Origin of the sequence: Hafnia psychrotolerans, assembly GCF_014639435.1 — a bacterium.
Classification (GTDB): Bacteria; Pseudomonadota; Gammaproteobacteria; order Enterobacterales; family Enterobacteriaceae; genus Ewingella; species Ewingella psychrotolerans.
In genome coordinates, this window is record NZ_BMFZ01000002.1 from 57672 (window position 1) to 115342 (window position 57671).

Annotated in this window: 47 protein-coding genes, 1 pseudogene and 1 other annotated feature (2 of these 49 cut by a window edge); of the genes and pseudogenes, 17 read left to right on the forward strand and 31 right to left on the reverse strand. The window is 47.1% G+C overall.

The annotated features are described in order from the left end of the window. The 6 genes from motB to IEV89_RS03450 form a co-directional block, all read right to left on the reverse strand. Positions 1–740, reverse strand: partial view of a flagellar motor protein MotB gene (motB, locus tag IEV89_RS03425; protein WP_188470472.1) — the 5' portion only. 439 nt of this gene lie to the left of the window's left edge; only the first 740 of its 1179 coding nucleotides appear in the window; the start codon lies at positions 738–740; its stop codon lies off the left edge, out of view. After that, on the reverse strand, positions 737–1624 hold the full coding sequence (gene motA / locus IEV89_RS03430) for a flagellar motor stator protein MotA (RefSeq protein WP_188470474.1): 888 nt from the start codon (positions 1622–1624) through the stop codon (positions 737–739). Before motA ends, motB begins: the two co-directional genes overlap by 4 nt. Before the next feature lie 205 nt (positions 1625–1829). Beyond that, entirely contained in the window at positions 1830–2456 is a 627-nt protein-coding gene (gene flhC, locus IEV89_RS03435; protein ID WP_188470476.1) for a flagellar transcriptional regulator FlhC, read from the reverse strand. A gap of 2 nt (positions 2457–2458) precedes the next feature. Continuing rightward, the gene (gene flhD / locus IEV89_RS03440; RefSeq protein ID WP_188470478.1) at positions 2459–2806 is read right to left on the reverse strand and encodes a flagellar transcriptional regulator FlhD; all 348 of its coding nucleotides are present in this window, start codon (positions 2804–2806) and stop codon (positions 2459–2461) included. Positions 2807–2813: 7 nt separating this feature from the next. Continuing rightward, positions 2814–3089: a hypothetical protein gene (locus IEV89_RS03445; protein ID WP_188470480.1), complete on the reverse strand. Its 276-nt coding sequence runs from the start codon at positions 3087–3089 to the stop codon at positions 2814–2816. A gap of 1038 nt (positions 3090–4127) precedes the next feature. Next, positions 4128–4958 carry an SDR family oxidoreductase gene (locus IEV89_RS03450; RefSeq protein ID WP_188470482.1) on the reverse strand — a complete coding sequence of 277 codons (831 nt, stop codon included), beginning with the start codon at positions 4956–4958 and terminating at the stop codon, positions 4128–4130. A 445-nt stretch (positions 4959–5403) separates the two neighbouring features. Beyond that, positions 5404–5527: a sequence feature (His leader region), on the forward strand. 87 nt (positions 5528–5614) lie between these two features. Here IEV89_RS03450 and hisG point away from each other — a divergent pair. From hisG to hisIE, 8 genes and pseudogenes are all read left to right on the forward strand, one after another. After that, positions 5615–6514, forward strand: coding sequence for an ATP phosphoribosyltransferase (gene hisG / locus IEV89_RS03455; RefSeq protein ID WP_188470484.1), 900 nt, complete (start codon positions 5615–5617; stop codon positions 6512–6514). Positions 6515–6518: 4 nt separating this feature from the next. Next, positions 6519–7629 (forward strand): annotated as a pseudogene (gene hisD, locus IEV89_RS03460) (histidinol dehydrogenase). Positions 7630–7643: 14 nt separating this feature from the next. Next, on the forward strand, positions 7644–8762 hold the full coding sequence (hisC, locus tag IEV89_RS03465) for a histidinol-phosphate transaminase (RefSeq protein ID WP_188471301.1): 1119 nt from the start codon (positions 7644–7646) through the stop codon (positions 8760–8762). Further along, a complete protein-coding gene (hisB, locus tag IEV89_RS03470; protein WP_188470485.1) occupies positions 8759–9841 on the forward strand; it encodes a bifunctional histidinol-phosphatase/imidazoleglycerol-phosphate dehydratase HisB in 1083 nt (360 codons plus the stop codon). Before hisC ends, hisB begins: the two co-directional genes overlap by 4 nt. After that, positions 9841–10431, forward strand: a complete 591-nt coding sequence (hisH, locus tag IEV89_RS03475; RefSeq protein ID WP_188470488.1) for an imidazole glycerol phosphate synthase subunit HisH — start codon at positions 9841–9843, stop codon at positions 10429–10431. The genes hisB and hisH overlap by 1 nt, the downstream gene beginning before the upstream one ends. 5 nt (positions 10432–10436) lie before the next feature. Then, positions 10437–11174 (forward strand): 1-(5-phosphoribosyl)-5-[(5-phosphoribosylamino)methylideneamino]imidazole-4-carboxamide isomerase, encoded by a 738-nt coding sequence (gene hisA / locus IEV89_RS03480; protein WP_188470489.1) that lies wholly within the window; start codon positions 10437–10439, stop codon positions 11172–11174. Continuing rightward, entirely contained in the window at positions 11156–11929 is a 774-nt protein-coding gene (hisF, locus tag IEV89_RS03485) for an imidazole glycerol phosphate synthase subunit HisF (protein WP_188470491.1), read from the forward strand. The genes hisA and hisF overlap by 19 nt, the downstream gene beginning before the upstream one ends. Before the next feature lie 8 nt (positions 11930–11937). After that, complete coding sequence (gene hisIE, locus IEV89_RS03490; protein ID WP_188471303.1) at positions 11938–12570, forward strand: bifunctional phosphoribosyl-AMP cyclohydrolase/phosphoribosyl-ATP diphosphatase HisIE; 633 nt, start codon at positions 11938–11940, stop codon at positions 12568–12570. A 94-nt stretch (positions 12571–12664) separates the two neighbouring features. On the opposite strand, the gene gnd is transcribed toward hisIE, so the two are convergent. Continuing rightward, positions 12665–14074 carry an NADP-dependent phosphogluconate dehydrogenase gene (gnd, locus tag IEV89_RS03495; protein ID WP_188470493.1) on the reverse strand — a complete coding sequence of 470 codons (1410 nt, stop codon included), beginning with the start codon at positions 14072–14074 and terminating at the stop codon, positions 12665–12667. Between the two features lie 408 nt (positions 14075–14482). Here gnd and rfbB point away from each other — a divergent pair, with 408 nt between their 5' ends. Further along, the gene (gene rfbB, locus IEV89_RS03500) at positions 14483–15547 is read left to right on the forward strand and encodes a dTDP-glucose 4,6-dehydratase (protein ID WP_188470495.1); all 1065 of its coding nucleotides are present in this window, start codon (positions 14483–14485) and stop codon (positions 15545–15547) included. Positions 15548–15564: 17 nt separating this feature from the next. Continuing rightward, on the forward strand, positions 15565–16437 hold the full coding sequence (gene rfbA / locus IEV89_RS03505; RefSeq protein ID WP_188470497.1) for a glucose-1-phosphate thymidylyltransferase RfbA: 873 nt from the start codon (positions 15565–15567) through the stop codon (positions 16435–16437). Between the two features lie 62 nt (positions 16438–16499). Here the strand turns inward: rfbA and IEV89_RS03510 are convergent, their stop codons facing one another. The 11 genes from IEV89_RS03510 to galU form a co-directional block, all read right to left on the reverse strand. Next, a complete protein-coding gene (locus IEV89_RS03510) occupies positions 16500–17615 on the reverse strand; it encodes a glycosyltransferase family 4 protein (RefSeq protein ID WP_188470499.1) in 1116 nt (371 codons plus the stop codon). Positions 17616–17621: 6 nt separating this feature from the next. Next, on the reverse strand, positions 17622–18755 hold the full coding sequence (locus IEV89_RS03515; RefSeq protein WP_188471305.1) for a glycosyltransferase family 4 protein: 1134 nt from the start codon (positions 18753–18755) through the stop codon (positions 17622–17624). A gap of 2 nt (positions 18756–18757) precedes the next feature. After that, entirely contained in the window at positions 18758–19654 is an 897-nt protein-coding gene (locus IEV89_RS03520; RefSeq protein ID WP_188470501.1) for a GDP-mannose 4,6-dehydratase, read from the reverse strand. Continuing rightward, positions 19654–20694: a GDP-mannose 4,6-dehydratase gene (gmd, locus tag IEV89_RS03525; protein WP_188471307.1), complete on the reverse strand. Its 1041-nt coding sequence runs from the start codon at positions 20692–20694 to the stop codon at positions 19654–19656. Before gmd ends, IEV89_RS03520 begins: the two co-directional genes overlap by 1 nt. Before the next feature lie 230 nt (positions 20695–20924). Beyond that, on the reverse strand, positions 20925–24074 hold the full coding sequence (locus IEV89_RS03530; RefSeq protein WP_188470503.1) for a glycosyltransferase: 3150 nt from the start codon (positions 24072–24074) through the stop codon (positions 20925–20927). Continuing rightward, complete coding sequence (locus tag IEV89_RS03535) at positions 24074–26236, reverse strand: methyltransferase domain-containing protein (protein WP_188470506.1); 2163 nt, start codon at positions 26234–26236, stop codon at positions 24074–24076. The genes IEV89_RS03530 and IEV89_RS03535 overlap by 1 nt, the downstream gene beginning before the upstream one ends. An 18-nt stretch (positions 26237–26254) precedes the next feature. After that, positions 26255–27550, reverse strand: coding sequence for an ABC transporter ATP-binding protein (locus tag IEV89_RS03540; RefSeq protein ID WP_188470508.1), 1296 nt, complete (start codon positions 27548–27550; stop codon positions 26255–26257). Next, a complete protein-coding gene (locus tag IEV89_RS03545) occupies positions 27550–28335 on the reverse strand; it encodes an ABC transporter permease (protein WP_188471309.1) in 786 nt (261 codons plus the stop codon). Before IEV89_RS03545 ends, IEV89_RS03540 begins: the two co-directional genes overlap by 1 nt. A gap of 11 nt (positions 28336–28346) precedes the next feature. After that, entirely contained in the window at positions 28347–29720 is a 1374-nt protein-coding gene (gene cpsG, locus IEV89_RS03550) for a phosphomannomutase CpsG (RefSeq protein WP_188470510.1), read from the reverse strand. 17 nt (positions 29721–29737) lie between these two features. Next, on the reverse strand, positions 29738–31150 hold the full coding sequence (locus IEV89_RS03555) for a mannose-1-phosphate guanylyltransferase/mannose-6-phosphate isomerase (RefSeq protein WP_188470512.1): 1413 nt from the start codon (positions 31148–31150) through the stop codon (positions 29738–29740). 462 nt (positions 31151–31612) lie between these two features. Then, positions 31613–32500 (reverse strand): UTP--glucose-1-phosphate uridylyltransferase GalU, encoded by an 888-nt coding sequence (galU, locus tag IEV89_RS03560; protein ID WP_188470514.1) that lies wholly within the window; start codon positions 32498–32500, stop codon positions 31613–31615. Positions 32501–32963: 463 nt separating this feature from the next. Between galU and IEV89_RS03565 the strand changes: the two genes are divergently transcribed. Then, the gene (locus tag IEV89_RS03565) at positions 32964–34547 is read left to right on the forward strand and encodes a TerC family protein (protein ID WP_188470516.1); all 1584 of its coding nucleotides are present in this window, start codon (positions 32964–32966) and stop codon (positions 34545–34547) included. Between the two features lie 96 nt (positions 34548–34643). On the opposite strand, the gene asmA is transcribed toward IEV89_RS03565, so the two are convergent. The 4 genes from asmA to apbC all read right to left on the reverse strand — a co-directional run bounded on the left by asmA (position 34644) and on the right by apbC (position 39070). After that, positions 34644–36482, reverse strand: coding sequence for an outer membrane assembly protein AsmA (gene asmA, locus IEV89_RS03570; protein ID WP_188470518.1), 1839 nt, complete (start codon positions 36480–36482; stop codon positions 34644–34646). A gap of 48 nt (positions 36483–36530) precedes the next feature. Continuing rightward, entirely contained in the window at positions 36531–37112 is a 582-nt protein-coding gene (dcd, locus tag IEV89_RS03575) for a dCTP deaminase (protein WP_188470520.1), read from the reverse strand. A gap of 54 nt (positions 37113–37166) precedes the next feature. Further along, on the reverse strand, positions 37167–37808 hold the full coding sequence (gene udk / locus IEV89_RS03580; protein ID WP_188470522.1) for a uridine kinase: 642 nt from the start codon (positions 37806–37808) through the stop codon (positions 37167–37169). A gap of 149 nt (positions 37809–37957) precedes the next feature. After that, the gene (gene apbC / locus IEV89_RS03585; RefSeq protein ID WP_188470524.1) at positions 37958–39070 is read right to left on the reverse strand and encodes an iron-sulfur cluster carrier protein ApbC; all 1113 of its coding nucleotides are present in this window, start codon (positions 39068–39070) and stop codon (positions 37958–37960) included. Between the two features lie 254 nt (positions 39071–39324). Between apbC and metG the strand changes: the two genes are divergently transcribed. After that, the gene (gene metG, locus IEV89_RS03590) at positions 39325–41358 is read left to right on the forward strand and encodes a methionine--tRNA ligase (RefSeq protein WP_188470532.1); all 2034 of its coding nucleotides are present in this window, start codon (positions 39325–39327) and stop codon (positions 41356–41358) included. A 148-nt stretch (positions 41359–41506) separates the two neighbouring features. On the opposite strand, the gene IEV89_RS03595 is transcribed toward metG, so the two are convergent. After that, complete coding sequence (locus IEV89_RS03595; RefSeq protein ID WP_188470534.1) at positions 41507–41779, reverse strand: DUF1127 domain-containing protein; 273 nt, start codon at positions 41777–41779, stop codon at positions 41507–41509. 167 nt (positions 41780–41946) lie between these two features. On the opposite strand from IEV89_RS03595, the gene IEV89_RS03600 reads away from it, so the two are divergent. Then, complete coding sequence (locus IEV89_RS03600; RefSeq protein ID WP_188470536.1) at positions 41947–43365, forward strand: aminotransferase-like domain-containing protein; 1419 nt, start codon at positions 41947–41949, stop codon at positions 43363–43365. Positions 43366–43389: 24 nt separating this feature from the next. Continuing rightward, entirely contained in the window at positions 43390–43548 is a 159-nt protein-coding gene (locus tag IEV89_RS03605) for a hypothetical protein (RefSeq protein WP_188471400.1), read from the forward strand. A gap of 144 nt (positions 43549–43692) precedes the next feature. Here the strand turns inward: IEV89_RS03605 and IEV89_RS03610 are convergent, their stop codons facing one another. The 8 genes from IEV89_RS03610 to IEV89_RS03645 form a co-directional block, all read right to left on the reverse strand. Next, a complete protein-coding gene (locus IEV89_RS03610) occupies positions 43693–44508 on the reverse strand; it encodes a hypothetical protein (protein WP_188470538.1) in 816 nt (271 codons plus the stop codon). Next, entirely contained in the window at positions 44508–44705 is a 198-nt protein-coding gene (locus IEV89_RS03615) for a hypothetical protein (protein ID WP_188470540.1), read from the reverse strand. Before IEV89_RS03615 ends, IEV89_RS03610 begins: the two co-directional genes overlap by 1 nt. 186 nt (positions 44706–44891) lie before the next feature. Then, positions 44892–46373, reverse strand: coding sequence for an L-asparagine permease (gene ansP, locus IEV89_RS03620; protein ID WP_188470542.1), 1482 nt, complete (start codon positions 46371–46373; stop codon positions 44892–44894). A gap of 227 nt (positions 46374–46600) precedes the next feature. Then, a complete protein-coding gene (gene bglG / locus IEV89_RS03625) occupies positions 46601–47449 on the reverse strand; it encodes a transcriptional antiterminator BglG (RefSeq protein ID WP_188470544.1) in 849 nt (282 codons plus the stop codon). 167 nt (positions 47450–47616) lie between these two features. Further along, entirely contained in the window at positions 47617–49044 is a 1428-nt protein-coding gene (locus IEV89_RS03630) for a carbohydrate porin (protein ID WP_188470546.1), read from the reverse strand. 162 nt (positions 49045–49206) lie between these two features. Continuing rightward, positions 49207–50604, reverse strand: a complete 1398-nt coding sequence (locus IEV89_RS03635) for a glycoside hydrolase family 1 protein (protein ID WP_188470548.1) — start codon at positions 50602–50604, stop codon at positions 49207–49209. A gap of 25 nt (positions 50605–50629) precedes the next feature. After that, positions 50630–52507 carry a PTS beta-glucoside transporter subunit IIABC gene (gene bglF, locus IEV89_RS03640; RefSeq protein WP_188470550.1) on the reverse strand — a complete coding sequence of 626 codons (1878 nt, stop codon included), beginning with the start codon at positions 52505–52507 and terminating at the stop codon, positions 50630–50632. 311 nt (positions 52508–52818) lie between these two features. Continuing rightward, positions 52819–54303 (reverse strand): MFS transporter, encoded by a 1485-nt coding sequence (locus IEV89_RS03645; RefSeq protein WP_188470552.1) that lies wholly within the window; start codon positions 54301–54303, stop codon positions 52819–52821. Between the two features lie 127 nt (positions 54304–54430). On the opposite strand from IEV89_RS03645, the gene ftrA reads away from it, so the two are divergent. The 3 genes from ftrA to IEV89_RS03660 form a co-directional block, all read left to right on the forward strand. Next, the gene (gene ftrA / locus IEV89_RS03650) at positions 54431–55456 is read left to right on the forward strand and encodes a transcriptional regulator FtrA (protein WP_229746381.1); all 1026 of its coding nucleotides are present in this window, start codon (positions 54431–54433) and stop codon (positions 55454–55456) included. Between the two features lie 261 nt (positions 55457–55717). After that, on the forward strand, positions 55718–56905 hold the full coding sequence (locus IEV89_RS03655) for a NupC/NupG family nucleoside CNT transporter (RefSeq protein ID WP_188470554.1): 1188 nt from the start codon (positions 55718–55720) through the stop codon (positions 56903–56905). A gap of 103 nt (positions 56906–57008) precedes the next feature. Beyond that, a protein-coding gene (locus tag IEV89_RS03660) for a DUF1345 domain-containing protein (protein WP_188470556.1) crosses the window boundary here: on the forward strand, positions 57009–57671 show its 5' portion. It continues 3 nt past the right edge of the window; only the first 663 of its 666 coding nucleotides appear in the window; the start codon lies at positions 57009–57011; its stop codon lies beyond the right edge, outside the window.

Genomic DNA, 57671 nt, shown 5'->3' on the forward strand with positions numbered 1-57671 from the left:
TTTAATTGCATGGTTGATCCCATACCCATTACCCGCAGAACTTTCCCTTCGCTTAATCCACCGGAAATCATCTCACGGCGTGAAGCATTAGCGCGGTCAGCCGAGAGTTCCCAGTTGCTGTAGCCGCGTTCACCCATGGCATAGGGCATGTCATCGGTATGACCAGCCAGACTTATCTTATTTGGAACGTCTTCCAGAACCGGCGCAATTGCGCGCAGGATATAGCGCATGTAGGGCTCTACCGCCGCACTGCCGAGTTTGAACATCGGCCGGTTCTGACTATCGATAATCTGGATACGTAACCCCTCTTCTGTCAGGTTAATCATTAAATGGGGGCGCAAAACCTTAAGCCGCGGGTCCGAGATCAGCATCTGCTCGAGTTTGTCCTGCAGGCGTTGTAAGTCACCGATTTCACGCAACGCGCCCTGCGACTGGATCATTTTATGTACTTCGCCATCCTGCTGTGTCGGATCTTCACCACCGCCAGGAATGGGGCTCGTCGCGTCACTGCTGCGCGGCCCGTTAGTGATAGCTACCGCCAGCGGAGTCCGGAAGTACTCCGCAATTTGTACCAGCTCTTTCGGGGTAGAGATCGAAATCAGCCACATCACCAGGAAAAATGCCATCATGGCGGTCATAAAGTCTGCATAGGCAATCTTCCACGATCCTCCATGGTGCCCGCCGCCGTGCTTGCCCTTTTTCTTGCGCACTATCACGATGGGATGGCTTTGATGCTTCATACTTCCTCTTCTTCCGCTTGCTTGTTAGGCGATTTGGCCTGGCGAACATGTTCTTCCAGCTCGATGAAGGACGGACGTTCTGAGGTATAGAGCGTCTTACGACCAAACTCCACCGCGATTTGTGGCGCGTACCCATTCAGGCTGGAGAGCAGAGTCACTTTAATACACTGCATCATTTTGGTATTTTCGGCACATTTCTGTCGCAACACTGACGCCAGAGGAGAAACAAAACCGTACGCCAGTAAAATACCGAGGAAGGTCCCGACCATCGCATGAGCAATCAATGCACCTAACTCAGCAGCAGGGCGATCCGCCGCCGCCAACGTATGAACGATCCCCATCACGGCTGCCACGATGCCGAAAGCGGGTAATGAATCCCCAACCAGTGCGAGGCTGTTGGCCGGCACTTCACTTTCCTGCTCGTAGGTTTCGATCTCTTCGTCCATCAAGGCTTCAATTTCAAACGCATTCATGTTGCCACTGATGATCAAGCGCAGATAATCCGTTAGAAACTCGACTAAATGTTTATCGGCAAGAATGCGCGGATAATTAGCGAAAATATCGCTTTCCTGCGGATTATCGATGTCATTTTCCAGCGACAACATGCCTTGCTGGCGAGATTTGGCCAGCAGCCGATAAATCAGCGCCATCAAATCCATATACATGGCTTTGTTGTAACGTGATCCGCGGAACAATTTTGGCAGTGCGTGCATCGTCGACTTAATGGCCTTGCTGTTGTTGCCCACCAGAAATGCACCAATACCGGCACCGCCAATGATCACCAGTTCTGCCGGTTGGTATAGCGCGCCCATTTCGCCGCCGACCATCATGAAGCCGCCAAAGACTGAGCCAAGGACCACGATGTAACCTATTATCACTAGCACGATGATTCCTTAATTCGATATGGCTTTTTGGGTATAAGGCATGGTGAGGTAAACGCGAAGTGTGATGTCCAGGCGCCGTGAAGACGTCAGTGACAAACAAAGATGTTAGGAGATGAAGCAAAGAATGACGGTGCTGCCACTCTTTGCTTTCTTTTCACTTTTCACTGGGTGGTTACACATGAAAAGTTTTAACGCCCACATCATCTCAAACCGCGCGCTTGACCTTTTCGTCCAGCACTTGAGATGTAATATCGGCAACTTGCGGGGAAAGTTTACGTCTTTTTACTGCACGTGATGGCGGCTGGCAAAGGCTGCAGACAAAACCATGACGAGGTTGATGTGCATGCGTAATAAATGAACCGTCGCAGCTGTTGCAGGATGAGAGTTGTAACATCCCACTGTCGACAAAACGCACCAACGTCCAGGCACGTGTTAGTGCCAGAATCGGTGCTTCACCGGGCTGCTCAGGACACTGTTCCAGATAGAGACGGTACGCCATGATCACGGCTTCAACACCATTACAGTGTCCGCTCTTCAGAAGAAATGAGTAGGCATTGAAGAACATCGATGAGTGAATGTTCTGTTCCCAGGTCATAAACCAGTCCGTGGAGAACGGTAACATCCCTTTCGGCGGTGGGCTGCCACGCAACTCTTTATAGAGTTTAATTAGCCGTCCACGGCTGAGTTGCGTTTCACTTTCCAGCATCTGTAGGCGTGCGCCCAGCGTGATCAGTTCCATTGCCAACTGAATATCTCGAGCTTCCTGAACGATACTTTTTATCACGGGTTTAGCGGTGACGTCTTTCGGCGCTGAGACTTTTATCAGAGACATCGTTATGCCCTTTTCTTAGGTGTACTGCTGTTATCACCAGATGAAAGCCCCTTTAGCAAACGACTTGATAAAAGGATACCCGTATGGATTTGCTGCAAATCTTCTACGCGTGATTCCTGCGTCAGGCATTGAATGGTTTTGCTGTCGTTAAACCGGAATTGGCACAACAGCTGATTCGTTTCAGCTAGCTTCACCATTTGCGGCAAGGTTAGCTGGCCTAATGCATCAGCCATGAGATCATCAATTCCCAGCCGGAACATAGCAGAGGCCTTTTCATCGTTAATTAAACGCTGCGCTAAGAGCAAATAAGACAGGTTGATGTCATATATGTGTTTAAGTAATTCAGACATGCTTCTTTTACCCCAGACCACCAGCGATGAGTGCAAAGCTGGATGATAGATATAATCCACGCTGCGGCAGTGATTCCGGCACAACAAGGATCTTTACTATCGAAACAATTGGATCATTGGACGATGCATTTCTTTTTTCAAGAAATGTTCTGCGACAACCAACAGGTTCATCGCACGGATTTTGAATCACCGCCAATACAAAGTAGTTCCTGATGTAAATCAAGTAAAGCGTGATAATTTGAAAGCTAACTAAATTTAATAATTTATCAGTTGAGTCGTTCATGCAGAGTCCATTGCTATATTTGCGTGTCATTCAGTGAAACGCTTTTACACATTTATTAGGATTATTCCTACTTGCGCGGCAAATGTAACCCCGAACCATTACTACATACAATCTCGGCATTCATGCATTTTAACTAAAACGTGATCTAGATCACATAAATAAAACATGCACACACCAAATCTTTAGACTTAAGTCAAATTTAAAGCGCGGATTATAACCAGAAGTAAAAAGACATCTGAAAACACCCTTCTTAGCCCCAATTTCTCATCATTATTAGATCAATTAGTACAAATTCCATTTAAAGCCAAACTGTAAGACTTAATTGCCATTATTAGCGTAAATTAACGAATTTTATACACACATAATAGTAATTATTAAGAATAATAATCTAAATTTACAAAAATTGCACTTTAGGAGTATTTCAGGGGAATGTAAGGTTATTTAGGATAAATGCGCGGGATAAATTTAGATTTAAAGTGAAGGTTTCGTAAGGAAAAACGGGGTTTACTCAGCATAGCGTTAATCTATGTAACAGAATTGTTGGTATACAAAAATGCAGGTTTAGGGGAAGAATACAGAAGAAATGCTTATGTAATGATAGGCTTTAACGGTGCACTATTTAACTACATCTGTTCTATCGGCACAGACGTGAAAAACTTTAGGGATTTCACCTTAAAAAGTTATTCATGTTAACCAATGATAATTTTAATTAGTTATATTCTGTAAATTACAAGGTTAGCAACACGATGAGTGGATTTATTGCATGAGTGCGCTATTTTACATCTAAAACAAGTCCATAAAGAGAACCTTGCCTTACAATAGTCTCAACATGTAATGAATCGATGACATTAAAAACCTAAAAATAGAACAGAAGTTGAACACTTTATGGGGGGTTGCGGAAAGATGAGGGAGGAAGTTTTTTTGCCGGTGGGTCGAAGTGTAGCCTGCTCATTATATTTCTATAATAATGGGTGAAATTAATGGGCAAAACCCATCATTATTAAGGCTGTTCGCCATGATGGGTTCTGCAATGAGGGATCAACTAACCGGCATCAGTTCGGGATCAGGATGCTGATACTCAAATCCGAGCTCTTTACAAATACGGTTACCGTCAATGAGTTTGCCTCCTATATCACCTTCATGAGATTCAGCAAAATGGGGCTCAGCTAAACCAAGCTGGCGGGCCAACGCTGGATAGAAATGTTGCTTCTCAGGATGTAAAGGCGCACAGAGATTATAGGTATGCCCACCTTTAGGCAGACTCAGCAGCAATATCATGGCAGCAATAACGTCATCCTGATGCACCAGATTGACACCATAGTGACCGCCCTGCACATTGATCTTACCCGCTAGAAAACGGCCTGGATGACGATCAGAGCCTACCAGCCCCGCCAGACGCAGCACATCCACAGAGGTATTCGGCAGCCGGTGGAACCAGTTTTCCAACTCTGCGAGCACCTTTCCGCTGGGCGTCACTGGGCATAGTCGAGAGTCTTCACGCATTGTCCCACTGCCCTCACCATAAACGGAGGTTGAACTGGTAAAGATGATGCGCCCGATATTATGCGCCAGCGCGCTGTCCACCAACTGCTGTACCGCCTGGAAATAGAGTTCGCTCCCTTCGACTGTCCGGCGAGCCGGTAAGGTGATAATCAGAGCATCAACATTCAACAGGACCTCGAAGTCTTCAGCATCACACTGCATTTGCGGCAGAAAGACTAACGGGTAGCAGTCAATGCCGCACATACGTGCAGCCTCAACCCCGTCAGGCGTGGTTTTGCTGCCAACGACCTGATAGCCTTTGGAGGACAGAGCCATTGCCAGCGGCATCCCTAACCAACCCAATCCAACTATTGCGACTTTTTTCATACTCAACTCCATCCTTTGCTTGTCATGCGTTTCTGCATGACCAATGCCGAATTGTTTCAGTTTAGCAAATTATGCTCTCGGGAGCCTTCAGTGAACATCGAGTTCATGTCAGGTTTTTTCCGCAGTTGTAACAAGCGAAACGGGCTTGTCCCCTATCTGTACACGCCACCGACCAAGTTGTACGTGAAAAGCGAGACACCAGGGGCCAGGACGATGGGTTCCGGACAATGCGCCGTGACAGGCAGGTTAACGCACAGATTGACATAATCTGCGCGCGCAGGGTCATTCATAGACATGATGAGACCCTGATGCAGATAAGAAAAACTCATCATCGATAAAAAAGGTTGCACTACTGCTACGGGATAGTTTAGTTTTAGCAACGCAAGTTCAATATCTGGCATATTCATTTAAAGAGAAACACAATGACTAACATTCTGATCAACCACCATCATCACCATCACCCTGACTAGTCTTGCAGGCGATTGGTGCTGGAAGACTGTTAAGATCTTCCAGTGGCGCAGAATGTAAAGAGAGAGCCCTCGGAAGATATCTTCCGAGGGTTTTTTTTTACCTGCATTTGCAGTCCAAATTATTTATATAATTACGCAAATATTTAACCATTACAGCTAACAAACATAAGAAAGGTCGAGATCATCATGTTAGATAAGTCACGTTTACGTATAGCCATGCAGAAGTCAGGTCGCCTTAGTGATGAGTCACGCGAACTGCTGGCGCGCTGTGGGATCAAAATCAATTTGCAGGAGCAACGCCTGATTGCCTTCGCAGAAAACATGCCTATCGATATTTTGCGTGTGCGTGATGACGATATCCCTGGTCTGGTGATGGACGGCGTCGTCGATTTAGGCATCATTGGCGAGAACGTACTGGAAGAAGAGTTACTCAATCGCCGCGCTCAGGGCGAAGACCCGCGTTACTTCATGTTACGTCGCCTGGATTTCGGTGGCTGCCGCCTGTCGCTGGCAACGCCATTGGACTGCGAATATACCGGTCCGCAAAGCCTGCAAAAAGCCCGCATCGCGACTTCCTACCCACATATCCTGAAGCAGTATCTCGACAAACAGGGTGTTGAGTTCAAATCCTGTTTGCTGAACGGTTCCGTTGAAGTCGCCCCGCGTGCCGGTTTGTCCGACGCCATTTGCGATCTGGTTTCCACTGGTGCAACCCTTGAGGCCAATGGCCTGCGTGAAGTAGAAGTGATTTACCGCTCTAAGGCCTGCCTTATTCAGCGTGACGGCGAAATGCCACAGGAAAAACAGCTGCTGATTGACCGTCTGATGACCCGTATTCAAGGCGTGATTCAGGCCCGTGAATCAAAATACATCATGTTGCACGCGCCGAGTGAGCGACTGGATGAGATCATTGCCCTGCTGCCAGGCGCTGAGCGCCCGACTATTCTGCCTCTCGCTGGCGATCAACAACGCGTTGCGATGCATATGGTCAGCAGTGAAACCCTGTTCTGGGAAACCATGGAAAAACTGAAAGCACTGGGTGCCAGTTCGATTCTGGTCCTGCCAATCGAAAAAATGATGGAGTAAGGTCATGCAGCCAAACGCGTTTACCACCCCGATTGATTGGCAACAGTGTGATGAGCAGCAACGTCGCGAGCTGCTGACACGCCCGGCGATTTCGGCCTCAGACCGCATCACCGAGTCGGTCACTGAAATCTTGCGCCGCGTGCGCAATGAAGGCGACAGTGCCTTACGTGAGTTCTGTGCAACCTTTGATAAGACTGACGTAGGCGATATTCGCGTGACGGCGCAGCAAATTGAAGCGGCATCCGCGCGTTTGGGCGATGACGTAAAACAGGCAATGGCGCACGCCGTTCGCAACATTACGACCTTTCACGAAGCACAGAAACTGGCGGTGGTGGATATTGAAACTCAGCCGGGTGTGCGCTGCCAACAACTGACACGCCCTATTCAGTCGGTTGGTTTGTATATTCCGGGTGGCTCGGCACCGCTGGTTTCTACCGTATTGATGCTGGCAACGCCGGCACACATCGCAGGTTGTCAGCGCGTCACGCTATGCTCACCTCCGCCGATTGCCGATGAGATTCTGTATGCTGCCAAACTGTGTGGTGTAACCGAGGTTTATCAGTTAGGTGGTGCGCAGGCCATTGCCGCGCTGGCTTTTGGTACACAAAGCGTACCCAAAGTGGCAAAAATCTTCGGACCAGGTAATGCCTATGTCACCGAAGCTAAACGCCAGGTCAGCCAAAGCCTTAATGGCGCAGCCATCGACATGCCTGCTGGCCCGTCTGAAGTGCTGGTGATCGCCGACAGTGGTGCAACGCCGGATTTTGTGGCCTCTGACCTGTTGTCGCAGGCCAAGCATGGACATGGCCTACACCGTGGGTGAAGCCGTCGAACGCCAACTGGCACTGTTATCCCGTCAAGAGATTGCTCGCCAGGCACTGGCAAGCAGCCGCCTGATCGTCGCGAAAGATTTGGCGCAGTGTATTGAAATCAGCAACGCTTATGGTCCTGAGCATTTGATCCTGCAAACCCGTGAACCCGAAGCACAGTTAACACCACAAGGGTTGCTTGATCTGGCGACGACAATTGAAACGCTGGCGCAAGCTGAGCAACTGACCGCACACAAGAATGCCGTAACACTGCGCGTTAACGTACTGAAGGAGCAAGGCTTATGAGCAACCAGAAAAATATGAGCATTCAGTCACTGGCGCGTAAGAACGTGCGTGAGCTGACACCCTATCAGTCCGCTCGTCGCCTCGGCGGCAATGGGGATGTCTGGCTGAACGCCAACGAATATCCGATTGCACCGCAGTTTGAGCTGACGGCACAGACCTTCAACCGTTATCCGGAATGTCAGCCGGTGCTGGTGATTGAACGTTACGCTGCCTACGCCGGGCTAGAGAAAGATCAGGTACTTGTCAGCCGTGGCGCAGATGAAGGGATCGAGCTGTTGATCCGCGCTTTCTGCGAGCCAGGAAAAGACGCCATCCTTTATTGCCCACCGACTTACGGTATGTACAGCGTCAGCGCGGAAACCATCGGCGTCGAAGCGCGCACGGTTCAGGCTAAAGAAGACTGGTCACTGGATTTACCGGCGATTAAAGCTGCACTCGATGGCGTCAAACTGGTCTATGTCTGTAGCCCAAACAATCCGACCGGTAATCTGATTAACCCGGAAGACTTGCGTACGGTACTGGAGATGACCCGAGGCCGCGCGATTGTCGCCATCGATGAAGCTTATATTGAGTTCTGCCCTCAGGCCTCGGTGACCGGCTGGCTAAAAGAGTATCCACATCTCGTTGTTTTGCGCACGATGTCAAAAGCCTTCGCACTGGCCGGTTTACGTTGCGGCTTCACCTTAGCCAACAGCGAACTGATTGCCCTATTAATGCAAGTGATCGCACCCTATCCGCTTTCCACGCCGGTGGCCGATATCGCCGCGCAAGCATTAAGTGACCAAGGGCTGGCTGTCATGCGCGCCCGTGTGGCAGAGATGGGTGAAACCCGCTCATGGCTGACACAGCAGCTTAAGCGCTGCGACTGCGTGGAACAGGTATTCGCCAGTGAAACCAATTACCTCCTGGTGCGTTTTACCGCGTCAAGTCAGGTATTTAAGACGCTCTGGGATCAAGGCATTATCTTACGTGACCAGAACAAGCAACCAGGGCTTTCCGGCTGTCTGCGCATTAGCCTGGGTACCCGTCAAGAGTGCCAACGGATGCTCGATGCGCTGCAACCGCTGCCGGGAATAAATGAACGCACCGCCATCATGAATAATGAAACAGCCCCAAGCAAGGAGCCGATGTGAGCCAGAGCCCGTTAGTACAAAAGATCTTATTCATCGACCGCGACGGTACGCTGATTAGTGAGCCGCCTGAAGATTTTCAGGTAGACCGCCTGGACAAACTGGCTTTCGAGCCGGGTGTGATCCCTGCACTGCTGGCGTTACAAGTTGCCGGTTTCAAACTGGTGATGATCACCAATCAGGATGGCCTGGGCACCGCCAGTTTCCCGCAGGAGACTTTCGATCCACCGCATAATCTGATGATGCAGATCCTGACCTCTCAAGGTGTGGTATTTGACGAAATCCTGATTTGCCCTCACCTGCCGGCTGACCTCTGTGGTTGTCGTAAGCCAAAAACGGAACTGGTGAAAGGCTATCTGGAAAGCGGCCTGATGGATGTCGTCAACAGCTATGTGATTGGCGACCGCGACACCGATATTCAACTGGCGGCTAATATGGGCCTCGCCGGCTTACGTTACCAACGCGATACGCTGAATTGGGCGGCCATTACCGCGCAGCTCACTCAGCGCGATCGTCATGCGCACATTAACCGCGTGACGCGCGAAACCTACATCGACGTGGACGTCTGGCTGGACCGCGAAGGTGAAAGTAAAATCCGTACCGGTGTGGGCTTCTTTGACCATATGCTCGATCAGATCGCCACTCACGGCGGATTCCGCATGAATATCGAGGTCAAAGGCGATCTCTATATTGACGACCATCACACCGTGGAAGATACCGGGCTGGCGCTGGGCGAAGCCCTGAATAAAGCATTGGGTGACAAACGCGGGATTGGTCGCTTCGGCTTCGTCCTGCCGATGGACGAATGTCTGGCGCGTTGTGCGCTGGATATTTCCGGCCGCCCGCACCTCGAGTATAAAGCCGAGTTTAACTATCAGCGTGTGGGCGATTTAAGCACTGAGATGGTCGAGCACTTCTTCCGGTCTCTCTCTTACGCGATGGGCTGTACGCTGCACTTACGTACCAAAGGCAAGAACGATCATCACCGTGTTGAGAGCCTGTTCAAGGCCTTTGGCCGCACCTTGCGCCAGGCGATCCGCGTGGACGGCAACACATTGCCGAGTTCGAAAGGAGTGCTGTGATGAATGTTGTCATCCTGGATACCGGTTGTGCCAACCTTTCTTCCGTGAAATATGCGGTTCAGCGTTTAGGTTTTGAACCGACGGTGAGCCGTGTCCCGGAAATTGTTTTGCAAGCCGACAAGCTTTTTTTACCGGGCGTGGGAACCGCGCGCGCGGCGATGGAACAACTCGAACAACGTGAACTGATTGCGCTGATCAAAGCCTGTACTCAACCAGTGCTGGGTATTTGCCTGGGAATGCAGTTGTTAGGTTCAGGCAGTGACGAGAACGGCGGGATCAAAACGCTCGGGATTATCGATCAACCCGTGCAGCGTATGCAGGATCGCGGATTACCGTTGCCGCACATGGGCTGGAATCAGGTGATCGCAAATGCAGGTAACCATCTGTTCCGTGGTATTGACGAGAACGCTTACTTTTATTTCGTCCACGGGTTTGCCATGCCGGTCTGCGAAAACACCATCGCCCAAACGCTTTATGGAGAGCCGTTCAGCGCCGCCATACAAAAAGACAACTTCTTCGGCGTGCAGTTTCATCCGGAGCGTTCCGGTGCTGCTGGTGCACAGCTGTTGAAAAATTTTCTGGAGATGTAAGCACCATGATTATTCCCGCTTTGGATTTGATCGACGGCAGTGTGGTGCGTTTGCATCAGGGCGATTACGGCCAGCAGCGCGACTATGGCAGCGATCCGCTGCCTCGCTTGCAAGATTATCAACGCCAGGGAGCAGAAGTTCTGCATCTGGTCGATTTAACCGGTGCTAAAGACCCCGCCGCGCGCCAGATCCCTTTACTGCAAAAACTACTGGCGGGTGTAACCGTACCCGTGCAAGTCGGTGGCGGCATTCGCCATGAACAGGATGTAGAAGCCCTGTTATCGGCCGGTGCAACCCGTGTTGTGGTGGGTTCAACAGCGGTAAAAAACCCTGATCGGGTGCAGGGCTGGTTCAGCCGTTTTGGCGCCGATGCGCTGGTGCTAGCATTGGATGTACGCATTGATGCTCAAGGCGCTAAAAATGTGGCCGTCAGCGGATGGCAGGAAAATTCTAATGCCACGTTGGAACAAGTGGTGGAACAGTATCTGCCATTTGGCCTGAAACATGTGCTTTGCACTGATATCTCCCGCGATGGCACGTTAGCCGGTTCCAACGTCGAACTTTATCGAGAAGTCACCGCGCGCTATCCGCAAGTGGCGTTTCAGGCCTCCGGCGGTATCGGTTCTCTCGACGATATCGCGCAGTTGCGTAACAGCGGCGTGAAAGGCGTGATTGTCGGGCGAGCTTTACTCGACGGTAAATTCAATGTGACGGAGGCAATTTCATGCTGGCAAAACGGATAATTCCCTGTCTGGACGTCAAAAACGGCCAGGTGGTAAAAGGCGTACAGTTTCGTCATCACGAGATCATCGGAGACATTGTGCCACTGGCAAAACGCTATGCCGAAGAAGGCGCAGATGAACTGGTGTTTTACGATATTACGGCCTCTTCCGACGGTCGTGTGGTGGATAAAAGCTGGGTGTCGCGCGTGGCGGAAGTCATCGACATTCCGTTTTGCGTGGCGGGCGGTATTAAAAGTGCAGAAGACGCCGCACAGATACTGCAGTTCGGCGCGGATAAAATTTCCATCAACTCCCCTGCGCTGGCAGACCCATCATTGATCAGCCGACTGGCGGAGCGTTTCGGTGTACAGTGCATCGTGGTGGGTATCGATACCTGGCATGATGCAGAATCAGGCAATTATCAGGTTCACCAGTTTACCGGCGATGAAGCGCGCACCAAGGTGACGACCTGGCAGACCCTTGACTGGGTAAAGGAAGCTCAGGAACGCGGCGCAGGTGAAATTGTGCTGAATATGATGAATCAGGACGGCGTGCGTAATGGCTATGACCTGCAGCAGCTGAAACTGATGCGCGACGTGTGCCGTGTACCGCTGATTGCTTCGGGCGGCGCGGGAACGCCTCAGCACTTCCTTGACGCTTTCCAACAGGCTAATGTCGATGGCGCGCTGGCAGCATCGGTGTTCCATAAACAAATAATTAATATTGGCGAGCTGAAAAGCTTTTTGGCCGAAAATGGCGTGGAGATCCGCTTGTGAGTAACGAAATGTCGAATAATGGTCGTTTAAGCGAACAACAGATTAGCCTGCTCGACTGGGAAAAAGTCGATAACCTGATGCCGGTGGTTGTACAGCATGCGGTGTCTGGTGAAGTGTTGATGATGGGGTATATGAACCAGGAAGCCCTGAGTGTGACGCAAGACTCCGGCAAAGTGACATTTTATTCGCGGACGAAACAACGCCTTTGGACCAAAGGTGAAAGCTCAGGTCATTTCCTCAATCTGGTCAGTATCTATCCGGATTGCGATAACGACACCCTGCTGGCGCTGGTGAATCCGATCGGCCCGACCTGCCATCAAGGCACCAACAGCTGCTTCCATCCTGCCGCCACCGACTGGGGATTCCTGTTCCAACTCGAAGAACTGTTGGCATCACGCAAAAACGCTGATCCTGAAAGCTCTTATACCGCCAAACTCTACGCCAGTGGCACCAAGCGTATTGCACAGAAAGTGGGTGAAGAAGGCGTGGAAACCGCGCTGGCCGCTACAGTCAATGACCGTTTCGAGCTGACCAATGAGGCCTCCGATTTGATGTATCACCTGCTGGTTTTACTGCAGGATCAAGATTTGAACCTGAGTGCAGTGATCGAGAATTTGCGCCAACGGCATAATAAGAAATAACGCCCTGCGATAAATACAGGACGTAAAAAAGCCGCCTTTGCTTTTGCATCGGCGGCTTTTTAAATGGTGTTATTCAACAAACTTTAGGAAGGAATTAATCCAGCCATTCGGTATGGAATACACCCTCTTTGTCGGTACGTTTATAAGTATGAGCACCGAAGTAGTCGCGCTGTGCCTGAATCAGGTTGGCGGGCAGAACCGCTGAACGGTAGCTGTCATAGTAGTTGATCGCAGCAGAGAAGGTTGGTGTCGGAATACCGTTTTGCACAGCATAGGAGACCACATCACGCAGCGCCTGCTGATATTCATCAGCGATGTTTTTGAAATACGGTGCCAACAGCAGGTTAGCGATGGACGCATTTTCAGCATACGCATCGGTAATTTTCTGCAGGAACTGAGCGCGGATGATACAGCCCGCACGGAAAATCTTAGCGATTTCGCCGTAATGCAGATCCCAGTTGTTCTCTTCTGATGCCGCTTTCAGCTGTGAGAAGCCCTGAGCGTAAGAGACAATCTTACCCAGATACAACGCACGGCGGATTTTTTCGATGAATTCCGCTTTGTCGCCAGCGAAAGGTTTAACGGTCGGGCCAGTCAACACTTTAGAGGCTGCAACACGCTGGTCTTTCAGAGAAGACAAGTAACGAGCGAAGACAGATTCGGTGATCAAGGTCAGCGGTTCGCCGAGGTCCAGCGAGCTCTGACTGGTCCATTTACCCGTACCTTTGTTGGCCGCTTCATCCAGAATCACATCAACCAGGTATTTACCCGCTTCATCTTTTTTGGTGAAGATATCTTTGGTGATGTCGATCAGGTAGCTATTCAGCTCGCCTTTGTTCCAATCTACAAAAGTGCTTGCCAGCTCTTCGTTACTCAGGCCCAGGGACTGTTTCAGCAGTGAATACGCTTCTGCGATAAGCTGCATGTCGCCATATTCGATACCGTTATGAACCATCTTAACGTAGTGACCGGCACCATCAGCACCGATGTAAGCCACGCAAGCTTCGCCGTCTTCGGCACGCGCTGCGATTTGCTCGAGGATAGGAGCAACCAGTGCGTAAGCTTCTTTCTGACCGCCAGGCATAATGGATGGGCCTTTCAGTGCACCCTCTTCACCGCCGGAAACGCCGGTACCGATGAAGTTAAAACCTTGTTCAGACAATTCGCGGTTACGGCGAATGGTGTCTTTATAATAGGTGTTGCCGCCATCAATGAGGATGTCGCCTTTATCCAGGTGTGGCGTCAGAGATGCGATGGTTTTGTCTGTTGCTTCGCCTGCTTTCACCATCAGCAGGATACGACGAGGTTTTTCCAGCGAGTCAACAAACTCTTCGACGCTGTAGTGCGGGACCAGATTTTTACCCGGGTTTTCAGCGATGACTTCATCAGTCTTGTCGCCAGAACGGTTAAAAATAGAAACGGAATAACCACGGCTTTCAATGTTAAGCGCGAGGTTACGGCCCATGACCGCCATACCGACAACGCCGATCTGTTGTTTGGACATTAGCAACTCCTGTCTGAATTAGTTGATTGCCCAGATTATCGCCTACCCTTTTGTTTTATGAGGGTTAACCTGTGCTGGGCTATACAAATGAACACAAGCATTGTACATGAGTTTGCCAGAGGGTGAACCTATTGCAGTCATAACAATCTTGGGAATAATGATACTAACCGTTACCTCAACGCAATCTGAGTCAGCGGTTTAACTTTACCGGTAACATTGATGAAATGCAGGTCAAAAAAAGCTTCATCAACTATATTCTGTTTTCGCCTGTAGATTGAACAATCGAATACGATTTATCAGCTAATTGCTATCCTGAAGTACAACATTGTCTCCAAAAACTATATCCTCACACCATAATGAACAGAGTTTGCTTACCCTCACAATCAAACGTACAGGTGAATTGAATAAATGAAGATTATGGTGACAGGGGGTGCTGGCTTCATTGGTTCGGCCATGGTCCGCTATCTGATTGAACATACATCGGACAGTGTTCTGGTAGTCGATAGTCTTACCTATGCGGGTAGGCTAGATTCACTTACCTCAGTTTCTGATAGTGACCGTTATCAGTTTGCTTTAGCGTCTATCTGCGACCGTAAGACGTTGGACTCGCTATTTAACAGCTTTCAGCCAGATGCAGTGATGCATTTGGCTGCTGAAACCCATGTTGATCGTTCAATTGACGGTCCGGCCACCTTTATTGAAACAAATATTGTTGGCACCTATGTATTACTTGAGGCGACCAGGCATTATTGGTCGACCTTGCCAGTAGAAAAAAAAATGGCCTTCCGTTTCCATCATATCTCTACTGATGAAGTGTTTGGGGATCTGACTGACAGTATGTCTCTATTTACTGAACAAACACCCTATGCGCCCAGCAGTCCTTACTCCGCCTCAAAAGCATCAAGCGATCATCTGGTCCGAGCATGGCAGAGAACCTATGGGTTACCCACACTCATCACCAACTGTTCAAATAACTATGGCCCCTATCATTTCCCTGAAAAGTTGATCCCGCTGATAATACTCAATGCCCTTGCGGGTAAGCATTTGCCCGTATATGGCGATGGCGCGCAAATCAGAGACTGGTTGTATGTTGAAGACCATGCCCGAGCACTCTACCGGGTTATCACCCAGGGCACCGTTGGTGAAACCTATAATATTGGTGGTCACAACGAGCGAAAAAATATCGAGGTCGTAGAGGCGATATGTAGCTTATTAGATGAGCTACAGCCTGAGAAACCCGAAGGTATTGAGTATTATCGCGATTTGATCACTTACGTTACCGATCGCCCAGGCCATGATAAACGTTACGCAATTGACGCTGGTAAAATTGAGCGTGAGCTGGGTTGGAAACCACTCGAGACTTTTGAATCCGGGATCCGCAAAACGGTGCAATGGTATTTGAATAATCAATTATGGTGTGAGCAAATTCACAGTGGTACTTACCAGGGCGAACGACTGGGCGTAATCCGTTAATTTAAGGAAGTGTATTAATGAAAGGTATCGTTCTCGCTGGCGGTTCAGGAACCAGGTTATACCCGATCACATTGGGCGTTTCAAAACAGTTACTCCCGGTTTATGACAAACCAATGATCTACTATCCTCTGTCCACATTAATGCTGGCAGGTATTCGAGACATATTAATTATTACCACAGCAGAGGACCTACCATCATTTCAACGTCTGCTTGGCGATGGGTCTCAGTTCGGTATCCGGCTCTCCTATGAGATTCAACCTTCACCCGATGGATTAGCTCAAGCATTTATTATTGGTGAGAATTTTATAGAGGGTGACAGCTGCGCGCTGGTGCTTGGTGATAATGTCTATTTTGGCCAGGGTTTTGGTCCCAAGCTGGAGCTGGCGGCAAGTCGCAATGAAGGTGCCACGATTTTCGGCTATCAGGTAACTGACCCTGAAAGGTTCGGTGTTATCGAATTTGATCAGGACTATAACGCCCTATCCATTGAGGAAAAACCCGCAAAACCAAAGTCGAAATGGGCAGTTACCGGCTTGTATTTCTTCGATAAACACGTTGTAGAGCGAGCTAAGCAAGTCAAGCCCTCTGCCCGTGGAGAATTAGAAATTACCACACTGATTGAGATGTACTTAGACGACCATAATTTAAAAGTAGAATTATTAGGCCGTGGTTTTGCCTGGCTGGATACAGGAACACACGACAGCCTGATTGAAGCATCTCAATTCATTCATACTATTGAGAAGCGTCAGGGATTCAAGGTGGCGTGCCTGGAAGAGATAGGGTTTAAGAAGGGATGGTTGAGTCGAGAAAAATTAAGACAGCAATCAGAAAAATTAATTAAATCGCCGTATGGGATATATTTGGCAGGACTAGTGAGTGAAGAGAAGTAATGGGTTATTTTACGCCGATATTTGAGTCGGCGTTTTGGCATCTCAGTAAGGTAGCGCTATGCTTATTTTATAATCAGGCTCTGGTAGAGTTTGCTATATTTTTCGATCATCTGATGTGAGGTGAAAACCGTCTCATAACGGTATCTTGCATTAACACCATATTGCTTAGCTAATGCCGGAGATTCCCATAAGGTATCCATCGCCTCTCTTAGTGCTGCAACATCACAAGGTGGAACGGCAATGCCTGTTTCTTTATCAATATTAATAAAAGTTGTGCCTGTACCTATTTCACAAGAAATAAGGGGTTTCTCAAACATAGCACCTTCCAATAGAGAAATGCCGAATGCTTCCGAACGAAGATGAGAAGGGAAAACAATAGCATAGCACAATTCCAGCAACGCTATTTTATCTTCATCTTCAAGTGCACCGACAAAGTAGACATTAGTAAGTCCTAACTCTTTAGTCTGTTTTTTTAATTCACTTTCTGCCGGGCCAGAACCTATGATTACAATTGGATAGTCAGAATGTTGCGCCGCCTCAAGTAAAACATGAAGTCCTTTATAGTAACGAAAGGCACCAATGAATAAAAAGAATTTTGATGGTAACTTTGCTCGCCACTGATTTAATTTTGATTCCGTAGATTTAGGATAAGAGTGTTCATCAAGACCATAAGGGATAACACTGACTTTATCCTTAAATTTTTGCAAAATATGGCTGGTTTCAACATAATTAGGTGAGGCAGCAACGATCCGGTCGACTTTGGAAAGAAATAGCTCCATCAGAGGGGTGTATAATTTAAGCAGTAGTTTTTGTTTGACGATATCAGAGTGATAGCTCACTACTGTCGGTTTTTTAATACCACTGATAAAATGAACCAGATCCATAAAAGGAAAAGGGAAGTGATAATGGATAATATCTGCTTGTGCCGCTAATTCTTTAAATCGCTTAATGACAGCCCAGGAAAAAGGTGTTGAAGCCAAAGAAAAGCTTATACTTTCACAATGAACGGTGTGTTTGGAAACACTGCGTTTGTCCACCTTCCCTCTTGGACTGAGAGAAAGAACATCAGATTTAAATCCGCACTGCTCTCCCCCTTCACTAAGTTGGAAAATTACCTGCTCAATACCACCAAAGGTATCTGGATAATATGTCTTGTAAAAATGCAGTACCTTTAACATATAATATCAAACCTGCCTATAGGCATTAAGTGTTTCTTCAGCACATGCTTCCCAGGAAAATAGTTTCGCCCTTAACAAGCCATTAGTGATTGCTTGTTCCCGCCATGAAATATCTTCAATACTTTTGATTATTGATCGAGTAAAACCTTCAACATCTAATGGCTCATTCATTAGAGCGCATTCCCCGACAACCTCAGGTAAAGAAGAACTATTTGAGCAGACAACAGGTGTACCGGAAGCCATTGCTTCAAGAACGGGCAGACCAAACCCTTCATACAGCGAAGGAAAAATGAATGCTTTTGCTCCAGAGAACAGATAGGGTAGCATCTCTGAAGGGGTATAGCCTAAATATCGCAACCAACCTTCGCGGTTCGCTTTTTCGAAACGCTGATGTAATACATCACTATCCCAACCTTTAAATCCTGTGATGACCAGAGGATATTCAAGCCTCAGTTGTATAGGAATGCGTTCATAAGCATCTAAAAGTGTGGTGATGTTTTTACGCGGTTCTATCGAACCGGTAAATAGCGTATATTTATCAGCAACCAATCCTAATGATGATATTTTTCGATTAACAATAGAAGCACTACGCGGATAAAAATCGCCACTGCTTGCCAGCCGCGCTGTAAATACCCTTGAAAGAGGATAGTTAAAATAAGCAGCCAACTCTTGACGCGTGTATTCAGAATCAGTAATTAAAACTGAAGCTCTTTTAATCGTTAATAGCAACTCTTTTTCCATGTATCTTACGCGTTCTTTAGGATGGCATTGTGGCCAGGTAAACACGGAAAGATCGTGAAAGGTTGCTACGCAATTTTCAACTGATGGGGGCAAATAAAAATTTGGGCTATGGTAAATATGATCTTTATAAGGCTTTAATGCTCTTGATTTTAACCATGGTGCACTAATACGATAAATTTCAGATGCTACCCTACTTTTTTGGACCATTTCTTTTAAACCAGAATGGACAGAGGTGGTTTCTGTAATCGAAGGTAACTGTGTGGCAATATGTCGACCGTTAAGGAATAGTAACTCCTCTATTTCAGCACTCTTTTTCAGACATTTCGCCAACTCATAATTATATCGACCAATCCCGGTTAAAGGATGCCTAATAGAATCAGTGCCAAAGATAACTTTTATCATTAATTTTGGAGCATCCAGCGCAGGGTATCTTTCATCAAAATAGGTTCCCATGGGCCAATGATACCTTTAAGTAAAGTAGCATCTCCCGACAATGTTTTAACATCGTTAGCTCGTACAAAAGCGGGATTGACTTTAATCTCCAGACTATGAGAACTGAGTTCTTGGCATATATCTACAATCTGTTGCAAAGAGTAGGTCACTTCAGAACATACATTAATTGTCTTACCGATTGCCTTTGGGCTCTGCACTAAGCGGGAGTATGCATTAACTAATGACCTTACATCGGTAAAATCACGCCAAACCTCAAGATTACCAAGTTCAATTGAGGCCGCTTTTTCTTTAAAATGTTTAACAATTTTCGGCAATAAAAAATTTTCCGCCTGACCAACACCCGTGTAGTTGAATGGCCTGGCTATAATAATAGGCAGTTTTTCATGCCATAAGTTTGCCATATATTCCATTGCCAATTTACTGACCGCATAATCATTCGCGGGATTGGGTCTTATTTGTTCATCTAACTGGCCTGCAATAGTATTTCCGTAAACATTAGCACTACTGGCAAGCAACACCACCTCAGGAAGATGAGTACTTTGCGCCAGGGCCTGAAGTAGGTTACGGGTGCCGGTTAAATTAACCTGGTAAAAAGCATTGGGATCACCATGACCAACAAAAGCGATCGCAGCTAAATGAATCACTACATCAGGTTTTATCTGCTCAATAGCATTTACGACAGAATCAAAATCGGTTAAATCTGCCTGATAATAATTTTCATCCGGATTGGGAAAAGAACCCATACCGAATATCTGGTATCCGGCAGCGGATAACTCCGCTGCCATATAATGACCAGTAAAACCATTGATACCTGTAATCAATGCTCTTTTGTCATATTTAATCATTAGAAAGAGAAACCTTGCTCATTACGACGAAGATCTTCAGTAACCATCATCTGGCACAGTTCTTCCAAAGTAGTTTTTGGCTCCCAGCCTAATACATCTTTAGCTTTCTGTGGATTACCGATCAGCAATTCAACCTCAGCAGGGCGATAGAACTTGGTGTTCACACGTACCAACACTTTTCCAGTATCAGTATCAACGCCAACTTCCTGCTCATCCTTGCCTTCAAAACGTAATGTATAACCTGCAGCTTTAAAAGCCATTGAAACAAAATCACGCACAGTTTCGGTACGATTCGTCGCTAATACGAAAGTATCTGCCACGTCGGCCTGCAGCATGCGCCACATCCCTTCTACATATTCCTTCGCAAAGCCCCAGTCACGCTTCGCGTCCATATTGCCCAATTCCAGAACGTCTAGTTTGCCAAGCTTGATTTTAGCGACCGAGTCAGTAATTTTACGTGTAACAAATTCCTGGCCACGCAGCGGAGATTCGTGGTTGAACAAAATACCGCTGCAAGCAAACATATTGTAGCTTTCGCGATAGTTAATGGTCATCCAGTGTGCGTAAAGTTTAGCGACGCCGTAAGGGCTACGCGGGTAGAATGGCGTCTCTTCAATCTGAGGAATAGCTTGTACTTTACCAAACATTTCGGAAGTCGATGCCTGGTAGAAGCGCACTTTCGGGTTAACGATTCGAATGGCTTCAAGCAGGTTAACCGCACCAAGACCGGTTATCTCAGCGGTAGTGATTGGCTGTTCAAATGACACGCCAACGAAACTTTGAGCGGCAAGGTTATAGACTTCTGTTGCGCCTGTGTTTTGTAGCAAACGAATGCTGGCCGACAGATCAGTTAGATCGTATTCGGTTAAATGCAAATTCGGGTTGCTTTTAATTCCCAGTTCTTCTATACGCCAGAAGTTAACAGAACTGGTTCGACGATAAGTACCATAAACTGTGTACCCTTTTTCCAATAATAGCTCAGCTAGGTATGCGCCATCTTGACCAGTAATACCAGTAATAATTGCTACTTTCTTAATCATCATGAAATCCATCTATGTTTACATTGTATTGAATTTATTAAAATTCCGCCTAAAATACACTATAACTTGCCTAAAAGTCGAGATAATTTTCCGTACATGTGAGACTGTATAATCTGATTTTAGGCATGTTAATTTCTAATAAAAAATTTTATAACTAATAAAAATCAAGCATGACACTCGCCAATCAACAATTCTTAAGATAAAAGATAAAACTTGATAGCGGAACGACTCTAAACATTTTCGACTTCACCTACGGATTGGCATATCAAAGTTATTATATCATCTTCTGGATTTTCTGATTTTTTATTAGAAGAATCCTCATTTAAACTTGGGGTGAATATTTTTATTTGATTTAAAAATTTAGATTTCATCTTAAGCAATTCAAACTCTTCAGCTACTAACCAAGATGTGATAAGAATACCATCTAATTTTTCTATGAATTGGAGATATTCATCTGAAGAAAGATCATTTAAATGCACACATGAATAAGTTTTCACTCCCATTCTTTTTAAAGTCAGGAGATTTTTATCATTTTTCAGGCCATCACATTTTGAAGGATACAATGATACGAAAACATCATTCACCCACGTTTCCATAACTGTATCATCAGTCCAACCATCTGATATACCGATCAGGTTACTCGTGAATTTTTTAGCATTAAAGAAACAATCTTCGGATTTTGAATAAAAAACAAAATTTAGATTCCAATGATTAAATGTTTTTTCAAGATAAGTATTCATTATTTTCTGAACATAACTGTACTCAATTGTATCAGTGGTTTCGAGTAATCCACTGATATCAACGTATACTTGCTTCAAGCGGGGTGATGGCTCATAGTTTTGGGAAATTGCTACTGCAAGCTGCTCATAGCTATCACTAATATCGTAACGATCATCACAAGCAATATCTTTAAGCAAACCTTGATAATTTAGAGAAGCACTAGCGTAAACGTTTTCAATCGTTTGGAAACATTTTAAAGCACAATCTCTAGGATTATTTTCTCGGTAAACTTTATCTTTTCCTTTTTTCTGCATTTCAGTTCTGCGATCATAATCTTTATAAAGAGTGTTCAGCGCTAATAAGAAATCTTCATCTGTGAATTCATCATCCATTTTCCAAACAATATTATTATCAAGATCGTCCATAGATCCATTAGCGTTTACTATTGTTGCAAGTCCATAGTTTAAGCAATCCAATACCGATGCGGATGTTTCCCCACGAGATGATGTACGCAGTTGAACCCCTACGTCAGCTGCCGCAAGCCATGTTTTATAATCTTCAGCAGATACCCATCCTGTGATTTTTATTGTGCTTTTATTTTTTTTATTTTTTATTAATTTAATAATTGTTTGGCCATACTCTCCGCTATCGTTCTGGCCTACAAATATCAGATGACACTCAGCACTTTCGGATAGAGCAGATGAGCCCCAGGCTTCTAATAATCTGTGATTGAGTTTGGTTGGATTCAAAAATCCAAAGCTGCATACCACAAATGAACTATTATTTAGCCCAAGTTTCGCTCGTGCTTCCTCTTTGGTGATTTCAGATGGTGCACTACGCAGCAATGGAATTACAAACCAATCAATTGCAGCTTTTTCTCCATATAATTTCAACGCAAGACTCTTCGAATATTCAGAATGGCTGATTACTCCAAGAGAATTTTGTAATACAGAAAGATTACATGGGTACTCCATTTCTAGCGCCAGAGCGCTTTCCTCAAGAAATCTTCTCTTAACCGCACCCCAACCCGGGTATTTCAACAGTTCGTCAGCAAGAAAGTTAGGTTTTTGCTTAATGCCGACATCTAGGTGCGAAACAATTCCTGATAGGAAAAAGTCATGCAACACAACAATACCCGGTATATCTTCCAAAAGATCAAACATATGACCATGGAAATCAGAGTTACCAAAATTATAAAGAACACGCTCATATACTGATGAGTTGTCACGCAACCACTGTGGGTCTCTAATAGTAAAGTTACTAATAACATACGGATCAGAAACGTTATTTTTCTGTTCTACTATTACATCAATATCATAATATTTACTAAGTTCGTGTAGTAACTCTACACTATAATCACTAATACCACTTTTTTCAGGTGGTAGCGGTGATAAAAAGGCCATGCGCGGGCGTTTGTTACTTTTCAAAAAATTAGTTTTGAGATGGCGAATATGCAAATTCTCAAGAGATTCCCACGTTTTCTTAGCTGTTATCTCCCATGAGAACTTATGACTTTGAGAATAAGCATTATTTTTAAGTAGTTTATTATATTCAGGATCTGTCAAAGCTTTGTTTATTTTTAAAGTTATATCATGATCGTTAAATGGGTCAAATAAAGGTTCCGGAATACCAATCACCTCTGGGATACTCGATAATTCTCCTCCGATGACTGGCTTTCCACATTTCATTGCTTCAAGTATTGGCAATCCAAACCCTTCATGCCATGATGGGAAAACAAATAACTCACAGTAATTATAAAGTATTAATAAATCTTCATCTGAAACAAAACCTGTAATAACAACGTTACTGTTAGTCAAGCCATGTTCTTCATATAAACGTGTCAGTCTTTGACGATCGTGTTCCTGAACAGAACAAACAATGGTCAACTGGTACTTATTTATTAATTCATCAGAAAGATTTGAATACGCCCGAATTAATCCTTCAATATTTTTTCGGTGATCAATCCCACCGGTATACATAATAAAAGGACCTGTAATACCATATTTTGTTTTTAAATGCTTTTTATCGCCATCGGTTACTGTGACTTCCATAAAACGTTCGTCACAAGCAGTAGATATATTAAAGACCTTTTCTTCAGGAATTGATAAATATCTTATTGCTTCATTTCCCGCAGACTCTGAAATGGATAATAATAATTCACTACGTTTAAGATGATCAATTTTCTTCAAATACCATTTTTTAATGCTTTCATTCTCCAAATAAATATGGGAATGAATGAGTGGAATTAAATCATACAATATTACAGCAGTAGGAATTGATTTATATGACGAAATGGATGTCAATGCATTATCACCAAAACCCTCAAAAAGCGAACTCACAAGCACCACATCAGGCTTCAGTTTTGAAATAAAATCTTCACGGACTTTTTCCATAGCAAGGCGTTTGCCTGTATTTTTCTCGTCAAGATAGTAAACGGGTCCAATACCACTGAAGACATGAATATTTTCAGATAAAACAAGATCTCTAAATTCTTGTCTGATGTAATCGACGCTTTCAGCTAACAAGCCATTAAGTAAAAGTAAAACCTCATGCTTTGTATTTAATTCAAGCATGTTTTTAACTAAGCCCGCAGTATAGCGACCAATACCCCTATGAGTACTAGATGTTTGCATTGCCTGCATATCGATAAGGACTCGCATTACTGTTTCCTTTTACTATTATCAAATTTGACTAAAAGCGAATTTATTTTTTTTGAACGAGTTGACATTGAATTTGTCGTTTTAACTATAGTCTCGCAGTCGGATTTAATAGAACTATCATTCTTTTTATATTTGTAATAGATACGTTTAATTATTCCATAAGTCTTCGTTTTGTGGGCAATCATTAATACTAGGTTTTTAATTCTCAAGTTTGTATTAACAATCTCTATTATTTTCTTTACGAAGAAGATGATAATTTTTTTTATTGCCCTCTTGACTCTAGCAAATCTAGCTTTACTAAAAGGGTCAACGAAAAAATTTTTAATCTTTCTGAGTGGCCACGTTATTCTCCAAGAGGTGCTCTTATTGACAGCGATAATATTATTTTCGAGATCAACGATGTATTTGTCTTTTGCTGATATATGATTATTTAAATCATCGATAGCCCTCAATAAGTCTTGAGTTTTGGCTTCAGACTCTGCAATTAACTTTAAATACTCATCATTTGCCACACAATTTAATTCATCAGTGGGTTGTTCATTCGCTACATAATTTAATTCATCAACGGGTTGTTTATTCGCCACATAATTTAATTCATCAACGGGTTGCTCAGCATGTTTCAGCGAATCTATAATAGTTTTGATATTATTCAATTCTTCAGATTGGACAGAGACCATTTCAAGACCATTAACAAGATTTGCTAAATTAAGCTTGATATTTGATAATTCTTCTTTAAGTGCCTCTTGACACTCTTCAGATTTAATTATCGATGAATCAACAACTTGCATCCATATTTTTTGGATATCACTTGGCTGCTCCATGATATCATCATCTACATTAGATTTAATGTGATCACTTATTTCTTTGAAACTCCAAGATTCCAGTGATTTACCCCACAACATTTCTAATTTTTTATTGTAAGGTGCAGGTAATGAATATGGACTAATAACAGGGGGTCTTAAAATACCACTGTTGTATACTTTCTTAGCAGAAATCTCATAAATTAATATAAGAAAGGAAAAATATATATTGAATGGCCAAGAGCAATCGTCTTTATTTACTGAAAAGGAGCCATAATCAATCAATTCAACTTTGTTGTCTTCTTGCAACAAAATATTCCACATTCGGATATCGTCATGATAATAGCCATTGCTTTCAAGAATAACTAACTTGTCGAGCAATCCATTTATAACTTTTTCTGCATCATAATTTACTCCCGAATTAATTGCATCTAGTAGCAATATTCCAGGTATTTTTTCCATAACAACCCATGTCTCATAGTTATTATGGCCATGAACAAAAAGCTCGGGAGTTTTATAATTTTTTGGAGGCGTATTTAGAAAATCAACTTCCCTAAAAAATTCTTTTTCATTTCTTTCTTTTACACCTAATGTAAGTTCAAAAGCTTTAGCTATCCGATTTTCGCTGAAGTAATATCGACGTGTACCTTGATGAGCACCGTTTTCTTTTCCATGTGACTCTGTAGTCCAATGATCAAATCGCTCAATCTCATCACCATAAATCCAATAGCGATTGCTGGCTACATAAAGCGGCCTGCTTATATCTGACAGGTGAGTTGAAAACCTGCCAATTTCATGAACGAAATGACAACCATTTAAAATATCCCGCGGATTCTCTGGTAGTGAAGGAGCCCAATATAGTGGCTCTTCATGTAATGCCAATTCAAAAATCATGGCGGCTGTTTTACCAGCCAAGTCCGCTATCCAACCCCTAACGGTGTCAGAACCATGTTGGTGTACGATATGATGGAATACACTCAACCCAGTGATAAGATCGTACTCATTATCTTTTATGGTTGTAATTATTTCTTCAATCCGACCTTGTAAGAAACGCACAGCCATTTCCGGATTTTCTTCTGCTAATGCATTGCAAAGATCAATATTTTCTTTCTGAAAATCCACACCGACGACACTGGCACCTCTTTTGGCCAAACTGAAGCAAAAGAAACCTTGCGCACATCCGAAATCCAAAACGCGTAACGGACGACCTAACTTATTTTCTAGCGCTGTATAGACGATCTCTATTTCAACCAGTCGGTCGTGACACTCTCGGGATACTGCTGTTGAAAGCTCGGAATATCCGTAAATAGTTTGATATATTTCTGGCAGTTCATTTACCAGTGTTTCTATTCTTTTCTTCATATGTCATCCAGAGTTTTCTTATACAACAACATCAAATTCAGATTGGCAATCAATTATTCCCCAGAACGCCATCTGGCGAGATACATTGATGATTATAGCGTCATATCTTCTTTCAAGCGGTTTTAGCTCCATAGGTGGAGTCCCAGAAGAAATACCAAAGGAAACCAAATAATTACCTTGATTTAAATTAACGGGGAATGAAAATTTGAATATTTTGACATCTCCAGCTTTTACTTCAATATTCTGTTTCCCTTGAGATGCTAAATAAGAATTTGTACCGTAAAGAAATATACCCTCCAAACTTTTTATCAAGAACCCTGGAATTACGCTGTCGAAATCTTCATCAAACCTTACTTTCATATAAAAATCAGTATGCTGATTACTTTCAATTCTGGAGGGATAGCTTACATGGTCTGCTTTAATCTCATAATCTAAAATTGTTGCCCCGCCATGACCCCAACGATGCTCTTCCTTTCTATAGCCGGGTCTAGTACAAAAGATATCTGTGTTCTCTGAAGAGGCTAATTCTGTAAGGCTGCTATTCTTAGCTTCAACACGTTCTGATTTAGAAGACTTAGTCTTACTTTTTCCAAACAATTCATCTAAGTAAATGTTGGTGACTGAACGTGAAGGCCCTTGAGCTTCGATACGTCCATTTTTAAGGAATATTGCATTATTGCAATGTTTCACTATGTCTTCAGCACCATGTGAAACTAATAGTAATGTAGTACCTGCTTTTCTATAAGCAGCAATACGTTGGAAACATTTGGCCTGAAATTTCGCATCACCTACGGTGAGTGCTTCATCGACTATCAAGATATCAGGACGTGTCGCAGTCGCAACAGCAAATGCTAAACGCATTTGCATACCGCTAGAATAAATTCTTACCGGTTGGTCGATGTAATCACCGATTTCAGCAAAGTTTTCGATTTCAAGAAATAATTCTTCAATCTCATACCTTTTATATCCCATCAGTAAACCTGACATATACACGTTCTGCCTACCGGTGAAATCAGGATGAAATCCCATGCCCAATTCAAGTAAAGCAGCTACTTTACCATTAACCGTAATGTCACCTTTAGTAGGCTTGGTCGTCCCTGTTAATAGTTTTAATAAAGTACTTTTACCTGCACCATTGACACCTATGATACCAACGGAGTCTCCTGCTTCAATCTCAAAGCATATATCGTCAAGGACCCATTTTTTCTTATGTAAAACAATGTTCCCAGGCATAACTTTTTCAACAAAGCGATTCCATTTTGATGAGTATTGTTTATAAGCTTTACTTACATTATTTACAATTATACTTTTCATTATATCTCATCCACAATATCAGCAGCGTGCTTTTTAAACATTTTATAAGCAAACAAACACAATATAAGTGAGGCAATAGTTACTGGGATTAATGACTCCCAATTCGGCCATCTCTGATATACGAAAATATCTTGGTATGAGCGTATGACATTGGTCATAGGATTATATGAAAGTAAATCTCTTGCCCAGACAGGTAGAGTATTCAAGACGTAAACAATTGGCGTAAACCAAAACCAAAATTGCAAGAGAATAGTGACAAATTGTCCTACATCACGAACAAAAACATTCATTACACCAAGAATAACACCAAGACCAATCGAGAAAAGCATTTGTATTATTAATAAAGGAATAATAGCAATAAAGTATATATTTGGAAAATTACCGCTAACTATAAGGAATAGAGTAAAAAGACCAAATATTATGCAGAAATTAATCAACGAAGTAAGTGAAGCAATGATAGGCAAGCAAATCTTAGGAAAGCTGACTTTCTTAAGAAGATTCGCATTAGTTATAAATAATGTTTGCAATGAATTAATTGTTTCCGCGAAAAAACTCCACGTTAACAATCCCGAACAAAGATATATACTGTAAGAAAATGTTCCCGATATCTCAGGCAATCTTGCTTTCATTACTTGAGAAAATATTAGCGTATAGACTAATATCATTGCGACAGGTTGTAGAATCAACCATGCTGAACCGAGAAAACTTGCCTGATAGCGGGACTGAAAGTCCCGCTTAATGCTACCAGTAATAAAATCTCTATATTGATATATTACTTGAAATATTTCTTTCAAAATTACTCTCCGCCCATTAATGCTAAGATCTCTTTCGTTTTCTCATTCATTAATTTAACGTTGTTTTTAGACTCAACATTCAATCGAATAACTGGTTCAGTATTTGATGTTCTCAAATTAAAGCGCCAGTCAGAAAACTCGAGACTTAAGCCATCAGTAAAATCTATATTTTCAGACTCGCATTCATATTTATCCCGGATTCGCTGAATGACTTCATTTGCATTTTTAACTTTACGATTGATTTCACCAGATGCCGGGAATGCTGCCATGCGATCTTTAACCATGTTACTCAACGAGTCTCTTTTCAATGACACCAATCCCGCGACCAATAACCATGGAATCATCCCGCTGTCACAGTATGCAAAATCACGGAAATAGTGGTGGGCACTCATTTCGCCACCGTATATAGCATCTTCATGCCTCATACGCTCTTTAATAAAAGCATGGCCTGTCTTAGACATGATAGGAATACCACCTGACATGGAAACAATATCTTGGGTATTCCATGTCAAACGAGGATCATAAATTATTTTGCTCCCTGGATTTTTCTCCAAAAAAGCTTGTCCTAATAAACCGACGATATAGTACCCTTCAATAAATTCGCCGAATGAATCAAAGAAAAAACAGCGATCAAAATCGCCGTCAAAAGCGATTCCCATGTCTGCTTTATGTTCCAAAACTGCGTTAGCGGTATCTGCCCTGCATTCTGGTAACAAAGGATTAGGTATACCATTAGGGAACTGACCATCAGGCTGGTTATGGACCTTAATAAAGGTCACAGGCACGTTACTTTCTTTAAACCGACGCTCGATTTCATCAATCACGTGGCCAGCTGCACCATTCCCTGAATTGATCACCAACTTCATAGGAGCTAATGCTTTGCTATCAATATATCCGAGTAAATGGTCAACATAATCACTCAGTATCGAAATCTGCGTATAAGCACCACGCTTGGCTTCATCAACTGGGGCAAAATTATTCGCCTCTGCTAATTCTTTAATGGCAAACAAACCTGTATCACCACTGATTGGCCTGGATCCTTCACGGACCAATTTCATGCCATTATAATCCATCGGATTATGGCTTGCCGTCACTTCAATACCCCCATCCATTTCAAGATGGAATGTTGCGAAGTAAACCTCTTCTGTTCCACTTACACCAATATCAAAAACATCAGCGCCCGCATCACGCAAGCCATCAGCCAAAGCTAATTTTAATGCTTCACTGGTTAAACGGACATCACCGCCAACAATAATTTTCTTTGGCTTTAAATATTCACCGTAAGCGCGCCCAATACGATATGCAATATCTTCATTGAGTTCTTCACCTAATTTCCCACGAATATCATAGGCTTTAAAACAGGTTAATGTTTCCATTTACTCTTTCCTAATTATTAGTTACGGCCGTACTGGTCTTGAATACGCACAACATCGTCATTGCCTAAATATGATCCAGATCTTACCTCAAGTAATTCTAAAGGTATCTTTCCTGGATTCTCCAACATGTGGATCGAGCCAATAGGAATAAATGTTGATTGATTTTCAGTAAGTAAGAATGTTTTATCGCCAATGGTCACTTTGGCGGTACCGGCCAGTATAATCCAATGCTCAGCACGGTGATGGTGCATTTGTAATGAGAAGGTTCCACCAGGGATCACTGTTACACGGTTTACATTGAAACGTTTTTCTGCAACCACCGCATCACAGCGCCCCCATGGTCTATAAATATCACGGTGGTGACGATATTCACTTCTCTCATTGGCTTTGAGGTATTCAACAACTCGCTTAACATCTTGTACCTGTGTTTTATCAATGACTAACACAGCATCTTTGGTGCTCACGATAACTAAATTTTCAACACCTACAGCCGCTATAAGTTTTTCATCAGTATTAATGTAGCAATTATTTGTGTTGTGTAGGAATACATCACCGGTTATTGCATTATCATCATTATCTTTGTTATTCACTTCCCATAATGCGGACCAAGAACCTACATCACTCCAACCGGCATCTAAAGGTACCACCATGCCATCATTAGTTTTTTCCATAACGGCGTAGTCGATAGATTCATCAGGGCACGAAGAAAAAATATCTTTATTGATGGAAATAAAATCCGAGCTGTTTGGTTGGCTGGTAAGCGCCTGTTCACACGCTTCTAAAATATCTGGTCTAAATTTCTCTAGCTCCTGAAGATATTTTTTTGCCCGGAACATAAACATACCGCTGTTCCAATAATAATCACCCGAAGCAATATACTGCTCAGCCGTTTCTTTATTAGGTTTTTCAACGAAACACTGAACTTCGTACCCCTCATTGTTCGTACCAATATGTTCACCGCGCTGTATATATCCGTAGCCGATTTCGGCGCCTGTTGGCACGATGCCAAAAGTCACTAATTTATCAGCCGATGCAAAAGGAATGGCTTTGGCTATCGCGTTGTGAAATTCCTCAACATTATTGATGACGTGATCGGCTGCAAGTACCAACATGATAGGATCATCACTGTCTTTTATTGCATTCAATGCTGCAAGAGCAATGGCTGGCGCGGTATTACGTCCAACGGGTTCTAATATTATATTATTAGACAATTTTTGGATTTCACGTAACTGCTCTGCAACCAGAAAGCGGTGCTCTTCGTTACAAATAACGACAGGCTCTCTTACATTTAAGTCATCAAGACGCAATAGCGTTTCTTGTAACATGGAGTGGGTACTGTGCAGACGTAAGAACTGTTTTGGATACAACTCTCTTGACATCGGCCATAAACGACTACCTGTACCACCTGCCATTATTACTGGAAGTAACATTTTTGTCCCTCAAATATCCCATGTTAAAAAACAATATAAATCAATATGATACATAAAAAAAAGATAAAAAGACACGCTACCGCCCTTGGCTTACCGCAACCAAAGCACGTAATAAAAATCTCATTCATAAAATTGGAGAAAAAAACATCAGTACATTCTAAATATTCAGAGGAATATACTTCTAAAAAAACCGGCTTATTATATCTATACTTCGCTCTAACTTCTAATAATGAAGTAGATTATATTATCATTGAGGTTTTTTTCCTCCAGATAAATCTTGTTGTTTCGGTGGTCTGAAGAGATGAGAATTGCTGATATGTGTTGATCTGTGAGTTTTGTGTAAAACACAGCAACTCGAAGCCATGATGTTTTCCGAAAAAAAGAAAAAAGCACCGGTTAACAGTGCCTTTGATCAGGTCAGTAATATGTAAGTATCAGATATCTACCTGTGACAACACCGCGTTATTGTTCAGTAAACTCTTTCAACCAGGTCTTAAACGCTTCACCCTGAGTGTTGTGACGAACACCATACTCAACGAACGCCTTCATGTAGCCTAATTTATCGCCACAATCGTGCGAGCGGCCTGTCATCGTGAAGGCTTCGACGGTTTTCTTCTTCATCAACAAGGCAATAGCATCTGTCAGTTGAATTTCGTTACCCGCACCGTAAGGGGTTATCGCCAACAGTGGCCAGATATCTTCGGAGAAGACATAGCGCCCTACTACTGCCAGATTTGATGGCGCATCTTTCTGCTCAGGTTTTTCAACGATTGCGGTCATTGGCGTACTTTTGCCTGGCTCACCTTCAACACCATTACAGTCAACTACGCCATATTTAGACACGTCTTCTTCAGGCACTTCTTCAACCATAACCTGGCTGTTGCCAGTTTCTTTGAAGCGGGCCAGCATGGCAGCGAGATTATCCTTGCGAAGATCGCTGGTGGAATCATCCATCAGGACGTCCGGCAAGATAACAACAAAAGGTGCATTGCCGATCAGCGGTTTAGCGCATAGTACGGCATGGCCGAGACCTTTGGACTGGCCCTGACGCACGTTCATGATCGTTACGCCTTTCGGGCAGATCGATTGCACCTCTTCCAACAACTGGCGCTTAACACGTGATTCCAGCATGCTTTCAAGCTCGAACGACGTGTCGAAATGGTTTTCAATGGCATTTTTTGAAGAATGCGTCACCAGAATGATCTCTTTAATCCCCGCTGACGCACATTCATTAACGATGTACTGAATCAGCGGTTTATCGACAATCGGCAACATTTCTTTAGGAATGGCTTTCGTAGCAGGCAACATACGGGTGCCAAGACCGGCAACAGGGATAACAGCTTTTAACATTGTAAAGGATACTCCTTGGAACCAATAGTTTGAAAATTCAGCCAGTTATAATATTGAAAACGCTCGGTCATTCACTGTACTGAAGTTGTTTAAATCATTTCTTTTTCAGCGTCGCTTGCCCTTCTATCAGTATAGACTCTGAGCTTAGGAAGGTAGCGTTAAGCAATGCATACAACTCAACATCTTCTGACTTGTTACCTGCTAATACGATAGCAGTAAGTGCACCCAAACGTTAAGCTAAAGACTTAAAAATAAGAATGTTTCCCTCGTTTGTGGGTTTTATCATCACAACCTGCCGCTTTCTGTGTCATTGTTAAGACGGCCAACAGGCTGACGTTTTCCCGTTGAAAACTCCCTTTATTTCTTGTGCTTAGCCCCCTAATTTAAATTTGAATTTAAACGCGCTGACGGCCATGATTCACATTGTGAGATTTGTCGTGCAACCAAAGGTGAAAAAGACAATATGGAATGGATCGCCGATCCGTCAATTTGGGCCGGGCTGGCTACCCTGGTCATTTTAGAAATTGTTCTGGGTATCGATAATTTAATATTTATCGCCATCCTTGCGGAGAAGCTTCCGAAACATCAACGCGATAAAGCCCGCGTCACCGGTTTGCTTCTTGCTCTGGTGATGCGCTTAGTCCTACTGGCCTGTATCTCCTGGCTCTCAACCCTCACCCGCCCTCTGATCACGCTGTTCAATCAACCTTTCAGTGCCCGTGACATTATCATGCTGATCGGTGGGTTGTTCCTGTTGTTCAAAGCCACGATGGAGCTGAATGAACGGCTCGAAGGGAAAGATGAAGAACAGAGTCATCAGCATTCACGTGCAAAGTTCTGGCCAGTCGTCGCACAAATCGTTGTTCTGGATGCGGTCTTTTCACTCGACTCCGTGATCACCGCCGTCGGCATGGTTGAGCACCTAGCGGTCATGATGGCCGCCGTCTGTATCGCTATCTTCCTCATGTTGCTCGCCAGTCGCCCGCTGACGCGATTTGTGAATGAGCATCCGACCATCGTCATTCTTTGTCTGAGCTTCCTGTTGATGATTGGGTTCAGCCTGGTCGCGGAAGGTTTTGGCTACCAGATACCTAAGGGCTATCTTTATGCTGCCATTGGGTTCTCTGTCATTATTGAAGCCCTCAACCAACTGGCACAGTTCAATCGTCGGCGCTTTCTCTCTTCCAGCCGTTCATTGCGAGAAAGAACGGCGGAAACGGTACTGCGGGTGTTAAGAGGGAGACATGAAGAAGCAGAGCTTGCCCCTCACTCTTCCGGCATGATTGATGACGCCTCTGGTACAGCCGTATTTAACCAGCAAGAGCGCAACATGATTGAGCGCGTGTTGGGCCTGGCACAACGCACCGTCAGCAGCATTATGACCTCACGCCATGACGTCGCTAACCTCGAACTGAATGACCCGGTTGATGTGCTGGTTCAGCAAATTGCCAATAATCAGCACACGCGCATTCTGGTGACGGAAGACAGTTCGACCGATGAACCGTTAGGCGTAGTCCATGTGGTCGACTTGCTTAAACAGCAACTACTGCATAATGAGCTCGACCTTAAGGTCCTGATCCGCCAGCCACTCGTCTTCCCTGAACAGCTTTCCCTGCTTAAAGCGCTGGAGCAGTTCCGTCAGGCAAAAACCCATTTCGCTTTTGTGGTTGATGAGTTCGGCTCAGTCGAAGGCATTGTGACGTTAACTGACGTCATGGAAACTATCGCAGGGAGTCTGCCAGAAACCGATGAAACACTGGATGCTCGTCATGATATTCAGCAGTTGGAAAATGGCAGTTGGATAGCCAATGGCTACATGCCTCTGGAAGATTTAGTGATGTACCTGCCATTAGCGATAGAAGAAAAGCGTGAATACCATACGCTGGCCGGATTACTGATGGAGTACGCGCAGAATATCCCACAGGTTGGTACGCAGCTTCATATCGATAATTACCTTTTTGAACCTCTGGAAGTGAACAGCCATCGTATTTTGAAAGTGAAAATCACGCCACTTTCCACCAATGCTAATGAGGATTACGACGTCTGACGGCACACTCAGCCCAAACCATTGGCCTCTAAAAGGACGGGGATCTCATTCACAGAGACCCCCGTTTTTTAGACATATGCCGACATTCAGGCCTGGCTACTTGATCAATGACTTAAGGTCTTTACCTTCCTTACTGCCTTTATTCTTTTCAATCCAGTTCTGAATAGCGCTTTTGGCTTCATTCTGCAGTTGACTGCGCAGAATCTGGTCAACCTGCAACTGGTAGTTCAACTGCGTCCAGGGACCATAAACCCGCAACGGTATCTCCGTATTTTGCAAACGGGTGATCAAATCACTGTTCCCCTTCCAGCCGCCGGTAACACGCACGCTCAGATTCATATCACATTGATTGTTAGGGAAATCCAGAGTACCCGCACCTTTTGCGGTCAGCATGGCGGAATCCGCCATCAAATGAGATAACTGCAAGGTGCCGTCTTTCAGTTCTCCCTGAGCTTGCATGGTCTTCACCGCAGTGAAGTGATCATAACGCTCAAGCCCCTGCACACTGTTATTATTACGGGTCACTGCCTGCTGAATAAGCTGCTGAATATTCAGGCCATGCAAACGCGCATTCTCCATCGCCAACCGCCCATTACCATGCCAGTTTTGACTGAAATCTACTGTGGATAACCCTTGCCCCGACACGTTTCCGTCCAGCGAGAAGCTGCCGGAAAGCACTTGCGGCAGATTATATGCAGTCAATAGTTGTCCCAGTTCAATGTTGTGAACAACAGGCTTGAGGCTGATTAAGACCGGTATCTTGGTCGCGTCCATCGTACCAGGCAGCGAGAAGTCACCCGCTGACATCTTACCGCTCAATGTTTTCAGATTGACTCTGCCCTGGCTGTTTTCAGCCAGCAGGCTGAATCCCTGAATCTTTAATCCACGGTATGTTAGGTCAGCGACATTCAACGCCAGATTGGCATTGAAACTAGTGAGTACACTGAAATTATTGATCTCTTTGCTGACATCTCGGGCAATCACTGGCGCAGACGTCACCGCCTTAGTCACCTGAGCCGTTTGACCCGGCGTTTTCGCCTGCCAACCAGAAAGCGCGTCAAGATCCAATTTTTCAGCATTCAGGTTAATCTGATAATCCGCCGTGCCGGAAAGCGTGGCCTCTGCCGTGCCACTGAGCTGGTTATCATTCGCCGTTAATGCCAACTGACTGAGCGTCAAACGCTGGTTGTTACGCTGATAACTCGCTTGGGCAGTGCCACCGCCCTGAATCCCCTGAGCTGGAATATCTGCACCCTTTAATTGATAGGTAAATTTGCTGACGTTGGCAGAAAACTGCTCAGGATACTTCTGCATGTCCAGATCGGCGGAGAGTGAAAAGGCAAGATCACGCTGATTACGGTTAATGCGGCTGGAAAGTTCAAGGGTTGCTTGTCGGTGCGCATTCTGTACAAGCTGTAGATTCAAATCACGCACATTTATCTGGTCATTCACACCGCGCTGCCAGATAAGAAGGCTGTCATCCACACTGATTTTATCAATATCAAACTTCCATCCGGCCTCAAGTTCGCTGGGTGGTTGGACAGAAGAAGACGGCGCTATAGGCGCATCCGGCATATGCGCTTCACTTTCTGGCGTCAGACGAATCACCGCATTTTTGAACATCACCTGACGAACCGCTAACTGATGTGACAAGAGTGGCCAGAGTTTAACGTCGAGACGCATATTCTCCGCACTGACTACCGGCTTAGCAGCTCCGGGGGCGGTCAACGACGTCTGCCCGGCAATGATGCTGAGCTGTGGCCAGACGTGCCAGCGTAAATCGCCGTTGATCGCCAACTGATAACCGCTTTTTTGTTCGACGCGATCCGTCATATAGTCACGGAAATCATTGGGATTAATTAAAAATACCAGCGACGTCATACCGGCAATAATTACCACCAGCAAAATAACCAGCGTAGTCAGTAGTCTTCTCATGCCGTCCTCTTGTCGTTTAACCCGCAAATCAGAGGGTAGGGTTCTGAATTAATCTTTATCAATCCGACTTGCCACCGCGCTCTGTTGATCACGGTATTTAGCATCCTGCCGGCTGTTATAAGGGCGAGAAGCCGGACCCGATAACGGTTCAAAGCTCAATGCGCCAATCAGCATTCCAGGACGCAAGGCCAGAGGCAGCTTACCTGAATTATAGAATTCCAGGACGATCCGGCCTTGCCAACCGGGATCGATGCGATGCGCCGTCACGTGAACCATCAACCCGAGGCGGGCCAGAGAAGAACGGCCGTCAAGCCAGCCCACCAGATCATCAGGGATAGAAACCGTCTCGAAGGTCACCGCCAGCGCCAGTTCACCGGGATGCAAAAAGAACGCCTCGCCTTCCGGCAGAACAATCTCGTCGCTCATGACTTTATCCAGCGAAGCGCTCACTTCATCCTTCGGACCACTAAGATCGATAAAACCTGCGTTATGGCCGAGAAAGACCCGAAATCCATTGCCCAATCGGACATCTACCGTCGCGCCGTTAATGCGTTCTACGGGCGGACGCGGTGAAATAGTTAACTTACCGCTATCCATCCAGGCTTCTATATCTCGGTCGCAAAGTCTCATCGTGTCTCTCTCCGTTTGCTAAATACTAAGAATCCTTCATAAACCAGGCGTGGCTTAATTAAAGAACTGGCTGATTTTTGCTTTAAGAATATCAATGGCAATACGGTTTTTTCCACCGCGAGGCACGATGATATCTGCATATTGTTTAGAAGGTTCAATAAATTGCAGGAACATCGGACGCACAGTTTTCTGATACTGCGCCATCACCGAGTCCATCGAACGTCCGCGTTCATTCACATCACGCTTCATGCGGCGCAGCAGACAGATATCCAGTGGTGTATCGACGAAAATTGAGAAGTTCATCTCCTGGCGCAGTCGAACATCCGTCAGCAGCAGAATACCTTCGAGAATGATCACTTTCTTTGGCTTAAGCGTGATGGTTTCGCTAAGACGAGTATGTTCAATAAAGCTATAACCGGGTAATTCAATGGATTGCCCGGCTTTCAGGCTTTGCAAATGCTGGAACAATAAATTGTGGTCCATGGCGCTGGGATGGTCATAGTTGGTTTTTACCCGCTCCTCCATGGTCATGTGACTCTGGTCTTTATAGTAGCAGTCCTCTGGAATCACCCCGATATGCTCATCACCGACCTGATCACGAAGTTCACGATATAAGGTACTGGCAATAAGGCTTTTCCCAGAGGCAGATGCGCCAGCGATACCTACGATGACACACTGATGGAGCTTGTCAGACATAAAATTAAAGACCTGATTTGGAGGTTTGAGGGGCAAAAGCACGCAGACAGTGCTTTGATCGCGCCAATTATAGGTACAACACCTCACTGATGCCAGCGTTAAGGCGGTTGATTCGCTGGCATCGGAGAATAATTAGCAAGCTTTTGATGTCAAATTGCGCGGAAAGCAATTTCCGTCGGGATCGCGTCGCCCTTCCAATAGAGCTGCGCGGCCATACGGGCGGCTAACTGACGGTACAGCAACGTAAATTCGCTCTGCGGATTGGACACGACTGTCGGCTCACCGCGATCCAAATCTTCACGCAGTGAAATATGCAGTGGCATCTGGGCCAGTAACTCACAACGGTATTTTTCTGCCAGCTTCTGCGCGCCGCCAGTGCCAAAAATCGGCTCATGGTGACCACACTGGCTGCAAATATGCATACTCATATTCTCGATAATGCCGAGGACTGGCACTTTCACTTTTTCAAACATCACGATGCCTTTCATGGCGTCGAGCAGCGCGATGTCCTGTGGCGTGGTGACGACCACAGCCCCCGTTACCGGGATGTTTTGCGACAGTGTCAGTTGAATGTCGCCGGTGCCCGGCGGCAGGTCAATCACCAGATAATCGAGATCCGGCCATAATGTGTCCTGCAACATCTGCATCAGTGCTTTGCTGGCCATCGGGCCGCGCCACACCATGGCATTATCATCCGTCACTAAATAACCAATAGAGTTGGTCGCCAGGCCATGAGCCATAATTGGGGCCATATGTTGGCCATCCGGCGACGTTGGCCGCTCATCTTCAGTGCCAAGCATGTTAGGCACCGATGGACCATAAATGTCCGCATCCAGAATGCCGACCTTACCGCCTTCGGCAGCAAGTGCCAGCGCAACGTTCACCGCCGTGGTTGACTTACCGACGCCACCTTTGCCTGAACTGACAGCGATGATATTGCGTACACCTTTAATGCCCGGCTGGTCATTGGCGCGTCGCAAGGTGGCGATATCATGTTTGAGGCGCCACTCAATAGCTTGTGCGCCGGTCACCCGCATCAGTTCAGCGCTGGTGCTCTCTTTAAGGGCATCAAAACCGCTTTGCCACGCGAAGGGTAGCGTAAGGTCGAGGTGCAGCACATTGTCCATCAGGACACAATGATGCAGTGCTTTCATCGACAGCAGATCTTTTTGCAGGGTGAAATGGGTAAATGTGGCCAATACGCTGGTCACCAGGGCGTGCAGTCCGTCAGGGGTGTTCTGCTCAGGGGAATGAGATGTCATCCCGGCTCCTTGAAACGTGTTATGAAAAGACATTGATATTTCTACGTAGCATATACTCAAAATCACTCGAGTTGCAGCAAGCCCGCAAAGGAATGAACCTATTATACTGATTCAAGTCAGTGATTCTGACGAATGAGGGCAACGGATACCGCGGCAGCTTGAAAGAGGATGAGTATACCGTCTGTTTACGGCACCTACGGCTTTCGGTTAACATCAATGCCCCTGATTTCAACAGCAGAAAGCAAGTTCTTACTATGGCTCAAGTCGCGAAAAAAATTTTGGTAACCTGTGCACTTCCGTACGCCAACGGATCTATTCACCTCGGCCACATGCTTGAGCACATCCAGGCTGACGTCTGGGTCCGTTACCAGCGAATGCGCGGCAACGAAGTCCATTTCATCTGTGCTGATGATGCACACGGTACGCCGATCATGCTCAAAGCGCAGCAGCTCGGGATTGAACCGGAGCAAATGATTGCCGAGATGAGCCAGGAACATCAGAAAGATTTCGCCGGCTTTGGCATCAGCTACGACAACTACCATTCCACGCACAGCGACGAAAACCGCGAGCTTTCCTCGTTGATTTACGGCCGTCTGAAAGAAAACGGTTTTATTAAGAATCGTATTATTTCCCAGCTGTATGATCCGGAAAAAGGCATGTTCCTGCCGGATCGTTTCGTGAAAGGGACCTGTCCGAAGTGTAAATCACCGGACCAGTATGGCGATAACTGCGAAGTCTGTGGCGCAACCTACAGTCCGACTGAACTTATCGAGCCTAAATCGGTGGTTTCCGGCGCAACGCCCGTAATGCGTGACTCTGAGCACTTCTTCTTTGACCTGCCGGAATTCAGTGCCATGTTGCAAGCCTGGACCCGCTCCGGCGCCCTGCAAGAGCAGGTGGCGAATAAGATGCAGGAGTGGTTTGAATCGGGTTTGCAACAGTGGGACATCAGCCGGGACTCGCCTTACTTCGGCTTTGAGATCCCCGATGCACCAGGAAAATATTTCTATGTTTGGCTTGATGCGCCTATTGGCTATATGGGGTCATTCAAAAATTTATGTGACCGTCGCCCTGATCTCAGCTTTGATGAGTTCTGGAAAAAAGACGCCACCACCGAGCTGTATCACTTTATCGGCAAAGATATCGTCTATTTCCATAGTCTGTTCTGGCCAGCGATGCTGGAAGGCAGCGGTTTCCGCAAGCCAACCAACTTGTTCGTCCACGGTTATGTGACGGTCAACGGCGCGAAGATGTCCAAATCGCGCGGTACCTTTATTAAAGCCAGCACCTACCTGAACCATCTGGATGCGGACTGCCTGCGCTATTACTATGCCGCCAAACTCTCTTCCCGAATTGATGATATTGACCTGAATCTGGAAGACTTCGTCCAGCGTGTCAACGCGGACATCGTCAATAAAGTGGTCAACCTGGCCTCACGCAATGCCGGTTTCCTCACCAAACGTTTCGACGGCCAGTTGGCCGATAAATTGGCTGACGAGGTGCTGTACAAAACCTTTACCGACGCTGCAGTAAGCATCGCTGAAGCCTATGCCAGCCGTGAATCTGGCCGCGCTATCCGTGAAATCATGGCGCTGGCCGATCTGGCAAACCGTTATGTTGACGAACAAGCGCCTTGGGTGGTAGCGAAGCAGGAAGGTCGCGATGCCGATCTGCAGGCTATCTGCTCTATGGGCATCAACCTGTTCCGCGTCCTCATGACTTACCTGAAACCGGTATTACCGGCGCTGACCGAACGTTCGGAAGCCTTCCTGAACACGGAGCTGACGTGGGACGCGATCGCGCAACCCTTGTTGTCGCATAAAGTGACCCCGTTCAAGGCCCTGTTCAGCCGAATTGAACTTGATAAGGTCGCCGCCATGGTTGATGCATCAAAAGAAGATATTGCGGCTGCTAATGCCAACGTGGTCACGGGGCCGCTGGCAGAAGACCCGATTCAGGAAACCATCACTTTTGATGACTTCGCTAAAGTGGACATGCGCATTGCGTTGATCCAGAGTGCAGATTTCGTTGAAGGTTCGGACAAGTTGCTACGTTTGCAGTTGGATCTCGGCGGAGAAACCCGGCAGATTTTCTCCGGTATCCGCTCAGCCTATCCGGATCCAAAACGGCTGGAAGGCCGCCTGACCATTATGGTGGCCAATCTTGCACCACGTAAAATGCGTTTTGGCATCTCAGAAGGTATGGTGATGGCTGCGGGTCCTGGCGGAAAAGACATCTTCCTGCTCAGCCCGGATTCCGGCGCACAGCCTGGTATGCAGGTGAAATAACCCGTTCGGGTTTTGGGCAAACATCTGACCGGTGGGGGGAAACCTCACCGGTTTTTTTTATTGGCCGGGCCGCCCAAACTGGCCTTTTGGCTTCTTTAAACTCAATACAAATTCAAAATCCAGATCGTGGCCGTCGGCTCCTTCCCCCTCACTTGGGCCATGAAGGCCATACTTTTCTCTCATATTCCTTGTGAATATCATCCTGTGTCAGGCCAATGTCTTTAAGTTGATCGGCACTGAGCGACAGCAGAATTTTGCGACTGACACGCTGTTCATTCCATAACTTCACCTTCTGTACTGTTTTTTTCAGCCAGCCTGCTGACTTCGGCTCAGCGACCGTTGCACTCTGTTCCTGCGTGGAATCACTGCGCACGACGGATGAACAACCGCAAAACTGACGTTCTTCAATGATATTTTTCATATTCTGCCCCTGTTAACAACCTGACAACAGGATCGGATAAACAGTGAAAACATTACAGATTCAGTTTTTTAGTATTTCCACCATACAGATCTGGATTAGATGACAGATACAGGGGTAGATTATCTACATCTGTACTGTTTTCTTTGTGAAAGAGTTGAGAAAAAGTCATGAACCGTTATGAAAATTTGGCAAACGTATTGAGCGATCGCATCGAACAGGGCTTGTATCCCGCGGGGATCCGCCTGCCTTCGGTGCGCGTATTGAGTAGCGAACACGGGGTCAGCGTGAGTACGGTTCAGCAGGCTTATCGCGTGCTGGAAGAAAAACAGTTGGTGGAAGCACGCCCCAAATCAGGCTACTTCGTGAAAGGTGCACGGATCCGGGCCGCCCTGCCCTCCGGCTGTCGCCCTGCCCAGCGGCCGGTGGAAATCTCCCAGTGGGATCAGGTACTGGATCTCATCACTTCGCCGCACCGTCCCGGTGTCGTTCAGCTCGGCCAAGGCTCGCCGGATGTCACCGCGCCGACGCTCAAACCTCTCAGCCGCCTGATGGGACGCGCCGGTCAGCATCAGAACCTCAACGCGTTTCACTACGACAGCATCTATGGCACGGAAGATTTGCGCGAACAGATCGCACGCCTGATGATCGACAGCGGCAGCCACATGGATGCCAGCAATATTCTGATCACTACCGGCTGTCACGAGGCGCTTTCAATCGCTATCCGTTCCGTGTGCGAGCAAGGTGACATCGTGGCGGTGGATTCCCCGAGTTTTCACGGCGCGATGCAAACCCTGAAAGGCTTCGGCATGAAGGCGCTGGAAATCCCCACCGATCCGGTTACCGGTATCAGTCTGGAAGCACTGGAAATGGCGTTGGAACAGTGGCCGATCAAAGCCATCCAGCTGACGCCCAACTGCAATAATCCCCTCGGCTACAATATGCCGGACGATCGCAAAAAAGGCTTACTGCGCCTGGCGCAGCGTTATGATATCGCCATTATTGAAGACGACGTGTACGGCGAACTGGCGTATCAGTATCCGCGACCGGCCACCATCACGTCGTTCGATGATGACGGCCGCGTGCTGTTGTGCAGTTCGTTTTCCAAAACACTGGCGCCCGGCCTTCGCGTCGGCTGGATTGCGCCGGGCCGTTACCATGACCGCGCGATCCACATGAAATACATCACCACTGGCGCATCTGCCACCTTGCCGCAAATCGCCATCGCCGACTTCATCAAACAGGGCTACTACCTCCAACACCTGCGCCGCATGCGCACTCAGTATCAGCGCAACCTGTGCACCATGACCGACTGGGTGATGAAGTATTTTCCGTGCGGCACGCGCGTCAGCCGTCCTCAGGGCGGTTTTCTGCTATGGATTGAACTTGATGAGCGCATCGATACGCTGCGGTTAAACCGCCTGCTGGAAGAGCATAGCGTGCAGATCGCCATCGGCTCGATATTCTCCGCCTCGGGGAAATACCGCAACTGCCTGAGGATGAATTACGCCCAGCCGCTGGCTGCAAAAACTGAGCGTGCAGTTCAGCGGGTGGGAATGTTAGTTTCAGAAATGCTGGAAAGTTGCTAAACGTCATCCTGAGAGGCTATTACCGTGCAGATAGAACCGTTACCACCATTGAACACGCTGGTGGCTTTTGAGTGCGTGGCGCGTTATTTGCTGACGCATTTCGTGGTCAGCGGCGATATGGTGGTCACTCTCAATGGTGAGGAGGTGTTTACGAAGTACTGGCATGAACGGATTGCCCGTTAAGCGTCGGGAATCGTCACGGCCATATCCTGATTGCAGCATGTCAAACTCACCGGAAAGACGATGAGACCGCCCGACGCACCCTGTTGTCGGGCTTTATTCAGTGTCATACGGGCAAACGCTATACCGTCAAATGGTTCATTAGCCTTAAAGCAACAGCGTCCGGTCTCCAGACGCTGTCTGCTCCATGGGCTGCTCTCGTATAGATGCCAGTTTTTCAAATCCGCAGGCAGTAGCCGGATCAAACAATGACAGAGACTCGATCTGATTAATGAGGATCACCTTGCGAAAGTTCAGCGCGTTATTTGGCTCTGACACCGGCGTTATCCAGTTCTCAAGATAATGGGCGGCATAGTTATGCTCGACCCTCAGTTGCTGGGTTTGACGATCGCGATATCCGCTGATCATTGGGATGACAACAACGTTATCCGTCGATGACGTTTCGCAGCGGGCAGTATGCACCATTCCAATATAGACCCGGTGTGAACTCAGCGTGATATACACCATATCGCCCTGTTCCATGCACTGATACAAAATCCCCTCCACCCCGTTGGCGCTGGTGAGCTGTTTGTACAGTTGTTTGCGACCGGCAGTATTGAGCCGCAACCCCGGCGACCAGGTCGTGCGAAACAGACAAAGCATTACCGAAACACAGAGCATAATCACCACCGGAGCCTGAATACCCAGGAAACTCCAGTTAATAAAGTCACGATGATAATATACGTTCTGGCTTAGCGCGTGGATCTGAGGCAGATGGTTAATCACCGATGAAACACCCCACAGCAGCATATAGACGATAGCGATCGCCAATACGCCCTGCAACACGAAGATACAGCCGTAGAGCGCCACCAGAAAGTAGACATCCCAACCAAAGGTGCGTTTGAGTTTAAAACGCGTCGAGATATCGCGGGTGGTGTACCAATAGCCGCACACCATCAGCACCATAAATACGGCAGTAGCCATTAAAGTACGCTCATCTTTTTAACGTGACGGGTAAAATCCTGCTGCATCTGTTCATTGGATGGATTCACCGACACGGTGCCGTTTTCATCGATAATAATGCGCTCGCCCTCTTCGAGGGTTTCCTGAATGTCGTTCGCACTGAACAACCCTAAAAAATTTTCCGGGCTGGAAAAGACCCGCATAAAGATTTTCAGCATAACTGCTCCTTTTAGCTAAACATTCAGAGTAGCTAAGAAAGCACGCCATGTGACGAAAGAGGTCAAATTTCGGATTAGTTACTGGCAGGATGGGGGTTCATCAGAATATAACGCACAAAAAAAAGCACAGCATGTGCTGTGCCCTTGGTTATTTCCCCATTTCCGCATCAGCAGAAATGTCGGTGGTTACTGATTATCTTCACTCGCGTTATGCGCTTCTTCATGAGCCACCTGTTCTGCGCTGACTTCTTTAGCGCGATTACGCAAACCGTACCAACCGAGCACCAGAAGAAGGATAGCCACCGGAATGGTCGACACAGTGTACGTGCCATTAGGGTAGTCAAAGGCCATCAGCACCAAGACGCTGGCAAGGAAACCCAGCGTCAGCCAGGAAGTGACCGGTGCCCACGGCATCTTGAATGAGACCTCTTTGGCTTTACCCTCTTTGATGGCTTTACGCAGTTTCATCTGGCAGATGATGATAAAGGCCCATGAGCTAAGGATCCCCAGCGAGGCTACATTGAGTACGATCTCAAACACCTGCGACGGGACATAGTAGTTCAGCACGACACCGATGATGTAGATGGCCACAGTGACCAGTATTCCGGCGTAAGGCACCTGCTGTGAATTCATTTTTGACATGAACTTCGGCGCAGAACCGCCCATCGACAACGAGCGCAAAATTCGCCCGGTGGAATAAAGACCGGAGTTGAGGCTCGAAAGCGCGGCGGTCAGTACCACAATATTCATGATGGTGCCGATGTAAGGCACGCCAAGTTTGCTGAAGAAGGTCACGAACGGACTTTCGCCTGCCTGATAGGCATTCCACGGCAACAACAGCACCAGCAGCACCACTGACCCGACATAAAACAGGGCAATACGCCAGATGACGCTGTTAATCGCTTTTGGCAGTACCGTTTCAGGATCTTTGGTTTCACCTGCGGCAGTTCCCACCAGCTCAATGCCCGCGAAAGCAAACACTACGCCCTGCACCAGCACCAGCGCCGGTAACAGGCCATGCGGGAAGATACCGCCGTTTTCGGTGATCAGATGCAGGCCTGTGGCGTTGCCCGCGATTTCTTTACCCGTACCAAGCACCACCACACCGACAATCAGGAACAGCGCAATGGCCGCCACTTTGATCAACGCAAACCAGAACTCCATTTCAGCAAACCACTTCACACCGATCATGTTCATAGTGCCCACAATCGCCAGCGCGCCGAGGGCGAACATCCATTGAGGAATATCACCGAAGGTGCCCCAATAATGCATGTAGAGCGCGACGGCTGTGATATCCACAATGCCGGTCATCGCCCAGTTGAGGAAGTACATCCAACCGGCAACATAGGAGGCTTTCTCGCCGAGGAACTCGCGGGCATAAGAGACAAAGCTACCGCTGGTCGGCCGATGTAACACCAATTCGCCCAGCGCACGGAGGATAAAGAAAGAGAAAATCCCGCACACGGCATACACAATAGCCAGTGCCGGACCGGCCATCTGTAGACGCGCACCGGCTCCGAGGAATAAGCCCGTTCCGATAGAACCACCGATAGCAATCATCTGAACCTGACGATTGCCCATGCTTTTCTTATACCCGTCGTCATGTGAATCCAACCAACGTCGCTTAGCCGCTTGCTTTGCTTCAGCAGACTTTCTATGTAATCGCATTGAATCCTGTTCTCCAAAATGCCCGATGCCTGATGTACTTATAGGCAAACGATTGCAGATGCTGATGTTTGCGCGGCTTTGCCGCTGTATTATTCTTAGCCTGATTAAGTATCAGTATATTTACGGCGTAGGATGCTACCTTTTATGGACAAACGAGGCAAAAAAAACCGTGCGGTAAAATTGTCACCAGTCATAATTCGTGACAAAAATTTTGTTATTCAAAACGACTATCGACCGTCCGCGCTGCGGCTCTCTTTGCGCACTCTTTCGATGTTGATCGATAAATACATGATCTCTTCGGTGCTGAGTTCACGTTGATAATGCGCCGTGAGATAGGTACTTATTTTTTCGGCACAGGCCCAGGCTTTAGGGTAGTTTTCTTTGACTGCCACGTGCAGCATCAGGTCATCGTCAGGAACCACCGAACGACTGAGCATTCGCTGAGAGAAGAATTTAAGATGCGTCACAAAGCGCTGATAACTTAGACTTTCTTCGTTATACTCCAGACATAACTGGTACTTAACCATGTGCAGAATTTCCTGCATCACCTTAGTGATTTGCGTCACTTCTGCCATTTCACCATTGAGTTGCGCGTTGACCAGATGCAGGGCAATAAATCCGGCTTCGTCAACTGGCAAGCGAACACCAAGCCGGACGTCGATCATCTCCAGCGCTTCCAGCCCCAGAGCATACTCTTTCGGATACAACCGCCGCGTTTCCCACAGCAGCGCATTGCTGATAGGTATCCCCTGCTTCTGTCGTTCAATGGCGAAATTGCAGTGATCGGTCAGCGCGATGTACAAATTCTCCTGCAATTTCCCCAGACGGCTGCGCGCCAGAGAAATAATCTGATCGCAGGTGGTCATCACTTCCATCGGAATGTGCGACAGCAGCTCGGTCAGATGCGTGACCAGTTCGTCATTTTGTAAGGCAAAGATTTTCTCGATTTTGCTGTCATCGAGCTCATCCCCCGTTTTCTTCATAAACGCCAGCCCGCGGCCCATGACAACCTGCTCGCGCTGCTGCTCGTTGATGACAACCACCACATTATTATTCAGTATTTTGGCGATTTTCATGATTACTCCCTGAAAAGAAAAACCCGACCGTCCGTGAAGAAGGTCAGGCTTTGGGTGTCCTGGTCGTTCATATCTGCCTGATAATTTATCAGATTAGAGCATTCGCCTTTCAGTTATCACCCTAAAAGTGTGATGACGATCGCTGCGGTCAGACGTGAAATAAAATGTCAGAAAGTGACGATCGCTTTCAGCCCTGTCACCCAAGCATCCTGAGTTTCGCTTACGCCTCCCGGACGGTGCCAGTACTGCAAATCCGGTTGCAGGATAAGCCATGAACGCACTTTGATCTGATAGTATAAATCGGCATTGACCGAGTGCCCCGCAAGCGGTGTATACAACGGATTGCCATAATCATCCACCTGATAATAGTCGTTCAGGTTTTCCTGATTCTTGCGGTAATGATCGCTCATTTTGATATACGTCACCCCAAAGCCCAGCCAGTCATCAGGGCGGGCGTCAAACAGTCCGCGATAGCGCATGGACGCAGCCTGCGTGTAATGAATATAGTTGCTGCGCTGATCGCCAAGACCGAGGCTGTACGACACACTCATGCCACGGTTCGAATCCTCGCCACGCGTGGTCACCTGCTGGTTGAAACCGGTGTACATAAACCAGGTATCGCTGTGCGTGCGGTAACCCTCAGGATCCGTCGCACCCACGCTCTGTGATTTACCTTCCGAGAGATCCTGTTGTTTCGAGTTGGTGTACAGCAGCCCGAAATTATAAATTCCCGGCAGGCCGTTCACTTTGGTTTTCAGCTCCGCTTCCATCGGCAACAGGATACCGCGCGCGCCTTTCAGCGAGCCGCTCCATGCGTACTTCCGGTCGGAGGCATCCGGATTTTGCTCCATGATGCCGGTTTTGAGCGTCAGCTCCAGCGTCACTTTGTACTGGAAAGTGGTGCCCCAGTAATGTTTGTTCCAGTTATACCAGGTCATCGAGTTGGCAGATTTCCCGCCGCACTGGCTGAGTAACTGGAAATCGCACGGGATGATCTGATCGAAATCCTGATTTTTGTTCATCATACCAATGCGCCAGTGCAGTTTACGATCGTCAAAGCTACGCCCGAAGGTCAGCCAGCCCAGACGGGTGATCGACTGGCCGCCCCAGCTTTCCTGCGCGATATCGTTAAAGCCCACGCGCGGATCCTGCGTCCGCTCTGAGGTCAGGTTATCGTTATGGTTACGGTTAACGATGTTCCCTTCGATAGCCGCATCAGGGATGCCGGTGTACATCTCGAGATCCTGAGTAAACGTCAGCGAAAACTGGTCGATATACGCCAGTTTCTTGTCATGGTTGTAACCGCCGCCGGCGTTGTAGGCCGATTCGCTCAAATATCCCAACTGATAGTGAAAACCGTGGTCATCCAAAATCGGACGGATACCCAACATGTCGCCGAGCATCCCATCGCCCGGCGCTTCGAATCCCAGCACGGTGCCATTCCAGTCGTTTTCAGCCAGTACCGGACTGCTAACCGAACAGGCAAAGCAAAGTGCCAGAGTGGCGCGTGTTAATACATGACGTGTCTCAAAGAAGCCATGATTACCCAGCGATTTAATTGTAGGTGCAGCAAAGGTCAAAAAAAAAATTTTCATTGTATTCTCATTAAATTATTTATTTAATCTCGACGTTATTTTTATTATTTTTTTCAACTTACAGACACAAAAAAACCTGCGATATTATTTCGCATTATTTGATAACTGACCGAATGAGCGGCCTGTATTATTTCAGACCGCTGGTTTTATACTAAGAATGAATTACGATTCTAATGCCGCACCGTTGGAGCTAATGACTTCTTTGTACCAGTAGAAGCTTTTCTTACGGCGGCGTTCCAGCGTACCTTTCCCCTGATCGTCGCGGTCAACGTAAATAAAACCGTAGCGTTTGGAGAACTCGGCTTTCGACGCGCTGACCAGGTCGATTGGCCCCCAACTGGTGTAGCCCATGACTTCCACGCCGTCCTCAATAGCTTCGCGAACCTGAACCAGATGGTCATTGATGTACTGAATGCGGTAATCGTCATTGATGCTGCCGTCGGCTTCGACTTTATCGCGTGCGCCCAGACCGTTCTCCACAATAAATAACGGTTTCTGGTAACGGTCATACAATTCATTCATTAACAAGCGCAGACCTTCGGGATCAATCTGCCAGCCCCATTCAGAACTTTGCAGATGCGGGTTCGGCACCATATTTAATATATTGGCGCGTGCTTTAATATTCTGCTCTACGTCGGTGGTCACACAACCGGTCATATAATAGCTGAAGGAAATAAAGTCGACGGTTTCTTTCAACGCCAGTTTATCTTCTGCGGTAATCGTAATTTCTATGCCGCGATCTTTAAAGAAGCGTTGCATATAAGCCGGGTACGCGCCGCGCACCTGCACGTCACCGAAGAACAACCATTCGCGGTTTTGTTGCAGCGTTTCCATCATGTCCGCCGGTTTGCAGGTCAGCGGATAAAGCATCCCGCCGAGCAGCATATTACCAATTTGAGCATCCGGGATGATCTCATGGCAGGCTTTGACCGCTTTGGCGCTGGCCACCAGTTGATGGTGGATCGCCTGATAGATTTCCTGCTTGCTGCTGTCTTCCGGCAAACCGACGCCAGTGAAGGGTGCATGCAGTGACATGTTGATTTCGTTGAAGGTCAGCCAGTGTTTCACTTTATGCTGATACCGCTGGAAGACAGTACGGGCGTAGTTCTCGAAAAAATTGATCGTATCGCGGCTACCCCAACCACCATGCTTTTTCACTAAACCGTAAGGCATCTCATAATGTGACAACGTCACAAGTGGCGTAATGCCATACTTTTTCATCTCATCAAACAGACGGTCGTAATAGGCCAGACCGGCTTCATTGGGTTGTGTCTCATCCCCTTCAGGAAAAATGCGCGTCCAGGCAATCGAGGTGCGTAGCACGCTGAATCCCATCTCGGCGAACAGTTGCATGTCTTGTGGGAAACGGTGGTAGAAATCGATAGCCACATCTTTGACACCGAAGTCCCCTTCCACACGAGGCTTAACTTCACCAAAGATGCCGTTAGGTTGTAGATCCGAAGTAGACAGCCCTTTGCCGTCAGTCAGATAGGCGCCTTCCACTTGATTGGCAGCAACCGCGCCGCCCCACAAGAAACCATCAGGAAAACGTAAGCTCATTGGAACCTCCTTTCAAGAAACAAAATTAACGTAAAAGTGTCAGTAAGGGTGCATCTTGTGTTAAGACCTGCCCGCTGACCGCAGGAATGACATCCAGATAGTCGTCGCTGTTAGTGATAATCACGGGCGTAGTGAGGTCATAACCCGCTGCCGTAATGCCCTGTATATCGAACTCAAGCAACAGGTCACCCTGTTTCACTACATCATCGACTTTGACGTGTGGTGTAAAGAATTGGCCGTTGAGTTTAACGGTATCAATACCGACGTGAATCAACACCTCAGCGCCGTTGTCGCACTCAATGCCGATTGCATGATGGGTGCCGAACAGTGAAGCAATCACGCCGTCCGCAGGCGCTAGCACCTGCCCAAGGGTCGGTTTCACCGCCACACCTTTACCCAGTAAACCGCTGGCAAACGTTGGGTCCTGCACGTCGGCCAGGTCAACCAATTCCCCACACAAAGGGCTGCTGATGGTTACTTTTTCGCGGGCGAGGCTGACCGGAACGCTGTTCGATCCTTCGGCCAACTCACTCACCGGTTGCTTGGCTTGCTGACCGAAAAGATAGGTGCTGACGGCGGCAAAAATCAGCGCCACCAGTGTCCCTGCAATCGCGGCGGTCACCGTATGATCAAAGCCGGTTGGCGGGATAACCTGTGTAAATGTAAATACGCTGGGGAAGCCGAATGAATATGTCGTGGTGTGGAAATACCCCAGGATTGCCGACCCCATGGCCCCCCCCACGCAGCCGAAGATAAACGCCCGACGATTAGGCAGCGTAATCCCATAGATTGCAGGCTCGGTAATACCAAAGATCCCGGCGCTGAGGGCGGAACCTGCCAGTGCTTTGGTGCGCGCATCTTTCGTATACAGCATCACGCCCAGCGTCGCCCCCACCTGTCCCATCACCGCAGGCAGCAGCAGCGGCAGCATCGTGTCATGGCCAAGTATGCTCAGATTGTTAATCATCAGCGGTACCAGCCCCCAGTGCAGCCCAAAGATCACACAAACCTGCCAGAACGCCCCCATAAATGCACCGGCAATCGCCGGACTGACGTTGTAAACGGCCAGGTATCCGTGTGCCAGTTGCTGACTCGCCCAGGTCGCCAGCGGGCCAATCACCAGGAAAGTCAGCGGAACAATCACTGCCAGACAAATCAATGGCGTAATAAAGTTACGCAATGCGCTGGGTAATATTTTCATCACCCGCCGCTCAAGCCAGCTTGAAGCCCAGGCGGCGAGAATGACCGGGATCACCGATGACGAGTAATTGATAAACACCAGAGGAATACCGAGGAAGTGCTCGGATACCGCGCCAGGTTGCTGTGACAGGTTAAAGGCGGAAATCATTAGCGGGTGCATCATCGCACCGCCAATCATCATGGTGATAAACGGGTTTCCACCAAATTTTTTACCGGCGGTATAGCCGATGATCAGTGGGAAGAAATAGAACATCGCGTCGCTGGCGGCAAATAACACTTTATACGTGCCGCTTTCGGTTGAAGTCCAATGGCAGGCCATCGCAAGCGCCAGCAATCCTTTCAGAATACCCGATGCCGCCATAATGCCGATAAAGGGTGTAAAGATACTGGATACCACATCGATCAAGCGGGCAAAGAGCCCTTCGCCACCTGTCGGTTCAGACCCCGATGCGTCGTTTATCTCAGCACCATGGTTCAGGGCATTAAACACCTCCGCCACATGATTACCAATCACCACCTGAAACTGCCCGCCGCTTTCCACCACCATGATCACGCCCGGGTCACGCTTAAGCCGCTCCGCATCCGCTTTAGTGATGTCTTTAAGTTTAAAGCGTAAACGAGTAGCGCAATGCACAACGCTTCTCACGTTCTCGCGGCCACCCACACCTGAGAGAATTTCTTCCGCTAATGCTGTGTATTCCATTAAGTTATCTCGTAGTAATGACTTTCTGCGAATGAAATGACGCCGTGCACGACATTGTCATTAGGAGTCTGATTAAAAGGGTGTTGCTGATTTCAAGCCAAAAAAAAACCTAAACTCCCTGCCTCTTCCACCGTTGGGGTGAAGAAGCAGAAAGTTTAGGTTTTGCCTGATTAACAGTAACAATCCTGTTTTTCTAACAGAGATTCTGTTGCGAACTCGCTTCAGATACAAGTAGCAAATCAGGCGAAAAGTTTAATTTGTGATGGGGTTCAGATTTTGACCGGTGACAAATCGCCAGCTCGCCGCCGCCCTCAAAGCATTGATTGAGGTGATTCGCGTTGACAGTTAACTCGCCAGTTGAAAAGCAGGTAACTGGCCAAAGACAGCAGCCAAACGCCCAGCGCGCCGTACATCAACACACCACTAAAACCATCAATCAACGCCAGTTGCGCTGCGCTATGCACGTTATCGAGTTCCGCGCCTCCGGCGATGCGTTCTGCCAGCCGATGCAGATCCATTTCATTCACGGGTAACGGCAGCCGCCCGCGCAGGCTGGCAGTAATTCCTGCCACCAGCAAACTGCCCATCAGGGCAATATTAATGGCCAGCGTGATCAGCCGTGCACTGATATCAATCCCTGATGCCATCCCCGCACGATGACCCGGCACCGAACCGGTGGTGGTATTGGTAACGGGTGTATTGGTCAGTCCCAACGCAACGCCCGCCAATAACGCGCCAGGCAGCAAGCTTCCACCGTGCGCTGCGGCGTATTTCATCAGCATAAACCCTACGCCGATAGCGAATAACCCCAACGGAATGACGCTTGCCGCCCCGTATCTCACCACCAGTTTCTCTGCCAGTGGGGGCATAACTAACGTTGGCAACGTGTAGGCCAACAGCGCAAATCCGGTTGCCACACTGCCGTAACCCAACCCACTTTGATAATAAACCGGCAGGTAAATCATCAGCGGCCAGAAGCTAAAATTCATGCCTACCGACCCCATCAGCGCGCCAGAAAAGCGCCGTATGCGAAACACGGCAAAGTCGAACATCGGATGGGGGTGCCGTTTCTCAATAAGGAAAAACAGTAGCGCACACACCACGGAAACCAACGCGATAGCCCACGTCACCGCCCGGTGCCAGCCAAGGCTGCTACCCTGTGTGATCAAAAATGTCGTACCCAGCACCGCAAGTGACAACGTCACAAGCCCACCAATATCCAGTTTTTTAGCCTGTACATCGCGGGATTCCACCACATTTCCCAGTGTTAATACCATCGTCACCAAGGCAATAAACACATGAATCAGAAACACCCATCGCCAGTTGAACAGCGCCACCAACGTACCGCCAATGATTGGCCCAAATCCCAACCCGAAGCCAAAGATAATGCCCCAGGCGGCAAACGCCCGGCTGCGCGCTTTACCCTGAGGAAATTGATACGAGAGAATAGCAATAAGGCAGGTGAGCATCGCGCCGCCGCTGAGTCCCTGCAAGAAACGCCCCGCGATAAGCCATACAGCGCTGCCCGCGAGTCCGCACATCAACGAGGTCAACCCGAAAGCGATGATGCTGATGATGAAGACCCGTTTGCGGCCATAACGGTCAGCCAGCGTGCCGGTTGCCATTAACACGGTGGTGCAGGCCAACGTATAGGCATTCATGATCCATTGCAGATCGTTGAAACTGGCGTGCATCTGTTTTTCCAGCACCGGCAGGATCACCGGTACGCTGGAGATTTCCAACCCTGACATCAGCGCCGCCAGACAAACCGCGGTCAGAGCCAATAGATCCTTCATGAACATTTCCTGTAAAGCCTTCAGAGAGCCTCAGCATGGTTGAAGTGCATCGCGATGGAAATCAGTCCGGATGCCATGTATCGTCAAGATCATGCCAACTTGAGCGAAGCCAACCCTTATGCCAAAAATGACCGTATTGACTACCATGCCGGCTCCGGCGTTTGCTGCGCCGCCCCGTAACCGGCGGCTAGTGTTGCTGGCTTACGAATGTTTATGCACCTTTGAATTTGGTATTGCGGTCGAGGCGTTTGGCCGGGCCGATGAGTTGCTCGGTGAGCCACTGTATGATCTGGTGGTCGCATCGGTTGAGGAAGGTATCTTTGGCGCGCAAGGCGGTGTGCGTCTGGTGGTGGATGGCGGACTGGAGTTGCTCGAAGAGGCCGGAACCATTGTGATCCCCGGCTGGCGCAGCATTGACGAACCGGCTGCTGAGCGGCTGATCATGGCGCTGCAAAAAGCCCATGCGCATGGCACGCGCATCGTTTCCATCTGTGCAGGCAGTTTTGTACTGGCGGCCGCTGGGCTGCTTGATGGTAAACGCGCCACTGCCCACTGGAATAGCACACATGCGCTGGCACAGCGATTTCCGAACATTCAGGTAGAACACGGTATGATTTATGTCGATGAAGGCAGCGTGATCACCTCCGCTGGCGGTGCGGCCGGGGTTGATTTATGCCTGCACCTAATCCGGCGCGATTACGGAATCGACGTTGCCAACCGCACCGCCAGGCGGATGGTCACGCCGCCGCACCGTGAAGGCAATCAAGCGCAATATATTCAACAGCCGGTGCCCGCTCGCCCATCCCAAACGCTATCACCATTGCTCGACGACCTGCGCACCCGTCTCAATCAGCCGCTGGCGATTGCACAGTTGGCTGCCGAAGCCGGTATGAGCCGCCGCACCTTCCTGCGCCGTTTTCATGATGCGACCGGCAGCACGCCAGGTGAGTGGATGCTCGGTATACGGCTGGAGAAAGCCTGCGCGCTGCTTGAAACGGGTACGTTGAACATCGAGCATGTGGCTGAGCAATCCGGTTTCGGCTCCCCTGAAAGCCTGCGCCATCACTTTCGTCAGCGTCTGGGGACCACACCCACCCTTTACCGCCAGCAATTTAGTGACCGTATTGCCGGAGCAATAAACACGCTTGGCTAATCAGATAAATTAAATAGGGTTTATCTTCAAACAGCGACGGAGATCCCTATTAGTAATAATACGTACCACCTCACCAAAATAGTGCGACGTTATATAAACATCACCATGATGGGGCATTATTTTATTGCTGCGATTCTATTCGTTGTTTTTTTGAACGCAAGCGATTACTTGCAAGTAACGTAATGAAAAAACCAGATGAGTTTTGTGAGCTTGCTGTTATAGTTCGCTTTTAAAACACCACTTAAACTTTCTGGGATCCCCATGGCGTCAAATATATTGCATTTCCTGTTGAGCCTTATAATGGTATTCGGCGTAAGTTGGCTGATCAGCTACAACAAACGCGGCATTAAATTACGTTATGTACTGCAAATCCTGGTGATTGAAATCGCACTAGCATGGGTGCTGCTATACAGTCAGGCCGGTGTATACCTGATATCTGGCCTGTCTGGCGTGTTCACCAACCTGATGAGTTATGCACGCGTCGGCACCGATTTTGTTTTCGGTGGTCTGGTCAATGAAAACCAGTTTAGCTTCTTCTTATTTGTTCTCTGCCCTATCATCTTTATTTCCGCGCTGATCGGTATTCTCCAGCATCTGCGTATTTTACCGTTAATGATTAAAGGTATCGGTTGGGCGTTATCCAAAATTAATGGTATGCCTAAGCTGGAGTCCTTTAATGCGGTGAGTTCATTATTAGTTGGACAATCTGAAAACTTTATCGCAATTAAAGATATTGTTCCGCAACTTAATGAACGCCGGATGTATACTTTATCTGCCACCGCCATCTCAACCGTTTCAATGTCAATTGTCGGCTCTTATATGACCTTGCTGGAGCCGCGCTACGTTATGCTGTCGCTGATCCTGAATATGCTCTCTACCTTTGCTGTTTTGCAGGTAGTGAACCCCTATTCCGATGAAGCAGACAGTGAAATGCCTAAAATGAACATCCCTAAGCATAGCTTTGTCGAAATGCTGGGTGAATACATTATGGCCGGTTTTAAAATGGCGATGATTGTGGCCGCCATGTTGGTAGGGTTCAACGCCCTGCTGGCGATGATCAATGCGATCTTCCTGCACGGCGTTGGTCTGAGCTTCCAGGATATCATCGGTTATCTGTTCTATCCGGTGGCCTGGCTGACCGGTATTGTCAGTCATGACTCACTGACTGCCGGCAGCATCATGGGCACCAAAATTGTCGCCAATGAATTTGTCGCCATGTTGCAGATGAAAGACCTGTTGGCCCAACTGGAACCGCGCACTGTAGCAATCCTGTCCGTGTTCCTGGTCTCTTTTGCCAATATTTCTACCGTCGGTATTATTGCCGGTGCGGTAAAAAGTATTGCGGAAGTTCAGGGCAACATGGTCGCCCGAGCAGCTTTCCGCCTGCTGGTTGGTGCCACGCTGGTGAGCCTGCTGTCCGCCTCCATCGTCGGTCTGGTTTACCGTTAAACACCTCGTCTCTTTCAAGGGCAGCCCCGCTGGCTGCCCTTGCTCACCAACGTCACACAGTTGAGCTACAGTTAACGCACCCTCTTTCCCAAAAGATTTAACTATGCTTTCCGTTAAACACTATATTCATACTCGCCCACGGTTATTGATCGCTATCGCTGCCGGCCTTGGCTGCTATTTTTTGCTGCCGATGCTGCCAGTGTATCTGTCACAATTCGAACGCCTGATGGTCAGTTGGAACATACTGGCATGGCTCTATCTGCTCATGATCTGGCTATTGATGATGACGGCTGCGCCGGAGCGGATCCGTACCATTGCCCGCGCCCAGGATGAAAGTGCCAGCCAGGTACTGACGCTAGTCAGCATCACCTGTCTGGTCAGTATGCTGGTGATTTTTATGGAGCTGAGTACCGTGAAGCAACTCTCCGGCACGGCTAAATCTTTTCACCTGATCCTCACCGTTACCACACTGGTTGCCTCGTGGTCGTTGCTGCCAACCGCTTTTTCTATGCACTACGCCCATCTTTATTACCGTCGCGGGGCAGAAAAACAGAAAGCGTTGCTGTTCCCGGATCAAATCGAACAACCCGAGTATTGGGATTTTCTCTACTTCTCTTTCACACTGGCCGTTGCCTGCCAGACTGCCGATGTCGCCACTGGCACCACCGAGGTTCGCCGTATTACGCTTATCCAGTCCATACTGGCCTTCGTGTTCAATCTGGCAATTTTAGGCCTGTCAGTGAACGTGGCCGCCGGGTTGATGAGC

Coding starts and splice junctions, on each gene's coding strand:
- cpsG (WP_188470510.1), bottom strand. CDS start 29,720: ATGGAAACATTAACCTGTTTTAAAGCCTATGATATTCGTGGGAAATTA.
- dcd (WP_188470520.1), bottom strand. CDS start 37,112: ATGAGACTTTGCGACCGAGATATAGAAGCCTGGATGGATAGCGGTAAG.
- bglF (WP_188470550.1), bottom strand. CDS start 52,507: ATGGAATACACAGCATTAGCGGAAGAAATTCTCTCAGGTGTGGGTGGC.
- IEV89_RS03595 (WP_188470534.1), bottom strand. CDS start 41,779: ATGAAAAATATCATTGAAGAACGTCAGTTTTGCGGTTGTTCATCCGTC.
- flhD (WP_188470478.1), bottom strand. CDS start 2,806: ATGTCTGAATTACTTAAACACATATATGACATCAACCTGTCTTATTTG.
- IEV89_RS03565 (WP_188470516.1), top strand. CDS start 32,964: ATGGAATGGATCGCCGATCCGTCAATTTGGGCCGGGCTGGCTACCCTG.
- flhC (WP_188470476.1), bottom strand. CDS start 2,456: ATGTCTCTGATAAAAGTCTCAGCGCCGAAAGACGTCACCGCTAAACCC.
- gnd (WP_188470493.1), bottom strand. CDS start 14,074: ATGTCCAAACAACAGATCGGCGTTGTCGGTATGGCGGTCATGGGCCGT.
- ftrA (WP_229746381.1), top strand. CDS start 54,431: ATGACCGTATTGACTACCATGCCGGCTCCGGCGTTTGCTGCGCCGCCC.
- hisF (WP_188470491.1), top strand. CDS start 11,156: ATGCTGGCAAAACGGATAATTCCCTGTCTGGACGTCAAAAACGGCCAG.
- hisIE (WP_188471303.1), top strand. CDS start 11,938: ATGTCGAATAATGGTCGTTTAAGCGAACAACAGATTAGCCTGCTCGAC.
- IEV89_RS03540 (WP_188470508.1), bottom strand. CDS start 27,550: ATGAAAAGTATAATTGTAAATAATGTAAGTAAAGCTTATAAACAATAC.
- metG (WP_188470532.1), top strand. CDS start 39,325: ATGGCTCAAGTCGCGAAAAAAATTTTGGTAACCTGTGCACTTCCGTAC.
- hisG (WP_188470484.1), top strand. CDS start 5,615: ATGTTAGATAAGTCACGTTTACGTATAGCCATGCAGAAGTCAGGTCGC.
- rfbA (WP_188470497.1), top strand. CDS start 15,565: ATGAAAGGTATCGTTCTCGCTGGCGGTTCAGGAACCAGGTTATACCCG.
- IEV89_RS03615 (WP_188470540.1), bottom strand. CDS start 44,705: ATGCTGAAAATCTTTATGCGGGTCTTTTCCAGCCCGGAAAATTTTTTA.
- rfbB (WP_188470495.1), top strand. CDS start 14,483: ATGAAGATTATGGTGACAGGGGGTGCTGGCTTCATTGGTTCGGCCATG.
- IEV89_RS03600 (WP_188470536.1), top strand. CDS start 41,947: ATGAACCGTTATGAAAATTTGGCAAACGTATTGAGCGATCGCATCGAA.
- IEV89_RS03450 (WP_188470482.1), bottom strand. CDS start 4,958: ATGAAAAAAGTCGCAATAGTTGGATTGGGTTGGTTAGGGATGCCGCTG.
- ansP (WP_188470542.1), bottom strand. CDS start 46,373: ATGCGATTACATAGAAAGTCTGCTGAAGCAAAGCAAGCGGCTAAGCGA.
- udk (WP_188470522.1), bottom strand. CDS start 37,808: ATGTCTGACAAGCTCCATCAGTGTGTCATCGTAGGTATCGCTGGCGCA.
- apbC (WP_188470524.1), bottom strand. CDS start 39,070: ATGACATCTCATTCCCCTGAGCAGAACACCCCTGACGGACTGCACGCC.
- galU (WP_188470514.1), bottom strand. CDS start 32,500: ATGTTAAAAGCTGTTATCCCTGTTGCCGGTCTTGGCACCCGTATGTTG.
- bglG (WP_188470544.1), bottom strand. CDS start 47,449: ATGAAAATCGCCAAAATACTGAATAATAATGTGGTGGTTGTCATCAAC.
- IEV89_RS03555 (WP_188470512.1), bottom strand. CDS start 31,150: ATGTTACTTCCAGTAATAATGGCAGGTGGTACAGGTAGTCGTTTATGG.
- IEV89_RS03635 (WP_188470548.1), bottom strand. CDS start 50,604: ATGAGCTTACGTTTTCCTGATGGTTTCTTGTGGGGCGGCGCGGTTGCT.
- IEV89_RS03510 (WP_188470499.1), bottom strand. CDS start 17,615: ATGTTAAAGGTACTGCATTTTTACAAGACATATTATCCAGATACCTTT.
- asmA (WP_188470518.1), bottom strand. CDS start 36,482: ATGAGAAGACTACTGACTACGCTGGTTATTTTGCTGGTGGTAATTATT.
- IEV89_RS03445 (WP_188470480.1), bottom strand. CDS start 3,089: ATGAACGACTCAACTGATAAATTATTAAATTTAGTTAGCTTTCAAATT.
- hisC (WP_188471301.1), top strand. CDS start 7,644: ATGAGCATTCAGTCACTGGCGCGTAAGAACGTGCGTGAGCTGACACCC.
- IEV89_RS03645 (WP_188470552.1), bottom strand. CDS start 54,303: ATGAAGGATCTATTGGCTCTGACCGCGGTTTGTCTGGCGGCGCTGATG.
- IEV89_RS03610 (WP_188470538.1), bottom strand. CDS start 44,508: ATGGCTACTGCCGTATTTATGGTGCTGATGGTGTGCGGCTATTGGTAC.
- hisH (WP_188470488.1), top strand. CDS start 9,841: ATGAATGTTGTCATCCTGGATACCGGTTGTGCCAACCTTTCTTCCGTG.
- gmd (WP_188471307.1), bottom strand. CDS start 20,694: ATGATTAAGAAAGTAGCAATTATTACTGGTATTACTGGTCAAGATGGC.
- IEV89_RS03535 (WP_188470506.1), bottom strand. CDS start 26,236: ATGAAGAAAAGAATAGAAACACTGGTAAATGAACTGCCAGAAATATAT.
- IEV89_RS03630 (WP_188470546.1), bottom strand. CDS start 49,044: ATGAAAATTTTTTTTTTGACCTTTGCTGCACCTACAATTAAATCGCTG.
- IEV89_RS03655 (WP_188470554.1), top strand. CDS start 55,718: ATGGCGTCAAATATATTGCATTTCCTGTTGAGCCTTATAATGGTATTC.
- IEV89_RS03530 (WP_188470503.1), bottom strand. CDS start 24,074: ATGCGAGTCCTTATCGATATGCAGGCAATGCAAACATCTAGTACTCAT.
- IEV89_RS03520 (WP_188470501.1), bottom strand. CDS start 19,654: ATGATTAAATATGACAAAAGAGCATTGATTACAGGTATCAATGGTTTT.
- hisA (WP_188470489.1), top strand. CDS start 10,437: ATGATTATTCCCGCTTTGGATTTGATCGACGGCAGTGTGGTGCGTTTG.